The sequence below is a fragment of the Cryobacterium sp. Y29 genome (assembly GCF_002929825.1).
Lineage (GTDB): Bacteria > Actinomycetota > Actinomycetes > Actinomycetales > Microbacteriaceae > Cryobacterium.
Map to the genome: position 1 here is coordinate 341,358 of NZ_PJJN01000036.1, position 52,914 is coordinate 394,271.

48 protein-coding genes, 3 pseudogenes and 2 riboswitches (1 of these 53 cut by a window edge) are annotated in these 52,914 nt (G+C 63.7%); of the genes and pseudogenes, 28 read left to right on the forward strand and 23 right to left on the reverse strand.

Going from position 1 to position 52,914, the window contains the following annotated elements:
- The 5 genes and pseudogenes from efeU to CXY74_RS18255 all read left to right on the forward strand — a co-directional run.
- Nucleotides 1-525, forward strand: partial view of an iron uptake transporter permease EfeU gene (gene efeU / locus CXY74_RS14770; RefSeq protein WP_104201100.1) — the 3' portion only. The gene continues 345 nt to the left of window position 1, outside the view; only the last 525 of its 870 coding nucleotides appear in the window; its start codon lies beyond the left edge, outside the window; its stop codon occupies nt 523-525.
- Nucleotides 526-553: 28 nt separating this feature from the next.
- Nucleotides 554-1,021: a cupredoxin domain-containing protein gene (locus tag CXY74_RS18075; protein ID WP_104201101.1), complete on the forward strand. Its 468-nt coding sequence runs from the start codon at nt 554-556 to the stop codon at nt 1,019-1,021.
- 12 nt (nt 1,022-1,033) lie between these two features.
- Entirely contained in the window at nt 1,034-1,396 is a 363-nt protein-coding gene (locus CXY74_RS18080) for an imelysin family protein (RefSeq protein WP_370446162.1), read from the forward strand.
- Nucleotides 1,393-1,593, forward strand: a complete 201-nt coding sequence (locus CXY74_RS18250) for a hypothetical protein (RefSeq protein ID WP_255409546.1) — start codon at nt 1,393-1,395, stop codon at nt 1,591-1,593. The genes CXY74_RS18080 and CXY74_RS18250 overlap by 4 nt, the downstream gene beginning before the upstream one ends.
- A pseudogene (locus tag CXY74_RS18255) lies at nt 1,557-1,706 on the forward strand (deferrochelatase/peroxidase EfeB); the annotation flags it as partial. The gene CXY74_RS18250 and the pseudogene CXY74_RS18255, both read left to right, overlap by 37 nt.
- Before the next feature lie 123 nt (nt 1,707-1,829).
- Here the strand turns inward: CXY74_RS18255 and CXY74_RS14790 are convergent.
- The 3 genes from CXY74_RS14790 to CXY74_RS14800 all read right to left on the reverse strand — a co-directional run bounded on the left by CXY74_RS14790 (nt 1,830) and on the right by CXY74_RS14800 (nt 6,232).
- Nucleotides 1,830-2,294, reverse strand: a complete 465-nt coding sequence (locus CXY74_RS14790) for a hypothetical protein (RefSeq protein ID WP_146070158.1) — start codon at nt 2,292-2,294, stop codon at nt 1,830-1,832.
- Nucleotides 2,295-2,400: 106 nt separating this feature from the next.
- Nucleotides 2,401-4,311, reverse strand: coding sequence for a translational GTPase TypA (gene typA, locus CXY74_RS14795; protein WP_104201104.1), 1,911 nt, complete (start codon nt 4,309-4,311; stop codon nt 2,401-2,403).
- A gap of 133 nt (nt 4,312-4,444) precedes the next feature.
- Nucleotides 4,445-6,232, reverse strand: coding sequence for an ABC transporter ATP-binding protein (locus CXY74_RS14800; RefSeq protein ID WP_104201105.1), 1,788 nt, complete (start codon nt 6,230-6,232; stop codon nt 4,445-4,447).
- A 65-nt stretch (nt 6,233-6,297) separates the two neighbouring features.
- Here CXY74_RS14800 and CXY74_RS14805 point away from each other — a divergent pair, with 65 nt between their 5' ends.
- The gene (locus CXY74_RS14805; protein WP_146070159.1) at nt 6,298-6,906 is read left to right on the forward strand and encodes a PH domain-containing protein; all 609 of its coding nucleotides are present in this window, start codon (nt 6,298-6,300) and stop codon (nt 6,904-6,906) included.
- 29 nt (nt 6,907-6,935) lie between these two features.
- Here the strand turns inward: CXY74_RS14805 and CXY74_RS14810 are convergent, their stop codons facing one another.
- From CXY74_RS14810 to CXY74_RS14820, 3 genes are all read right to left on the reverse strand, one after another.
- Nucleotides 6,936-7,979, reverse strand: coding sequence for an ABC transporter permease (locus tag CXY74_RS14810; RefSeq protein ID WP_104201107.1), 1,044 nt, complete (start codon nt 7,977-7,979; stop codon nt 6,936-6,938).
- On the reverse strand, nt 7,980-9,512 hold the full coding sequence (locus tag CXY74_RS14815) for an ABC transporter permease (RefSeq protein ID WP_104201108.1): 1,533 nt from the start codon (nt 9,510-9,512) through the stop codon (nt 7,980-7,982).
- Nucleotides 9,513-9,659: 147 nt separating this feature from the next.
- The gene (locus tag CXY74_RS14820) at nt 9,660-11,447 is read right to left on the reverse strand and encodes an ABC transporter family substrate-binding protein (protein ID WP_104201109.1); all 1,788 of its coding nucleotides are present in this window, start codon (nt 11,445-11,447) and stop codon (nt 9,660-9,662) included.
- Nucleotides 11,448-11,934: 487 nt separating this feature from the next.
- Between CXY74_RS14820 and CXY74_RS14825 the strand changes: the two genes are divergently transcribed.
- A complete protein-coding gene (locus tag CXY74_RS14825) occupies nt 11,935-12,726 on the forward strand; it encodes a CPBP family intramembrane glutamic endopeptidase (protein WP_233193425.1) in 792 nt (263 codons plus the stop codon).
- Nucleotides 12,727-12,729: 3 nt separating this feature from the next.
- On the opposite strand, the gene gcvP is transcribed toward CXY74_RS14825, so the two are convergent.
- The 5 genes from gcvP to CXY74_RS14850 all read right to left on the reverse strand — a co-directional run bounded on the left by gcvP (nt 12,730) and on the right by CXY74_RS14850 (nt 18,811).
- Nucleotides 12,730-15,627 carry an aminomethyl-transferring glycine dehydrogenase gene (gcvP, locus tag CXY74_RS14830; protein WP_370446163.1) on the reverse strand — a complete coding sequence of 966 codons (2,898 nt, stop codon included), beginning with the start codon at nt 15,625-15,627 and terminating at the stop codon, nt 12,730-12,732.
- A 27-nt stretch (nt 15,628-15,654) separates the two neighbouring features.
- A complete protein-coding gene (gene gcvH, locus CXY74_RS14835) occupies nt 15,655-16,026 on the reverse strand; it encodes a glycine cleavage system protein GcvH (RefSeq protein WP_104201112.1) in 372 nt (123 codons plus the stop codon).
- Nucleotides 16,027-16,079: 53 nt separating this feature from the next.
- Nucleotides 16,080-17,228: a glycine cleavage system aminomethyltransferase GcvT gene (gene gcvT, locus CXY74_RS14840; RefSeq protein ID WP_104201113.1), complete on the reverse strand. Its 1,149-nt coding sequence runs from the start codon at nt 17,226-17,228 to the stop codon at nt 16,080-16,082.
- Nucleotides 17,229-17,297: 69 nt separating this feature from the next.
- A riboswitch (glycine riboswitch) is annotated at nt 17,298-17,412 on the reverse strand.
- A riboswitch (glycine riboswitch) is annotated at nt 17,413-17,508 on the reverse strand. It lies immediately after the preceding riboswitch.
- 34 nt (nt 17,509-17,542) lie between these two features.
- Entirely contained in the window at nt 17,543-18,148 is a 606-nt protein-coding gene (locus CXY74_RS14845; protein WP_104201114.1) for a DNA-3-methyladenine glycosylase I, read from the reverse strand.
- 60 nt (nt 18,149-18,208) lie between these two features.
- Nucleotides 18,209-18,811: an LON peptidase substrate-binding domain-containing protein gene (locus CXY74_RS14850; RefSeq protein ID WP_104201115.1), complete on the reverse strand. Its 603-nt coding sequence runs from the start codon at nt 18,809-18,811 to the stop codon at nt 18,209-18,211.
- Between the two features lie 125 nt (nt 18,812-18,936).
- On the opposite strand from CXY74_RS14850, the gene CXY74_RS14855 reads away from it, so the two are divergent.
- Nucleotides 18,937-19,317: a LysR family transcriptional regulator gene (locus CXY74_RS14855; RefSeq protein ID WP_104201116.1), complete on the forward strand. Its 381-nt coding sequence runs from the start codon at nt 18,937-18,939 to the stop codon at nt 19,315-19,317.
- 84 nt (nt 19,318-19,401) lie between these two features.
- On the opposite strand, the gene CXY74_RS14860 is transcribed toward CXY74_RS14855, so the two are convergent.
- Nucleotides 19,402-21,066 (reverse strand): ABC-F family ATP-binding cassette domain-containing protein, encoded by a 1,665-nt coding sequence (locus CXY74_RS14860; protein ID WP_104201117.1) that lies wholly within the window; start codon nt 21,064-21,066, stop codon nt 19,402-19,404.
- Nucleotides 21,067-21,175: 109 nt separating this feature from the next.
- On the opposite strand from CXY74_RS14860, the gene CXY74_RS14865 reads away from it, so the two are divergent.
- Nucleotides 21,176-22,450: an MFS transporter gene (locus tag CXY74_RS14865; RefSeq protein ID WP_370446161.1), complete on the forward strand. Its 1,275-nt coding sequence runs from the start codon at nt 21,176-21,178 to the stop codon at nt 22,448-22,450.
- On the opposite strand, the gene CXY74_RS14870 is transcribed toward CXY74_RS14865, so the two are convergent.
- Complete coding sequence (locus CXY74_RS14870; protein WP_104201118.1) at nt 22,437-24,296, reverse strand: sigma-54-dependent Fis family transcriptional regulator; 1,860 nt, start codon at nt 24,294-24,296, stop codon at nt 22,437-22,439. The two genes, CXY74_RS14865 and CXY74_RS14870, sit on opposite strands and share 14 nt — an antisense overlap.
- A gap of 167 nt (nt 24,297-24,463) precedes the next feature.
- Between CXY74_RS14870 and CXY74_RS14875 the strand changes: the two genes are divergently transcribed.
- The 5 genes from CXY74_RS14875 to CXY74_RS14895 all read left to right on the forward strand — a co-directional run bounded on the left by CXY74_RS14875 (nt 24,464) and on the right by CXY74_RS14895 (nt 32,228).
- A complete protein-coding gene (locus CXY74_RS14875; RefSeq protein WP_104201119.1) occupies nt 24,464-26,320 on the forward strand; it encodes a hydantoinase/oxoprolinase family protein in 1,857 nt (618 codons plus the stop codon).
- A 46-nt stretch (nt 26,321-26,366) separates the two neighbouring features.
- A complete protein-coding gene (locus CXY74_RS14880; RefSeq protein ID WP_104201120.1) occupies nt 26,367-26,822 on the forward strand; it encodes an acetone carboxylase subunit gamma in 456 nt (151 codons plus the stop codon).
- 2 nt (nt 26,823-26,824) lie between these two features.
- Complete coding sequence (locus CXY74_RS14885) at nt 26,825-28,951, forward strand: hydantoinase/oxoprolinase family protein (RefSeq protein ID WP_104201121.1); 2,127 nt, start codon at nt 26,825-26,827, stop codon at nt 28,949-28,951.
- Between the two features lie 50 nt (nt 28,952-29,001).
- Nucleotides 29,002-31,335 carry a hydantoinase B/oxoprolinase family protein gene (locus tag CXY74_RS14890; protein WP_104201122.1) on the forward strand — a complete coding sequence of 778 codons (2,334 nt, stop codon included), beginning with the start codon at nt 29,002-29,004 and terminating at the stop codon, nt 31,333-31,335.
- Between the two features lie 89 nt (nt 31,336-31,424).
- On the forward strand, nt 31,425-32,228 hold the full coding sequence (locus CXY74_RS14895) for a hypothetical protein (RefSeq protein WP_104201123.1): 804 nt from the start codon (nt 31,425-31,427) through the stop codon (nt 32,226-32,228).
- 55 nt (nt 32,229-32,283) lie between these two features.
- Here the strand turns inward: CXY74_RS14895 and CXY74_RS18460 are convergent.
- Nucleotides 32,284-32,451 (reverse strand): annotated as a pseudogene (locus CXY74_RS18460) (DUF2461 family protein); the annotation flags it as partial.
- A gap of 45 nt (nt 32,452-32,496) precedes the next feature.
- The gene (locus CXY74_RS14900) at nt 32,497-33,066 is read right to left on the reverse strand and encodes an HhH-GPD-type base excision DNA repair protein (RefSeq protein ID WP_104201124.1); all 570 of its coding nucleotides are present in this window, start codon (nt 33,064-33,066) and stop codon (nt 32,497-32,499) included.
- A gap of 639 nt (nt 33,067-33,705) precedes the next feature.
- Here CXY74_RS14900 and CXY74_RS14910 point away from each other — a divergent pair.
- A complete protein-coding gene (locus CXY74_RS14910; protein ID WP_146070160.1) occupies nt 33,706-34,542 on the forward strand; it encodes a hypothetical protein in 837 nt (278 codons plus the stop codon).
- Nucleotides 34,543-34,792: 250 nt separating this feature from the next.
- Here CXY74_RS14910 and CXY74_RS14915 read toward each other — a convergent pair whose 3' ends face one another.
- Nucleotides 34,793-35,467, reverse strand: coding sequence for an SDR family oxidoreductase (locus CXY74_RS14915; protein WP_104201126.1), 675 nt, complete (start codon nt 35,465-35,467; stop codon nt 34,793-34,795).
- Between the two features lie 252 nt (nt 35,468-35,719).
- On the opposite strand from CXY74_RS14915, the gene CXY74_RS14925 reads away from it, so the two are divergent.
- Nucleotides 35,720-36,667: a superoxide dismutase gene (locus tag CXY74_RS14925; RefSeq protein WP_104201180.1), complete on the forward strand. Its 948-nt coding sequence runs from the start codon at nt 35,720-35,722 to the stop codon at nt 36,665-36,667.
- A 35-nt stretch (nt 36,668-36,702) separates the two neighbouring features.
- On the opposite strand, the gene CXY74_RS18260 is transcribed toward CXY74_RS14925, so the two are convergent.
- The gene (locus CXY74_RS18260; RefSeq protein ID WP_255408770.1) at nt 36,703-36,834 is read right to left on the reverse strand and encodes a hypothetical protein; all 132 of its coding nucleotides are present in this window, start codon (nt 36,832-36,834) and stop codon (nt 36,703-36,705) included.
- Nucleotides 36,835-37,090: 256 nt separating this feature from the next.
- Between CXY74_RS18260 and CXY74_RS14935 the strand changes: the two genes are divergently transcribed.
- Entirely contained in the window at nt 37,091-37,324 is a 234-nt protein-coding gene (locus CXY74_RS14935; protein WP_104201128.1) for a hypothetical protein, read from the forward strand.
- A gap of 99 nt (nt 37,325-37,423) precedes the next feature.
- On the opposite strand, the gene CXY74_RS14940 is transcribed toward CXY74_RS14935, so the two are convergent.
- Nucleotides 37,424-37,852, reverse strand: coding sequence for a hypothetical protein (locus CXY74_RS14940; RefSeq protein ID WP_104201129.1), 429 nt, complete (start codon nt 37,850-37,852; stop codon nt 37,424-37,426).
- A gap of 375 nt (nt 37,853-38,227) precedes the next feature.
- On the opposite strand from CXY74_RS14940, the gene CXY74_RS14945 reads away from it, so the two are divergent.
- A complete protein-coding gene (locus CXY74_RS14945) occupies nt 38,228-38,839 on the forward strand; it encodes a hypothetical protein (protein ID WP_233193426.1) in 612 nt (203 codons plus the stop codon).
- A gap of 161 nt (nt 38,840-39,000) precedes the next feature.
- Here CXY74_RS14945 and CXY74_RS14950 read toward each other — a convergent pair whose 3' ends face one another.
- The 3 genes and pseudogenes from CXY74_RS14950 to ychF all read right to left on the reverse strand — a co-directional run bounded on the left by CXY74_RS14950 (nt 39,001) and on the right by ychF (nt 41,318).
- The gene (locus CXY74_RS14950) at nt 39,001-39,882 is read right to left on the reverse strand and encodes a hypothetical protein (RefSeq protein ID WP_092450349.1); all 882 of its coding nucleotides are present in this window, start codon (nt 39,880-39,882) and stop codon (nt 39,001-39,003) included.
- 76 nt (nt 39,883-39,958) lie between these two features.
- A pseudogene (locus CXY74_RS18085) lies at nt 39,959-40,150 on the reverse strand (HigA family addiction module antitoxin); the annotation flags it as partial.
- A gap of 94 nt (nt 40,151-40,244) precedes the next feature.
- On the reverse strand, nt 40,245-41,318 hold the full coding sequence (gene ychF, locus CXY74_RS14960) for a redox-regulated ATPase YchF (RefSeq protein ID WP_104128088.1): 1,074 nt from the start codon (nt 41,316-41,318) through the stop codon (nt 40,245-40,247).
- A gap of 64 nt (nt 41,319-41,382) precedes the next feature.
- Here ychF and CXY74_RS14965 point away from each other — a divergent pair, with 64 nt between their 5' ends.
- Nucleotides 41,383-41,997: an exonuclease domain-containing protein gene (locus CXY74_RS14965; protein WP_104201131.1), complete on the forward strand. Its 615-nt coding sequence runs from the start codon at nt 41,383-41,385 to the stop codon at nt 41,995-41,997.
- 74 nt (nt 41,998-42,071) lie between these two features.
- On the forward strand, nt 42,072-43,520 hold the full coding sequence (gene rmuC / locus CXY74_RS14970) for a DNA recombination protein RmuC (protein ID WP_104201132.1): 1,449 nt from the start codon (nt 42,072-42,074) through the stop codon (nt 43,518-43,520).
- A gap of 119 nt (nt 43,521-43,639) precedes the next feature.
- On the opposite strand, the gene glpX is transcribed toward rmuC, so the two are convergent.
- A complete protein-coding gene (glpX, locus tag CXY74_RS14975; RefSeq protein WP_104201181.1) occupies nt 43,640-44,572 on the reverse strand; it encodes a class II fructose-bisphosphatase in 933 nt (310 codons plus the stop codon).
- Nucleotides 44,573-44,780: 208 nt separating this feature from the next.
- Between glpX and fbaA the strand changes: the two genes are divergently transcribed.
- Together fbaA and CXY74_RS14985 are read left to right on the forward strand one after the other, a co-directional pair.
- Nucleotides 44,781-45,806 (forward strand): class II fructose-bisphosphate aldolase, encoded by a 1,026-nt coding sequence (gene fbaA / locus CXY74_RS14980; RefSeq protein ID WP_104201133.1) that lies wholly within the window; start codon nt 44,781-44,783, stop codon nt 45,804-45,806.
- A gap of 17 nt (nt 45,807-45,823) precedes the next feature.
- Nucleotides 45,824-46,444, forward strand: coding sequence for a DUF6264 family protein (locus tag CXY74_RS14985; protein ID WP_104201134.1), 621 nt, complete (start codon nt 45,824-45,826; stop codon nt 46,442-46,444).
- A 17-nt stretch (nt 46,445-46,461) separates the two neighbouring features.
- On the opposite strand, the gene CXY74_RS14990 is transcribed toward CXY74_RS14985, so the two are convergent.
- On the reverse strand, nt 46,462-47,502 hold the full coding sequence (locus CXY74_RS14990; protein WP_104201135.1) for a 4-hydroxy-3-methylbut-2-enyl diphosphate reductase: 1,041 nt from the start codon (nt 47,500-47,502) through the stop codon (nt 46,462-46,464).
- Nucleotides 47,503-47,637: 135 nt separating this feature from the next.
- Here CXY74_RS14990 and xseA point away from each other — a divergent pair, with 135 nt between their 5' ends.
- The 6 genes from xseA (at nt 47,638) to CXY74_RS15020 (ending at nt 52,697) form a co-directional block, all read left to right on the forward strand.
- Nucleotides 47,638-48,861 (forward strand): exodeoxyribonuclease VII large subunit, encoded by a 1,224-nt coding sequence (gene xseA, locus CXY74_RS14995; protein WP_104201136.1) that lies wholly within the window; start codon nt 47,638-47,640, stop codon nt 48,859-48,861.
- A 14-nt stretch (nt 48,862-48,875) separates the two neighbouring features.
- The gene (locus CXY74_RS15000; RefSeq protein ID WP_104197485.1) at nt 48,876-49,121 is read left to right on the forward strand and encodes an exodeoxyribonuclease VII small subunit; all 246 of its coding nucleotides are present in this window, start codon (nt 48,876-48,878) and stop codon (nt 49,119-49,121) included.
- On the forward strand, nt 49,118-49,771 hold the full coding sequence (locus CXY74_RS15005; RefSeq protein WP_104201137.1) for a DUF4245 domain-containing protein: 654 nt from the start codon (nt 49,118-49,120) through the stop codon (nt 49,769-49,771). Before CXY74_RS15000 ends, CXY74_RS15005 begins: the two co-directional genes overlap by 4 nt.
- Nucleotides 49,768-50,418: a carbonic anhydrase gene (locus CXY74_RS15010; protein ID WP_304481672.1), complete on the forward strand. Its 651-nt coding sequence runs from the start codon at nt 49,768-49,770 to the stop codon at nt 50,416-50,418. The genes CXY74_RS15005 and CXY74_RS15010 overlap by 4 nt, the downstream gene beginning before the upstream one ends.
- A gap of 58 nt (nt 50,419-50,476) precedes the next feature.
- Complete coding sequence (locus CXY74_RS15015; protein ID WP_104197482.1) at nt 50,477-51,901, forward strand: aspartate ammonia-lyase; 1,425 nt, start codon at nt 50,477-50,479, stop codon at nt 51,899-51,901.
- Nucleotides 51,902-52,241: 340 nt separating this feature from the next.
- Complete coding sequence (locus tag CXY74_RS15020) at nt 52,242-52,697, forward strand: SRPBCC family protein (protein ID WP_104201139.1); 456 nt, start codon at nt 52,242-52,244, stop codon at nt 52,695-52,697.
- Nucleotides 52,698-52,914: the final 217 nt, after the last annotated feature.

Consider the following 52,914-nt stretch of genomic DNA (forward strand, 5'->3'; position numbering starts at 1 on the left):
CTTGTTCTCGTCGCCTTTCTCGCGGTCGGTCGTGAAGGTATCGAAACCGCCCTGTTCCTCTGGGCCGCCGTGCAGGCCACCGGAGCAACGACCATGCCGCTGCTCGGCGCGGCGCTCGGCATCGCGACGGCGATCGGCCTCGGCGCACTGATCTACGCGGGCATGCTCAAGATCAACCTGTCTAAGTTCTTCACCTATACCGGCGCGATTCTCATCATCGTCGCTGCAGGCGTACTCTCCTACGGCGTGCACGACCTGCAGGAAGCCGGATTCCTGCCCGGCCTGCATGCCCTGGCCTTCAACGTGAGCGCCGCCGTGCCGCCGGACAGCTGGTATGGCACGCTGCTCAAGGGCACCCTGAACTTCTCCCCCGCCACCACCTGGCTGGAGATGTTCGCCTGGCTGGCCTACACCGTGCCGACACTGAGCCTCTTCATCAAAAAAAGCCGCCTCGGTCGCACGAACACCCGCACGGTTCAGACCGCACCCCAGACGCCGGGGCCGGTTCCGGTTGCCGCACACTGACTTCTCGTTTCTCTGCCAAAGGATTCTCATGCCTCGTGTCTTTCGTTATGCCCGCCTGCTCGGCGTCGGTGTCCTCGGTGTCGCTCTGCTCAGCGGCTGCGTCGCAAACAACCCGGCCGCCTCGCACACGGCCCTCGCCGTAGACAGCAGCGCGACGAATTGTGCGGTGTCAGCCAATGAGGCGCCGGCTGGCAGCATTCGCTTCTCGGTCACCAATTCCGGTGACCAGGTGACCGAGTTCTACCTGCTCGCCGACGACGGCCTGCGCATCGTCGGCGAGGCCGAGAACATCGGCCCCGGGCTCAGTCGCGACCTCGTCGTGCAGCTCGACGCCGGCAGCTACTTCACCTCTTGTAAGCCGGGGATGGGCGGCGACAGCGTCGGCAAGGCCGAATTCACCGCCACAAAAACGGATGCCGCCGCCACCGTCAGCGTCGACCGTGCCGCCCAGATCGACACCGCCAACTCCGACTACGCCTCATACGTCTCTCAGTAGACCGACCAGTTCATCACGGGCACCGCACCGTTCGGAGACCTTGACCCCAAGCTCGACCTACGCGAGCCCGATCTCGAAAAGGGCCAGGACTGGACCGCCTGGCACGCGATCGAAAAGGACCTCTTGCCAGCCGAAGCTGATACCAGTTTCGAGCCGTTCAGCGCCGAGAAGCGCGCAGCCCACACGCAGCAACTCATCATCGACACCGCCACCCTGCACACGAAGGTGCAGGGCGTGAGTTTCACCCTGTCGCAGCAGACCAATGCTGCCAGCGGCCTGCTCGACGAGGTCGCCACCGACCAGGTCTGGGTGTCGGCGTCCGACGCCCCGGCCTGGCTGGCGACTCCTCCCTGGCAGCGCGGCACATCCGCATGACCATCGAGACTTGGGAGCGCTCGATCCTCAGCCAGCAGGAGGCCGTGTTCGGGCGCACCAATGGGTCAGGGCACCGCTCTCCGGCCGCACCGAGTTCACCGAACCCGACTTCACCCCGGCCAGCCGTGCAGACCAGCCACTCATCGGCGCTGCTACACCCGTGCGACTGGCGCATCCAGCCCAGAACAACGGCATAAAATTACTGCGTCGCGGCTACAATTTCGTCGATGGCAGCGATGAGTTGGGGCGACTGGAAGCCGGGTTGTTCTTCATCAGCTTCCAGCGGTCGCCAGCCCAAAACGCTTCTGTGCAGCTGAACCTGTCCAAGCACGACGCGCTCAACGAGTACATTCGGCAGGTCGGCAGCGCCCCCCCCCTTCGCCGTTCCGGGAGGCATCTCCGACGAGAGTTACGTCGGCGCAGCCCTGTTCGCCTAACCGAACGCCGGCACCGGAGTGACGGTGTAGAGAACGCCATCGGAATTGCCAGCGACGACGACGCCGTACGTCGTGTTCGCCATTGTAACCACCTCGGCGTCGACTCCGGCCACCACTTCGGTGAAGCCGGCCGCCAACAGCTGGTCCCGCGCGTCGTTCAGGGGAGTCGTCGACGTGGCATTGACGGTCACGACCCAGCCACCGACCCCACTCTCGCCCTGGCCACCGGTCGCGAAGAGAACCTCTCCGTCGAGCACAGGAATTTCGGTCGGCCAGTCGGCGGGAAGTTGCCCGCCGAGGCTGACGTCACCGCCCGTCGCGTCCTGAACGGCGCCGTTGACGGCACCGTTGACGCTGTCGCGCACGGACTCGCCCACGGAGCAGCCCGCCAAGAGCGGCAATCCAGCTGCGGCGACTACGAGAGCGAGAACAACTCGTCGAGTTGGTCTGCTGGTTGTCATGAAAAAACCTTTCACGTGATGCGAATGTATATACCGCGAGGATGCACAAAGTGCCGCTTTGACCTGGTCAAAGCGGCACTCTTCACGCTCTCGCGGGCGAAACTGACTAGTTAGCGTCCTGCTTCTTCACGCGTGAGACCTGGCGCGAGCGAGCGGCTGCCGTGAGCTCTACCTTACGAATACGTACGGCGGCCGGGGTGACCTCGACACACTCGTCTTCACGAGCGAATTCGAGGCACTGCTCGAGCGAGAGCTGCTTGGGCGGCGTCATCGACTCGAACGTGTCGGAGCTGGACTGACGCATGTTGGTCAGCTTCTTTTCCTTGGTGATGTTCACGTCCATGTCGTCGGCGCGCGAGTTCTCGCCGATGACCATGCCCTCGTAGACCTCGGAGGTCGGCTGCACGAAGAACGACATGCGCTCCTGCAGGTTGATGATCGCGAACGGGGTGACCGCACCGGAACGGTCGGCGACGATCGACCCGTTGGTACGGGTGCTGATCGTTCCGGCCCAGGGCTCGTAGCCGTGCAGGATGGCGTTGGCGATACCGGTACCGCGCGTGTCGGTGAGGAACTGCGTGCGGAAGCCGATCAGGCCGCGCGACGGAACGATGAATTCCATGCGCACCCAGCCGGTACCGTGATTGGCCATGTTCTCCATGCGACCCTTGCGGGCGGCGAGCAGCTGCGTGATGGCGCCGAGGTATTCTTCGGGCGCGTCAATGGTGAGGTGCTCGTAGGGCTCGTGAACCTTGCCGTCGATGCGACGCACAACGACCTGCGGCTTGCCGACGGTGAGCTCGAAGCCCTCACGACGCATCTGCTCGACGAGGATGGCGAGGGCCAGTTCTCCACGACCCTGCACCTCCCAGGCGTCGGGGCGTCCGATGTCGACGACCTTGAGCGAGACGTTACCGACGAGCTCGCGATCGAGGCGGTCCTTGACCATGCGGGCAGTGAGCTTGTGGCCCTTGACCTTGCCCATGAGCGGCGAGGTGTTGGTACCGATGGTCATCGAGATGGCCGGGTCGTCAACCGTGATGGTCGGCAGGGGGCGCACGTCGTCGGGGTCGGCGAGGGTCTCACCAATGGTGATGTTCTCGATACCGGCCACGGCCACGATGTCGCCGGGGCCGGCGCTCTCGGTCGGGTAGCGGTCGAGCGCCTTGGTGATCAGCAGCTCGGTGATCTTCACATTGCTGACGGTGCCGTCCTGCTGCACCCAGGCCACGGTCTGGCCCTTCTTGATGGTGCCCTGGAAGATGCGCAGCAGCGCGAGACGGCCGAGGAACGGCGAGGCGTCGAGGTTGGTGACGTGCGCCTGGAGCGGGTGCGTGTCATCGTAGGTCGGTGCCGGGATGTGCTTGAGGATGGCGTCGAACAAGGGCTCGAGGTCGTCGTTGTCCGGCAGGGTGCCGTCTTCGGGCTTGTTCCAGCTGGCGGCACCGTTACGGCCCGATGCGTAGACGACGGGTACGTCGAGGACGGCATCGAGGTCGAGGTCGGGAAAGTCGTCGGCCATGTCGCTCGCGAGACCGATGAGGAGGTCCTGGCTCTCGGCCACGACCTCGTCGATGCGCGCGTCGGGACGGTCGGTCTTGTTGACCAGCAGGATGACGGGAAGCTTGGCTTCGAGCGCCTTACGGAGTACGAAACGGGTCTGCGGCAGTGGGCCCTCTGAAGCATCGACGAGGAGCACGACGCCGTCGACCATGGACAGTCCGCGCTCAACCTCGCCACCAAAGTCGGCGTGGCCCGGGGTGTCGATCACGTTGATCGTGATGGGACCGTCCGCGGCGTGGATGCCCTTGTACGAAACCGCCGTGTTCTTGGCGAGAATCGTGATGCCCTTTTCGCGCTCGAGCTCGTTCGAGTCCATCGCGCGCTCTTCAACGTGAGAATGGTCGGCGAAAGAGTCGGTCTGCTTGAGCATCGCGTCGACCAGCGTCGTCTTACCGTGGTCAACGTGAGCAACGATTGCAACATTTCGGAGGTTATTGCGTGTAGCAATCGCCATAAAAATAGATCCTTACGAAGAATGAGTGCCGCAGAGTCTCGCGCGCGACGAAGAATGGATACCAAGGGTCATAGTATGACCCAACGTACTATCCTACCGTATGGTTTATCTTCGCCTCGTGGGGCGCCCACGGCTAAACATCGTTGCCGGCGGCCAGCAACTCACGGCGCAACTCGCGGCGGGCACGTTGTTCGGTCGGATCGGGGATCGGAACGGCCGCGAGCAGGCGCTGGGTATAGGGGTCTTTCGGGTAGCGCAGGATCTCATCCCGCGTGCCGGTTTCCACGATGCGGCCGTGGTGCATGACCGCGATGCGATCGGCGAGCACGTCGATGACGGCAAGATCGTGGGTGATGAACAGGCAGGCGAAATTCATCTGCTGCTGCAGCGCCTGGATCAGCAGCAGTACGCGGGCCTGCACCGATACGTCCAGCGCGCTGGTGGGCTCATCGGCGATGAGCACTTTCGGTTCAAGCGAGAGCGCACGGGCAATGCCGACACGTTGCTTCTGCCCACCGGAGAGTTCGTGCGGAAAGCGGCTGCGATAGGACCGAGGCAGCTCAACGCTATCGAGCAGCCGCTCCACCTCGGCGCTTAGTGCCGCGCCCTTCAAACCCTTTCCGAGTTTGAGGGGTTCCCCGATGCTGTCGCCGATGGGCATCCGCGGGTTGAGCGAGGAGGAGGGGTCTTGAAAGACGATGCCGACGCTTTTATGCAGTCGATGGATCTCGTCACGGCTGGCCTTCGAGATATCCTGACCGGCAACGTGCAGCGTTCCCTCTGTTATCGGCAGTAGACCGATGGCCGCGCGGCCGAGGGTGGTTTTACCGGAGCCCGATTCCCCCACGAGTCCGAGAACCTCTCCTTGGCGCACGAACAGGTTGACCTTGTCGACGGCACGGAACGCCGCGACGCGACCGTGCTTGGGGTATTCGATGACGACGTCGTCAAACTTCACGACCACGTCGCGGCTATCACGCCGGGCTGTAACGGCGGCCTCATTTGCCAGACGCTCGTTGACCTCGATGCGAGCGGCGAGCACGGCGTCCACCACGATGTCGGTGCCGATGGCGAGCGCGGCCGTCATGTCGATCGCTTGGTCACCGCGCTGGCCGAGGTGCGGAACGGCTTGGAGCAGGGCGATGGTGTACGGGTGGGTGGGTTCGTTGAAGATCTGATCGACCGTGCCGCGTTCGACGATGACCCCCCGCCGCATCACGGCGATGTCATCGGCGAGGTCGGCAACGACACCCATGTCGTGCGTGATCAGCAGGATGGCGCTGTCGAGTCGGTCGCGCAGGCTACGCAGTAGGTCGAGGATCTCGGCCTGCACCGTCACGTCAAGGGCCGTCGTCGGTTCGTCGGCGATGAGGAGCTGCGGGTCGCAGGAGATGGACTGGGCGATCATGGCGCGCTGGCGTTGTCCACCGCTCAGCTGGTGCGGATAGGAGTCGAAGGCTTTGAGTGGATCGGGCAGCTCGACCAGGTCGAGCAGCTCCAGGGCGCGCGCCTTGGCCTGTGAGGGTGACATGCCGAAGTGGGCGCGCAGAGTCTCGATGATCTGGAACCCGATCGTGTAGACCGGGTTGAGTGCCGTCATCGGCTCCTGAAAAATCATGGCGATCTGGCCACCGCGCACCTTATGCATCTGGGCGGGCTTCAGCCCCATGAGCTCCCGGCCGTTGAGCTTGACGCTGCCGGAAATGCGGCTGTTCTCGGGGAGCAGGTCGAGGATGGCCATCGAGCTGGCGCTCTTACCCGAGCCGGACTCTCCGACGATGGCGAGCACCTTGCCCCGCTCGATCGAATAGTTCAGGTTGAGCGCGGCCGGCACCCAAACGTTGTCGACGCCGAAATGCACTGTGAGATCAGTGACCTGCAGCACCGGGCCGGAGAATGTGGTCGTCACCTGGTCGGTCATGAAGTCCTGCTTTCGTCAATGCTGCTGCTTCGGTGGTTGCCGCCAAAATCTGGCAGCATGGCTGCATGCCCGTCGCTGCCGTCCCGAATGTTTTCTACTCGCGGTTTAATCGCATCATCGCCGCGGTCTTCTGCGCGGTCGCCGCGCTCAGCGCGCTGAGTCTGTTTTTGCTCCCGACAGCGTCGAACCGTTGGCTGGTCATCCCGGCCCTGTTCGTGATGCTGTTCGTCTGGGAAGTGCTCTGGCGGCCCGACCTGCGAGTGAGCGATGATGCCGTCACCATTCGCAATCCGCTGCGCACCATCGTCGTTCCGTGGGCGGCGCTCGTGCACGTGGACACTAAGTTCGCCCTCACCCTCTACACGCCAGGTCGTAAGTTCGCGGTGTACTGCGCCCCAGCGCCCGGCCGCAGCCTGACCAGCGCCGGACGCCGCAAGAGCACCGACCCGGTGCCCTTCCTGATCGGGCAACCCCGACCCGGCGACCTGCCGGATAGTGATTCCGGCGAGGCGGCGCACCTGGTGCGCTCTCGCTGGAACGCCCTGCAGCGCAGCGGTCGGCTCGACGGAGGCCTCGCGGCGCAGACGCCCGTGTCGGTGGTGTGGGCGTGGGGCCGTGCCAGCGTACTTGTGGCCGGTGCTGCGGCATCCGTGGTGGCTCTTCTTCTGGCCTGAGCGCAGTACCGGCGTGCACATGACCGGCGTCATGAGTGGCCCTCCAGTTCCGGTTCGGGCCGGGTTTCGCGCATTTTACTGAGCTTGAACCGGCGGTGGCGCGGGTCGAAGGCATCGCGGAGGCCGTCGCCGACAAAGTTAACGAGTAACGCCAGTGACACGATGAAGGCGCCGGGCCACCAGAACAGCCACGGTCGGGTTTGGAACGCCGACTGGTTGGAGCTGATCAGCAGGCCGAGCGACACGTCGGGCGAGCGGATACCGTAGCCGAGAAAACTCAGCGCTGTCTCGAGCAAAATGGCGGACGCCATGATGAGCGTGGCCGATACGATGACCACTCCCATGGCGTTAGGCAGGATGTGCTTGAAGATGATGCGCGCGTCCGAGGCCCCGGCGACTCGGGCGGCCTCGACAAACTCGCGTTCGCGTAGCGACAGGAACTCGCTGCGCACCAGCCGGGCGATGCCCATCCAAGAGAAGAACCCCAACATGACGGCCAACACCGGGGCGCCCAGGCTGCCGAACCAGTGGCCGACGACGGAGCCGATGACGAGGGCAGGAATCACGATGAAGACGTCCGTGACGCGCATCAATACGGCATCGACCATGCCGCGGTAGTAGCCGGCTACCGCCCCGACCACCACTCCGACCACGGTGGCGATCAGGCCGAGAACCACCATGACGAGCGCGGAGTTCTGAATTCCCCGCATGGTCATGGCGAAATAGTCCTTGCCGATTCGGTCCTGGCCAAACGGATGTTCGCCCAACGAGATTCCGTTGCCGCCGAGGAATTGGGGCAGGAGCGACAGGGTCGGGTCACCCTGATTCACCTGCGGATTAAGCGATTTGAAGTCGTATTTCCACCAGCCGGGAATGGCGCCGACACCGATGGCGGAGAAGGAAAAAATGATGATGAACGCAATGACGATGATCGAAGCAACGGCGACCTTATTGCCGATGAACCGTCGCCAAATCAAACGCCCCTGGCTCTCGGGGATAGCGCTGGCGGCGGCGAGTTCGTCGGCCGGAATTTCGGTGGGCGGGGTCTGCCCCGAACCAATCGGTGTGGACATTTAGCGAATCCTCACTCTCGGGTCGAGCCCGGCATAGGCCATATCGGCCAGAAAGTTGAAGGTGATGGCCATCGCGGCCACGATCAGGAAGTACCCCATGACCGGATTGACGTCACCGCGAAAGAGACCCGCATTGAACAGACTGCCCATGCCGGGGATAGCGAAGACAAATTCGGTGATGATCGCGCCACCGAGCAAGGCGCCGACGTCGAAAGCGACGAGGGTTGTCAAGGGAATAAGCATGTTGCGAAAGGCGTGGCGCATGATCACGGTGCGTTCGGGTAGTCCCTTTGCGCGAGCCGTCCTGATGAAGTCCAGACTGAGAACTTCGAGCATGCCCGCGCGGGAGTATCGGGTGTACCCGGCGAAGGAGATGAGCAGCAGCGCGATTGTCGGCAGGGTCAGGTGCACGAAGGCATCGAGGCCCGAAAGCCACACGTCGCCGGACAGCCCCGGTGTCTTCGATCCCACCGTCGCGATCGGTCGCCCGTTCGTAGCGGACAGCAGGTCGCCCCAGGACTGCATGAAGCGGTCCAGCAGAACGACAGCGCCGGAAAACAGGGCAGTGACAAGACCGACCCGCATGTTCTGGCCCCGGTCGTAGCCCCCCGCCAGAAAGCCGCTGACCAGCCCGACCGCGATGGTGGCGAGGGCGAGAATGAACAGCGTTCCCGCGCTCGACACGTCGAACAGCGGCTGCAGGGTGAAGTACGCCGCAATGGCGATCACCGCGTTGATACCCGCCGTGACGAGTGCCCGACGGTTGCGCAGGCCGGCCAGCAGGGTGGCCGAGCCGAGGGCGATCGCAGCGACCAGCAGAATGATCGGGATCGCGCCGAGGCCCGGGCGCATGAACCAGCCCGTCGCACTCATCAGCAGCAAAACACCCGATGTCGCAAGCCCCGACACGAGGAAGACGACCAGTCTGCGCCGCCCGTCACCACCGAGGAGCGACTGCCAGATGGCCCCGACAATGAGGCCGATGACCAGCAATGCTATGCCACCGATCACGGGGTCTCGCAGAAAGTCGTTGAAACCGATGGCGACGAATTCTTTGAGCAGTACGGCGACAAGGAAGGCCGGCAGCGAGTACAGAAAGAAACTGACGAAGGTGACCGTGTTGTCCAGGCCGCTGTACTGGCGGAGGGCGGTAATGATGCCGATCGTCACGCCGAGCAGAATGGCCAGCACAAGCGCGAAGGTGACGAGCTGCACCGTCGCGGCAAGGGCATTGGGCAGGATGTCGACCACCCGAGCATTCGAGATAGTCGAGCCCAGGTCGCAAGCGTTGGCGAACGGAATCGCGCATTTCGCCACACCTCCGATCCAGAGTACCCAGCGCAAGGGCGGCGGAACGTCAAGGTCGAGCAGCGAGACGCGGGCGTTGATCAGTTGCTGCTTATTGGGCGAATTGCTGCTTCGGAGGTCTTGAAGCGGGTCGGCCGAATAGCCCACCATGACATACATCAGAAATGATGCAGCGACCAGAATGAGCACGGAAACGAGAACACGTCTCAGGATGAAGGTCACCATGTGTGGGCTACCTCGCTGTAGGGGGTTGGTTCGCACTTCTGAATTAGGCGAAAGAACAAAAGAACGGATGCCGCCAGACTCACGAGTTGGGCTCCCGGGCATGCCCAGGAGCCCAACTGCGCGATCGAGCTGTATATCTCGGTCGTGCTACTTACTGACGGACCACTCCCAGAAGTTCCAGAACGGACCGGTTTGGTTGCCCATATACTCCACACCATTCACGCGCTTGGCGACACCGAACACACCGGGCAGTTGGAACATCGGCAGGCCGTAGGCATCCGTAAACATCTGCTTGTCCATACGCTTCTCGATCTTGACGAGTTCATCGGGATCCAGAGTGGTCTGGGTCGCGATGGCATCAGCATTGGTTCCCGTGTAACGACTGTAGTTTCCACCGCCGTCGGTTGAGAAGATCTGCGAAATGCCGGCAGAGCCGACACCCGGGCTGATCCAACCAAAGATCGACGCGTCATAGTCGCCACCGGCCAAAAGGGACGCCCAGTCGGGTGAGCCCTTGTCCACAATGTTGAAACCGGCTTTGGTAGCCGATTCCTGAATGGCCTGGAACTCATCGACGCGGTTTGGGTTCTTGGTGTTGTAGAGGATGCTGATCGTTGGTGTTGCTCCGGCGAGGAGCTTCTTGGCGCCTTCGATGTCGACCTCTGCGTAGTCGCTGGATCCGTTGTTCGCAACCGAGTCCGCGTACGGTTCGTTGGCCGGAACCCAGATTTGCGAGTTCAGAACCTTGGCGTCCGGGTTGACCGGGGTCACGATGGAGTCAAGGATCTGCTGCCGCGGAATGGTCTTCAGGAACGCTTGGCGAACACTGAGGTCGGCGAAGACCGGGGCTCCGAAGTTGAGGTCAAGGTGGTCGTACGACACCTGGTCGCCGGTGAGCACGTCAGCGCCGGTGTTCTCCAGTGCGGTCAGTGTGTCAGCGGATGCCTGCGGGTTGATGATGTCCACTTCACCGTTCTGCAGCGCGGTGACCTGCGCGTTCGCGTCGGGGATGACGCGCAGCACAATCTTGTCGATTTTGGGAATCATGCCACCGACGTAGTACTTGTTGCGCTCCATCGTGAACGACTGGCCGGGGGTCCAGCCGGTCGGCACCATCGGACCACTGGAAACCAGTAGGTCGGGGTCGGTTGGGAAGGCGGTCACGTCGTAGCCGGTGTTTACGAAGTCCGCAGCAGCTTTGAGCGTGGGGTCGGGAGCGGCCGGGTTGGCCGGGTCGCCTTTTGGCAGCCCCTCGAGCAAGGCGGTCAGATCAGCGGCAGAGCCAAGCCCGGCCTTCTTGGCAACGATGTGTGCGGGCTGGCCGATCGGGTTGACCAGCTCCCAATCCACATAGGGGGTGCCGTAGACCAACGTCATCGACAGGTTGTCATCGCTGACCGTGGGAAAAGCTGTCGTGTCGAGGCCGGCAGTGCTCGCCGCAATCTCGAAGTAGGTCGTACCGGTGGTTACCTCACCCGTGGCCTCATCGGTAGTGGAACTGTTGTAATAGCCGGCCTGGGTTGCCCAGGAAAGCACCATGTCATCGGCTGTGACGGGCTCGCCATCGGACCACTTGTTCTCGGGATTCAGCGTGTAGGTGACGGTCTGCGGGTCGTCACTGGTTTTCTCAAAGGTGCCGAACTTTTTTTCACGCACGATCTTGAAGTCTTTATCAATGTAGGAGAAGGCCGAACCGTAGCTACCCATGAGGTAACCGACCTGGCCGTTGGTGTCGAGATTGGACTGCGGCGTCTGGTTATTGAACGACGTGAAGTCGTTGACCACCGCGACCGTGACCGTGCCGCCGCTGGCCGCGGCATCTGTATTCGGGGCGGTGCTGCCGGCTGTGGTGCATGCGGTCAAGGTAAGGGCAGCGACGCCGAGAACGGCGACCCCGCTGAGGCTCTTCCTGAACAGTTTTCCTCTGATGGACAAGATTCCTCCTGGGCGAAGTGATCGTCGACACCGGCGAGGGGCCGCGAGTCGATCGTGGTTTGATTCGACCATAGAGAGAAATCTCCAGCTTGCCAATCAAATTGCCGAACTGTTATGAAATAGGTCCATTCTTTTTCGTTCAAGTCGGGCATTCTGCACAAAAATTGCGTCTGGTCCGCCCGTGCCTGGAATTGGACCCGTTTTTACTGACCGAACCGCGGAAATCGCCGCAGGCCCGCCGCGCTGTTCGCGGTCCAAAGTGGCAGTGAACGCCAGACAGGCCTGACCGGAATTGCCGGTCAGGCCTGTCTGGGACAGATCAAGCGATTAGCGACCGAACTCGAAATCGCCCCCGGGGATGGCGGCGAAAAGCGCCTGCGTGTAGAGCTCCTGCAGGTTGTCGAACGCGAGGTGGCCCCGACGGGGAGGCACAGCTCCTGTGATCGTGAAGCCGGTACCTGGGATGTCGGGGTGGCAGGATAGGGCCATGCCGCAAGCATCCCTATTGCCCAGTTCCCGGCTCGACCGTTCTCGGAACTATTGGGAGATCGGCATTGTTCTCGCGTTGTCGCTCGGGGCGTCGGCGGTGTACTCGATCGTGTCGATCGTGGCCCGGCTGAGCGACACGACCCCCCTCTCCGACCAATCGGCGACGTTGAACGGCTCGCAGTCGCCGCGCGAGTGGCTCGACTTCACATACCAGTTTCTGGGCATCGCGTTCGGGCTCGGAGCGGTGGCCCTGGTGATGTTTCTGCTCTGGCGGCCCGGGCAGAACCCGTTCACCCGGCTCGGCTTCGACCTGACCCGACCGAGCAAGGACGTGCTCGGTGGGTTCGGACTGCTGCTGGTCATCGGTGTTCCGGGCCTCGCACTGTACCTGGCCGGGCGCGCGTTGGGGTTCACCGTGGCCGTGGTGCCCTCGCCGCTCGACACTTTCTGGTGGACCATACCTATTCTGGTCTTCGCCGCGCTGAAGGCCGCGCTGGTCGAGGAAATCATCGTGGTCGGCTACCTGTTCACGCGACTGCGTGAACTCGGCTGGTCACCCTGGATCATCATTTTAAGCTCGGCCACACTACGCGGCAGCTACCACCTGTACCAGGGGATCGGGCCGTTCTTCGGCAACGTCGCCATGGGCGTCGTGTTCGGGTGGTGCTACACCCGATGGGGGCGCACCATGCCGCTCGTGGTGACCCACTGGCTGCTCGACATTCTCTCGTTCGTCGGCTACCCCCTCGCGCTGGCCTGGTGGCCGGGGCTGCTCGCCCCGGCCGGCTGACTTCTACTCGAACGCCTCGGGCGGCGGGCAGGCGCAGACCAGGTTGCGGTCACCGTAGGCGTTGTCGATGCGCCGCACCGGCGGCCAGTACTTGCCCCGCACCAGGCTCGCGAGTGGATACACCGCGGTGGCCCGGTCGTACGGGTGCTCCCACTCCCCCTCGATCACCGATTGCGCGGTGTGCGGCGCGTTATGCAACGGGTTGTCGTCGGCGGGCCAGCGGCCGGCGGCTACGGCATCCGCTTCGGCCTTGATCGCGATCATGGCGTCGATGAAACGGTCGATTTCGCCGAGGTCTTCGCTCTCGGTGGGTTCAACCATGAGCGTTCCGGCTACCGGAAAGCTCATGGTTGGCGAGTGGAAGCCGTAGTCGACGAGGCGTTTAGCCACGTCGTCGACGGTCACACCGGTGGCCGCGGTGAGCGGTCGCAGGTCGAGGATGCACTCGTGCGCGACCAGGCCGCTGTCGCCCGAGTAGAGCAACGGGTAGCTGTCTTCGAGGCGTTTCGCGACGTAGTTGGCGGCGAGCACGGCTGCGCCGGTGGCCTGCTTGAGGCCGTCGATGCCCATCATGCGCACATACGCCCACGAGATGGGCAGGATGCTCGGGCTGCCATAGGGCGCCGCCGAGACCGGCCCGCCGGCATGCACGGCGGTGGTGCTGGCTCCCCCGCTGCCCAGCAGGTAGTGCTCGTCGCTCTGGGCAAGTGGATGCCCCGGGAGGAACGACGCGAGGTGCGCCTTGGCCGCGACCGGGCCGACGCCCGGTCCGCCGCCCCCGTGCGGGATGCAGAAGGTCTTGTGCAGGTTCAGGTGTGAGACGTCGCCGCCGAAATCGCCGTAGCGGGCGAACCCGAGCAGCGCGTTGAGGTTGGCACCGTCGACGTAGACCTGGCCGCCGGCCGCGTGCACGGCCGAACAGATGGTGGCGACCTCGTGCTCGTAGACGCCGTGCGTAGAGGGATAGGTGATCATGAGGGCGGCAAGGCTGTCGGCATGCTCGGCGATCTTGGCGTGCAGGTCGGCGAGGTCGACGTTACCGAGCTCGTCGCAGGCCACGACAACAACGCGCATGCCCGCGAGCACAGCGGATGCCGCGTTGGTGCCGTGCGCGCTCGACGGGATCAGGCAGACCGTGCGGTCGATCTGCCCGTTGAACTGGTGGTACCCGCGGATGGCGAGCAGGCCGGCGAGTTCGCCCTGGCTGCCGGCGTTCGGCTGCAACGACACGGAGTCGTACCCGGTGACATCGGCGAGCCACGTTTCGAGCTGCCGCACGAGGTGCAGGTAACCCTCGACATCCGCTCTGGGGGCGAAAGGGTGGATCCCGGCGAATTCGGGCCAGCTGACGGCCTCCATTTCGCTCGCCGCGTTGAGCTTCATGGTGCAGGAGCCGAGCGGGATCATGCCCCGGTCAAGCGCATAGTCGTAGTCGGCGAGGCGCTTGAGGTAGCGCATCATGCTGGTCTCGGAAGAGTGCGTGTTGAACACCGGGTGGGTGAGGAATTCGCTCTCGCGACCCAACTCGCTCGGCAGCCCGCGCTGCACGGCGTCGAAATCGACGTGGCCGAACGCATCGCGGCCACCGAACGCGCCGACGACATAAGACAGATCAGCAAGCGTTGTGGTCTCATCGACCGACACACTGATGGTGGTCTCGTCGACCTGATACAGGTTGTAGCCGCTCGCCGCCGCCTTCGCAACGACCTCGGCCGCGCTCGGGACGAAGACCCTGACGGTATCAAAGTACGTGTCGCTTTGCACGTCGACGTCGATGGCACGCAAGGCGGCGACGAGGGCGCCAGCTCGCTCGTGCACCTGCTCGGCGATCGCGGTGAGACCCTGTGGCCCGTGGTACACCGCGTACATTCCGGCCATGACGGCGAGCAGCACCTGGGCGGTGCAGATGTTCGAGGTGGCCTTGTCGCGGCGGATGTGCTGTTCGCGCACCTGCAGGGCGAGGCGGTAGGCGGGGTGTCCGGTGGCATCGACGCTGACGCCGACCAAGCGGCCGGGCAGCTGGCGTTCGAGCCCCTTGCGCACGGCCATGTAGCCGGCATGCGGTCCGCCGAACCCCATCGGAACGCCGAAGCGCTGGCTGGTGCCGACGGCGACATCGGCGCCGAGGTCGCCGGGCGACTTGAGCAGCGTGAGCGCCAGCAGGTCGGCGGCCACCACGGCGAGCGCTTTGCTTTCGTGCGCAAGATCGATGACCGCTTGCGGGTTCCAGATGCGCCCGGATGCCGACGGGTACTGCACGAAGACTCCGAAATAATCGCCGAGGTCCTCCGCCGTGGTCTGCTCGCTGAGCGGGACCTGGGCGAGTTCGATACCGAGGGCGGCGGCACGGTTGGCGAGCAGCGCGTGGGTCTGGGGAAAAGCATCCGTGTCGACGATGAAGCGGCGTGAGGTGGATTTGGAGGCGCGCAGGGCGAGCAGCATGCCCTCGACGACCGCCGTCGATTCGTCAAGCATCGACGCGTTGGCGGTGGCCAGACCGGTGAGGTCAGCAATCATGGTCTGAAAGTTGATCAGGGCTTCGAGCCGGCCCTGCGAGATCTCGGGCTGGTACGGCGTGTAGGCGGTGTACCAGCTGGGGTTCTCGAACACGTTGCGCTTGATCACGGCGGGCGTGAACGTGTCGTAATAGCCGAGACCGATCATGGAGCGTTTGACCGTATTGCGATCGGCCAGGGCGCGCAGTTCGGCGACGGCCTCGTTCTCGGTCGCGGCGGGTGGGAGGGCGCTACCGGCGTCCTGCCGAAACAGATCTGCGTGAATCGACGCGGGCATGGCTGCGGAGACGAGGTCGTCCACCGAGTCATAGCCGAGCGTGGCGAGCATGTGGGACTGGGCGTCTGCATCCGTTCCGATGTGGCGCTGGGTGAAGGCCGAGGGCATCTGCTGCCGAACCTGCGTTTCCATGAGCTACTCGCCGATGAGGGCCGAGTATTCGGCCGGGCTGAGCAGGGTGGGCAGCGTGTCGAACTCAACCTTGATCAGCCAACCTGCGCCGAACGGATCGCTATTGACCAGTTCGGGGCTCTCGACCACGGCATCGTTGGTGGCGGTGACGGTGCCGTTGACCGGTGCGAACAGTTCCCCGACCGACTTGGTCGACTCGATTTCGCCGATGACCGTGCCGCCGGCGACCGTGCTGCCCACCTCGGGCAGTTCAACGAACACCACGTCGCCGAGCTTCTCGGCGGCATAGGCGGTGATGCCGACGGTCGCGATGCTGCCGTCGACCAGAATCCACTCATGCTCAGCGGTGTAGTGCAGTTGGGATGTGTCTGTCATGGTGTTGCCTTTCGCAGGGTGAACGGATTCAGGGCTATTTCAACAGGGTGGGGCTATTTGACGCGCTTATAGAACGGAAGCGAGGTAACAGTGGCGGGAAGGCGGGTGCCACGCACGTCGACGTACACCTCGGTACCGAGGCGGGCGAGGTCGGGGGTGACGTAGGCCATGGCGATCGGGTAGCCGAGGGTCGGTGAGAGAGCGCCACTCGTGATGACGCCGTCGGAAGTCTCGGCGTCGAGGCTGCGGAAAATCTCGTAGTCGGCGCGCCCGGCACGCTTGCCGGCGGCAATGAGACCCACCAAAACGGATGCCCCCACCTCCGGCCCTCTTTCAATCGCGCCGCGGCCGACGAAGTCGTTCTCCTTGCCCAGGCTGACCACCCGGCCAAGGCCCGCCTGCGCCGGGAAGGTGTTCAGGGTGAGCTCGTGACCGTAGAGCGGCATGCCGGCTTCGAGCCGGAGGGTGTCGCGACTGGCCAGACCGGCCGGAACGAGCTTTTTATCGGCGCCGGCGCTCATGAGTGCATCCCACAGCTCTCGGGCTCGCGCGGCCTCGAGGTAGAGCTCGAAGCCGTCTTCACCGGTGTAGCCGGTGCGGGCCACCAGAAGTGGTTGACCGAGGAAGGATGCATCCGTGATGCGGTAATACTTCATGAAGTGCAGGTCGGTGCCGAGGTCGGTGACGCCCTCGGTGGCGTCAAGAATGGCGAGGGCGTTGGGGCCCTGAACGGCGATGAGGGCATAATCGTCGCTCTGGTCGACGACGCTCACGGCGAAGCCGTCGGCACGGGCGCGCAGCGCATCGAAAGCGGCGAACCGATTGCCGGCGTTGGCGACGATGAGAAACCTGGTGTCGCCGAGGCGGTAGACGACGAGGTCGTCGATGATGCCGCCGTTCTCAGCGAGGAGCAGGCTGTACTTGGCCTGCCACAGCTCGATGACCGAGAGTTTGCCGGCGAGCGCATAGTCGAGGTAGGCGGCGGCATCCGGGCCCTCGACCAGAATCTCGGCCATATGAGACAGGTCGAACAGGCCGGCTTCGGTGCGCACGGCGTGGTGCTCGGCGAGATCACTCGAGTAGCGCACCGGCATCTGCCAGCCGGCGAAATCGGTGAAGCTCGCACCGGCGTCGACGTGTGCCTGGTGCAGCGGCGAGAACCGCTCGGTGCTGGCGAGGGTGCTGGAATCGGCCGAGGTCATGAGTTCTCCGGGTGACAGGGCCGAACAGGCGCGGCCGCATGTGTGCGAGGCTCGGTTGAGCCTCGTGGGAACTCCCCCTCTGTCGCTCGTGCCTGAGAGCTTCACCAGCGCGGACGCACTGACTTTCACCGTGGGCGAGATTGTGAAACGCGCAGAGCGCGTTCAATCTACTTTTCAGAGTGGCCAGTTCGATGCGGTACGAGTACCTGAGAGATTGTCGGGGAGGATTGCTCCTTCGGTGTTCGCACGCGTTCGCGCCGAACTCTCCCGCATCGTCCATATGACCCGATGTTTAGTTGTGACTTGGTGCCAGCCTAGCCCCACACCCCGCTGCTGCCACGCCGATGACTGTCGACGAGGTGGGTATCGATGATGCCGATCGCTTCCATGAGAGCGAACATCGTGGTCGGTCCAACGAAGACGAAGCCGACCTTCTTGAGTGCTTTCGAGAGTGCGGCGGATGCGTCGGAGCGGGTGGGCACGTCGGACTGCGTCAACGGCGCTGGCGTGGCATCGGGTTGGAACGACCAGACAAAATCCACCAGGCCACCGCTTTCGCGAAGGGCGACCGTGGCCCGCGCGTTCGTAATAGTGGCGTGAATCTTGAGGCGGTTACGTACGATTTTCTCGTCGTTCAGCAGCCGAGTAACGTCATTTTCGTCGAAGGCGGCGACCCGCTCGGGGTCGAAGTCGGCGAATGCTGCTCGAAACCCGGGGCGCTTGCGCAGAATGATCGCCCAGGACAACCCGGATTGAAACGCCTCGAGGCTGATGCGTTCGTACAGCCCGTGCTCGTCGCGCACGGGCACGCCCCACTCCGTGTCGTAGTAATCGCGCAACATCGGGTCGACCGAGGCCCAGGCGGGGCGGGCGAGCCCGTCGGGGCCGACGATCGCCCCGGGGGCTGGTAATTGTTCCATACGAACCATTAGACACCGGCCCCACAGACGGCCGTCGCCAAGCAGCGCGTGTGGGGCCATTCACCAGGACAAAGACTCGGCAGCAGCCTCGGTCAGCTCGATGATGTTGTCCAGCAGTGCCGACATCGTGTCGGAGCGCAGGAGCGCGATCTGGTCGAGCGGTCCAACCGGGGCGATCGCGGCGAGCTGCCAGGCAGCGGCGGTCGGATCGTGCGAGAGCGCCACATCGGGCGACCACTCCTGGTCGGAGAACTCGCTCGCGAGCGACAGGGTGCGGCGCACGATCTGTTCGGCCTGTTCCCGGCGCGGCTGCAGCGCATCGTCCCAGGTCAAGTCGGGCACCGCGCGAATGGTGGCGAGCGGATGCGGGTCCTCCGGCATCCACTCGGTCACCTCGATTCTGCGCTCGCCCTGAACGACCAGCTCCAGGTAGCCCTCTGGTGCTTCGAGCTGGGTGACCCGGGCGACGGTGCCGATGCTGAAACGACGTTCGCCGCCGCCGACTTCCTGCCCGCGTTCGATCAGCACGATGCCGAACTCGGCCGGCTCGGAATCGAGCACCCGGGCCAGCATGACGAGGTAGCGTTCCTCGAACACACGCAGTTGCAGCGGCATGTAGGGAAACAGCACGGATCCCAGGGGAAACATCGGCAGGGTCGTCATGCACCCAGCGAACCACGTCATCGGCATTGCGCCAAGCCCTTAGCGGGACGGATTGGAATGGGCTGCATTCGACGCGTAGCCTAGAGGGTCTACCGCGCACCAGCGCAAACGACGAAAGGCTGTTCGTGGACATCACCCTGCTTGGGCACTTCGTGGCCGCCGCCGAGGCTCCCGATTTCGCCCGTGCCGCCCAGGCGCTCGGCGTCTCGCGCGACACCCTCAGCGCCTCAGTGAAGCAGGTTGAGGCCGAACTCGGCTACGCACTGTTCGATCGTTCCGCCGAGAGCACGATGCTCACCGAAATCGGGATCGCTTTTCTCGCCGACGCGCGCCTCGAGCTCGCACACGCCGCCGGCCGCGGCTCCCAGCCCGGCGCAGCCGGTGGTTCGGGCGGCGGATCGGGCGGCGGATCGGGCGGCGGCAAGGCCAAGGCCAACAAGGGCCGGGGCCGCGCACCCGCGGTGAAGGGCCAACCCAAGCTCGGCAAGAAACGCCAGTCTCGGTAGCCCTTGCGTCCCTGGCACACGACTGCGAAGGGTGCCCCCACGCCAAGCGCGCGGTGGCCTGTAAAACGCGAGAATCGGCCGAAATCAGAGCTCGGTGACTTGCCCAGCCTCGACCTGCCAGTGCCGGTCGGTGTGCACGTTGTCGAGCATGCGCCGGTCGTGCGTGACGAGCAGCAGTGTTCCTTCATAGCTGTCAAGCGCCTGCTCGAGCTGTTCGATCGCGGCGAGGTCGAGGTGGTTGGTCGGCTCGTCGAGAACGAGCAGGTTGACGCCGCGCGCCTGCAGCAGTGCGAGGCCGGCGCGCGTGCGCTCTCCCGGCGATAACTCGTCAACAGGCCGGTTCACGTGGTCGGCTTTGAGCCCGAACTTGGCCAGCAACGTGCGCACTTCGGCGGGCGAGAGTTCGGGAACGAGCGACTCGAAGCTCACCGCGAGAGGCCGGGCACCGGCTAGATGGGCCCGAGCCTGGTCGATTTCACCAATCGAGACGCTGGCTCCGAGGTGGGCGCTGCCGGCATCCGCTTTCTGACGGCCGAGCAGGGCACGCAGCAGCGTGGACTTGCCGGCACCATTCGGGCCGGTGATGCCGATGCGTTCACCGCCGTTGACCTGCAACGTTACGGGGCCGAGCACGAAATCTCCCTGGTGGAACTCGGCATTGTTCAGGGTAGCCACGACGGCGCTCGAGCGCGGGGCTGAACCAATGGTGAACTCGAGCTGCCACTCCTTGCGGGGCTCCTCCACCTCGTCGAGGCGCGCAATGCGGCTCTCCATCTGGCGTACTTTTTGGGCCTGCTTCTCGCTCGACTCGACCGAGGCTTTGCGGCGGATCTTGTCGTTGTCCGGCGCCTTCTTGATGGCGTTGCGCACCCCCTGGCTCGACCATTCCCGCTGAGTCCTGGCCCGGCCGACGAGGTCGGCCTTCTTGGCGGCGAACTCGTCGTAGTTCTCGCGGCTGTGCCTACGCGCTGTTTCGCGTTCCTCAAGGTACGAATCGTAGCCGCCGCCGAACACCCGGTTCGCGCCCTGGGCGAGATCAAGTTCGAGCACGCGGGTGACGCAGCGGGCCAAAAATTCGCGGTCATGGCTGACCAGCACGACTGCGCCGCGGAGGCCCTTGACGAAAGCCTCGAGGCGTTCCAGCCCGTCGAGATCGAGGTCGTTGGTCGGCTCATCGAGCAGCACGATGTCGAAGCGGGACAGCAGCAGGGCGGCAAGCCCGACGCGCGCGGCCTGGCCGCCGGAGAGCGCTGTCATCATGCTGTCGGCGGTGAGTGTGGTGCCGAGCGCGAGGCCGAGGTCGGCGAGAACGATGGGCAGCCGTTCGTCGAGGTCGGCGGCCCCGCTGGCCAGCCAGCGTTCGAGGGCGGTCGAATAGGTGTCGGCCGGGTCGGTTCCGTCGGTACGCGGCTGGGTATCCCCGAGAGCGGATGCCGCGGCATCCATTTCACGTGTCGCCGCAGCACAGCCCGTGCGCCGGGCGATGTAAGCGGTAATGGTCTCGCCGATAACTCGTTCGTGTTCCTGCGGGAGCGCGCCGACGAAGGCATCCGCCGGGTTGAGGGTGATAGTGCCGGCCTGCGGCTCGCCACGCCCGGACAGCAGGTTCAAGAGGGTGGATTTGCCGGCCCCATTGGCACCGACCACGCCGATGACGTCGCCGGGGGCGACCGTGAGATCGAGCGATTCAAAAAGGATGCGGTGCGCGTAGCCGCCGGCCAGGCCCCTGGCCACGAGTGTTCCGGTCATTACTCCATAATCTCATTGACCGCACGGTCCCCGTACCTGCTACTCGGTAGAGTGAGCCTCGGCCGTGCAGCAGTGCCCTGCTGAGGCTATAACCAGGGGAATCGAAACGATGAACGACAACAATTACGGCTCCGACCCGATGACTTTGCCGCAGGCGCCGGTGCTGCACACAGCGCTACAGAAGCGCGTGGTGCGGGTGCTCATCGCCGGGCAGATCCTCGGAGGGATCGGCATGGGCGCGACCCTGTCCCTCGGCGCGCTGCTCGCTGCTCAGTTGTCGGGGTCGAGTGCCTGGTCGGGCATGGCCGCGACTATGAGCACCCTGGGCGCCGCGATCGTGGCCATACCCCTCGCTCGGCTGGCGCAGGCCCGCGGGCGCCGGGTGTCGCTCGCGACCGGCTCGCTCGCCGCCGGCACGGGTGCGATACTCGCCGTCACCTCGGTGTCGGTCGACAGCTTTGCCCTGCTGCTTCTCTCGCTCATGCTGCTCGGTGCCGGCTCAGCCACCAATCTTCAGGCGCGCTTCGCGGCCACTGACCTCGCCACACCGCGCTTTCGGGCCCGCGACCTGTCAATCGTGGTCTGGTCGACCACGATCGGCGCCGTACTCGGCCCGAACCTGTTCGGGCCGGGCGAAGTGCTCGGCGCAGCGCTCGGCCTGCCGGCGATGACGGGCGCTTTCGCGTTTTCCCTCGCTGCCACGGTCGCCGCCGCCTTCGTCTACGCGCTCGGGCTGCTCCCCGACCCTCTACTGACCGCGCTGGCCACGCGCACGGCGAGCGCGGGCATCCGCCGGGCTAATGGCGGTCTGTCAATTCTGCGCGGCAACGTGGCGGCCCGGTACGCCGTCATGGTCATCGCGCTCAGCCACGCCACCATGGTGGCCTTGATGTCGATGGCTCCCGTGCACCTGCGTGACCACGGCGCCACCCTCACCGTCGTTGGGCTGACTATCAGCCTGCACGTGGCCGGAATGTACGCCCTCTCCCCTGTCTTCGGCGCACTCGCCGACCGAGTGGGTCGTGTCCCGGTCATTCTCGGAGGACAGGCCCTGCTGCTCGTCGCCCTCACCGTCGCCTCGCTCAGCGACGGATCACAAAGCACGATGACGCTCAGCCTGATCTTTCTGGGACTGGGCTGGTCGGCATCCGTTGTGGCCGGTTCGGCGCTCGTGTCCGAAGCCGTGCAGATCGAGGAGCGCGCGTCGTTGCAGGGGTTCTCTGACCTCGCCATGAACGCGGCTGGCGCGCTCGGCGGCGCGCTCGCCGGTGCGATTTTGGCGCTGGCCGGCTACTCCGGGCTCGGCATCGCTGCCATGCCCCTGGTTGCGATTGTGGTGTTCTGGTCCATCGGTCGGCTGCGCATAGCGACTACGAGTCGGTGACCGTGATGCCGAAGCTTTTCAATTTGCGGTAAAGCGACGACCGAGCGATTCCCAGGGACTCCGCCGCGCGCATCCGGTTGCCTTCGGCTTTGTGCAGCGCGCCGACAATGAGGTCGCGCTCCCCTGCTTCCAGCGCCGTCAGCAGCCGGGGCGCAACGCCGTGGCAGTAGGCGGGCAGGTCTTCCGCCTGGATGGCACCAACCGGGCGCGTGAGCAGGGCGATATCGAGCGCTTCTTCGAGCTGCCGAATGTTGCCCGGCCAGGGGTAGCGGGAAATCACCCGCATAGCGCCGGCGCTGACGGTGGCGGGGCGCAATCCGGCTCGTCGGGCGAGGACCTGGGTGACGATGTCGGGCAGGTCGTCGATGCGATGCCGCAGGGGCGCCACGGTGACGGAGGTTTCAAAATGGTGCAGCAGGCTCGTATACGCGCGATTGACGGCGAGATCGGCCTGGAGATCGGGTTGCGACACGGTCACGGCGATGCCGGCAGAGTCGGCGCGAGTCTCCCGGGCGACGAGAAATGCCTCTACTTCTTCGGTGACCGCCGTACTCAACCGATCGAAATTGCGAAAAATGTACAGCGTGGGCGGAACCCCGACGCTGACCAGGTCGTTCTCCAACAGGGATTGCAGACCGTTCTCGTTGAGCGCTTCAGCGCCGAACACGACACTGCGACCCAGCGGAACGATCTGGCGATAGAGTTCGGCGAGGAGCGAAACCTTACCGCCGCCGGCCTCCCCCCACACGAGCAGGGCCGCCCCAGCAGTCAGCGCGGTGACCAGGCTGCTCGAGGCGCGTTTGCCGAGCAGGGATGACACATCGTGGACGATGGCCGCTGCCGCTGCAGAGCTCCGCTCGGGTTCACGCACCCGCCGCCCGCGCCCTTGTGACAGGGTCAGACCTGACTCCCGGACCGGGAGGCGTGCCCGTTCGGACTTGATCTCGACGACCACGACGATACCAACGATGTCGGAGCCGACGACGACGCGCTTGCCCCGAATCTGCACGATCTTGCCCGATGACAGTTCGATCTCATCGACCGGCTGCCCCGGTGAGATCATCAGGTAGCGGGCGTGTTGGTGGATGGTCCACTGTTCATCGGGAGAGAACTGGCTCTGCGCAACAGTGTTGCCCATCACGACGGTACCGCCGATCGCCATGACCGCGCCGCGGGTGCGAGAATCCACCCGCACATACGCGTCAAACAGAGCCTGTTGCCGCTGGCTGCGGTCGATGAGCAGGTTGCGCTCTATTTCATGGGCGGCCGACTGCACCAGGGAATGCATGAGGGGGCTGGCATCCTCGCTCAGGCAGCTAATGTCGAGCACCCCCTCTACCCGGCCGGTGAGCGGGTCACGAATGGGGCTCCCTGCGCACGCGAAGGGCTGCAGGTGCTCCAAAAAATGTTCGGGTCCCACGATATACAGCGACTGGCCCGACTCGAGTACAGTGCCGATGCCGTTGGTTCCCACGTTTGTTTCGGCATAGTTGAAGCCCGGCGCGAGCGACACCTCGTCAAGCAGGGTTCCGATCGTCGTGTCGGTTTCGGAGCGACTGAGAATGCGCGCCTTGTAGTCGGTCAGAACGATCGACAGCGGCATCTGGGCCATCTCGTCGCTCAGTCGGGCAATGACCGGTTCGGAGCACCGCATCAGCCGACCGGTGAGATCCAGATCGCTGTGAAAAACCGCCTGCGACGACACGGCATCGACGCCGGCTAAAAAGGATCGCTGCCAGGAAGCCGCCACTAATCCGGGAACCGATTGGGTTTCGGCGTGGCCGAAGCGAAGAAAATCGGCGCGAGCGGCGGCAATCCTGCTTCGCCGTTCGGCAACTCTGTGCATATCTACTCCCTTGTGGACTCTGCAAGCATGCCCCCTGCGACCGGGGAACGCCAGCCGCACGGTGTCCCAATGTGGGACACGCCACCGCGGGAACGCGGGGTCATTCTTACGGGAGCGGTTTCCTCGGGAACCTCGGTCACTCACAACTGCAACGCAAAGGAGCGCTCATGGAACGTTTGATCAACATTGACAATGGTGGAACCCTCACCGACATTGTCGTCGCCAGCGGCACGGATTTCACGTTCACCAAGACCCTCACCACCCCGGTCGACCTGTCCCAGTGTCTCTTCGACGCCATGACGAAGGCGTCAGCGCAGATCTATGGTGACGCCAACCTTGCCGGTCTGCTGCACTCGACCCAGCACATCCGCTATTCATCGACGCAGGGCACCAACGCGCTCGTGCAACGCAAGGGCCCGCTGATCGGCCTGATCACCGACGATCCCGCTCTGCCAGACTCGCTCGGCAACTCGGAAGAGACGGCCGGGCTCTTCAACGATCTGATCGGCGCCCGCGTCGGCATCATCGCCGCCGCCGGGACCCCGGAGGACCTAGCCCAGCAGCTCGTCGCCGAAATCAACCGGCTGACCACCGCCGGGGCCGAACGTCTCGTCGTCGCCGGCCAGAGCGCCGAACGCGAGCACCTATTCAAACGAACAATGCTAAAGAACTTTCCGCGGCACCTGCTCGGATCGGTCCCGATCCTGTTCTCCCGCGAGTTCGCCACAGACACCTCCCGGCAGCGCCAGGTCTGGTCGGGCATTCTGAACTCTTTCCTGCATCCAACGGTCGAGCGTTTTCTCTACAGCGCCGAACACCGGCTGCGCGCCTACAAGGTCAAGAACCCGCTGTTGATCTACCGCAACGACGGCGCCTCCTCCCGCGTCGCCAAGTCGGTCGCACTCAAGACCTACTCCTCCGGACCGCGCGGCGGGCTCGAGGGTACGCGTGCCCTCGCCGAAGCCTACGGTCTCGACAACGTGCTCATGATCGATGTCGGCGGCACGACAACGGATGTCGGAGCCGTCGCCAACTCCACGATCGCCGTCGACCGGCGCGGATCGATCCAGGGCGTCGACATCTCCTACGAGATGAGCAACGTGCGTTCCACCGGAGTCGGCGGCAGCTCGATCATCGCCGTCCACGACGGCGGGATCACCGTCGGGCCGGAAAGCGTGGGCGCAGCGCCCGGACCAGCCTGCTTCGGTTTCGGCGGCACCTCGGCCACGATCACCGACGTCAACCTGCTGCTCGGTGTGCTCGACCCTGCCACCTACCTGAACGGCGAGATGGCACTGGATGCTGAGCGGTCGCGCGCGGTCATCATCAAGACCGTCGCCGACCCGCTCGGGATCAGCCTCGAGGAGGCTCTGATTCTCATGGAAGCGAGCTATTCCAGCCACCTGGCGCGCTCCTTCGCCGACCTTGTGAGTGCAACCGGTGACACCACGGTCGCCGCGTTCGGCGGCGGCGGACCGATGAACGCCTGCAGCGCCGCGCGCATAGCCCGCGTGCGCCAGGTACTCGTACCGCGACTCGCAGCAGTGTTCTCCGCCTACGGCATCAGCTTCTCCGACATCGCGCAGTCCTACGAAGCCAACGTCACCAGCTTCTCACCGGCCGAGATCGGTGCAGTACGCACCGCACTGCAAGCGGATGCCGGCAAGGACATGTTTCAGGAAGGACACGACCTGAGCGAGTGCCAACTCGACTGGTCGACCCGGGTCGAAGATGGCGAAGAGATCCTCGCCCTCAAAGCCACCTTCCGACTGCCGCACCCGGAAATTGCCAGCGGAGCGCCCGCTACAGCGAGCGTCGGCGTCGCCGCCGGAACCCGACAGGTGCGCTCTACTCCCACCCAGATTGACACCGTGGCCGTCTACCACCTCGACGAGCAGAAGCCCGGTGCGACGGCAGCCGGACCGGCCATCGTCGAGGGCCCGTTCTTCACCGCGCGGGTGCCGCTCGGCTGGACTCTCACGGTTTCGACCGCCGGCGACCTGCAACTTGCCGACACGCTCTGACCCGATACCTCAACCCACTTTGTTTCCCAAGGAAGGTACAAACAAAATGCGCGTTCCCATGACCGAATACCTGCTCATCGACCTCGACACGGAACGATGGATCTGCCGCGTCTGCGCCCACGACTTCGGCGATGCTCGTGGCAATTATAAAGAGGGCACCCTGGTCTACGACCGAGACCCCCAAGAGATTCATCCTCCCGTGATCGCCCCGGAGAAATACGAATTCACATTCTCTCCCGATCCCGCCTTCTGCCGCATCCTGGAGTTTTACTGCCCCACCTGCGGAACCCAGATCGAAGCCGAATATCTGCCGCCGGGCCATCCACCGACCGTTGACATGCTGTGGGACATCGACTCGCTGCGCGAAAAGTGGAATGCCCACGGGGGCAACCCCGAAGAGGTCGTCAACTATGGTCCTGGCGAAAACGCCGAGGCCGACCTCAGCGCCCGGTTCGACTCCGTGGCACCCCACGCTCACTCGCGCCAAAACGAAGGACACTGACCGTGAAACGAATCTCGGTAGACATCGGCGGCACGTTCAGCGATTGTTTCTTCGTCTGGGATGACGTCTACATCGAATCCAAAGCGCTCACCACGCACCACAACCTAGCGCTCGGTTTCAACGAAGCCCTGGACCGGGCCTGCGAGCGGGCTGGTATCAGCCGCGAGACGGCCCTCAAAGAGGTCGACTCGGTGCGCTACGCCACGACGCTGGGCACCAACGCCCTAATCGAGGGCAAGGGCCCACGGGTCGCGGCAATCGTCACCCACGGCTTCGAAGACACCATCCCACTCTCCCGCGGCCGCGGCTACGGCGAAGGACTCGACGGGGCCAAGCAGGGCGACATGCCGGACGCCCAACGTCCCGAACCGCTCGTGCCACGCCAGCTCATCCGCTCGGTGAAGGAACGCATTGATTCGGTCGGCGAGGTGCTCGTGCCGATCATGTACGACGACGTGCGCACCCAGGTGCGCGAACTCGTCGACAACGGCGCCGAGGCCATCGTCATTGCCCTGACCAACGCCACCGAGAACTCGGTGCACGAGGATCGCATTCTGGAAATCATCCTCGATGAGTACCCCGCGCACGAGCTCGGGTCTATTCCGGTGCTACTCAGCAGCCAGGTATCGGGGCGCAAGGGTGAATATGTGCGGGCCATGGCCACCATCGTCGACGCTTTTTTGCACCAGACCATGTTCCATGCGCTCAACCAGCTTTCCAACAACCTGCGCGACTCCGGCTATGAGAAGCCGATGCTGGTCATCCATAACTCGGGCGGTATGGCGCAGCCCAATTCCACGGATGCCCTGCAGACGATTCACTCCGGACCGATCGCCGGTGTCGGGGCGGCCCAGCACCTCGCGGAGTCGACCGGCCTCGGCGACGTAGTGTCAATGGATATGGGTGGCACCTCGTTCGACATCGGCCTGGTGCCAGAGGGCGGCGTACGGCACTACGACTTCCAGCCCACCATTGGTCGCTGGATGGTCTCCGCGCCGATGATCCACCTCAACACGCTCGGCGCCGGCGGCGGATCTATCGCCGCCTACAACCGCATTCACCATGCCCTCCAGATCGGGCCGGAATCAGCCGGAAGCGACCCGGGCCCGGCCTGCTACGACCGCGGTGGCCTGCGCCCAACGGTCACCGACGCCGACCTGGTACTCGGCTATCTCGACCCGGACAACTACGCCAACGGGCACATCACTCTCAACAAGAAGCGCTCGATCTATGTCATCGATGAGACGCTCAGCGACGAGCTCGACCTGGACGCGGTCGAGGTCGCCAAGGTGATCAAGAAGACTGTCGACGAACAGATGGCGATCGGCATCGAAAAGGAGCTGCGCTCGCGCGGCGGGCTGATCGAGGACTACACGATGCTCGCCTACGGCGGTAACGGCCCGCTGCATGCCTGCGGCATCGCGGCGAGCGCCGGCATCAGCCGTATCTTGTTTCCGCCGTTCGCCTCGGTGTTCTCCGCGCTCGGGGCCGGCAACATGCGTCCGCTGCACATTCACGAACGCAGCGCCTACGTCGTGCTCTACGAACCGATCAAGCGCAGCCTCTACACCCAATACGAGGCGCTCAACGGGTACATCGAGGAGCTCGAAGCGAAGGGCGCCGAAGACCTCGTACGCCAGGGCTACGACCGCGCCGACGTGCGCTACCGCCTCGAAATGGACATGCGCTACGGCAACCAGCTCGTCACCACGGCCGTCGCCTTCACCATCAACCGGGTCAATGGAGTCGCCGACGTGCTGCACCTGATCAAGACGTTCTCCGATCTCTTTGGCGAACGCTACGGCGAGGGCACCCAGGCGCCGGAGGCGGGCGTGCGTGCGCAGACTATTCGCGTAGCGTCCTATATCGAGGGCGAAGTCATTGCATTCGAGTCGATTCACACCGGCGGGGAGAAGATCAAGCCGGAACCGGTCTCGCATCGGTCGGTGCATTTCACGAGTATCGCCGGCGCGGTCGACACCCCCGTTTTTGACGCCGAGGCGCTCAAACACGAATACGTGATCCACGGACCGGCGATCGTCACGACCGAGAACACCACCTACCTGGTCGAGCCCGGCTGGCGGCTGGAACCGACCAGACAGGGTGCGGTATGGCTACTGAGCGACTGACCGTTTTTCTCACCTTCGCAACACTTCACACAAGCAAAGGAGCTTGAACCATGACACTGACAACCGACAAGTTCGTGCCCACCAGCGGAAACGCCGACGCGTCCCAGCTACTCACCGACCAGGAACAGCAGTGGGTCGACAAATTCATGGACGAGACCACTCTTTTTCTCGGACCAGATCCGGCCATCATGCGTACTCACGAGATCATGCCGCGCACCGCCTATGAGGAGGAGTGCATCGCGCAGGGTATCGACCCGCTCGAGGTCGACCGGATTCGCAAACGCCTGGCCGGTGCACTTGATGAGGCCTTCGAGATGTGCGAAAGCATGGGCGCGGCTCCCGGAGCGAAGTGGGCCGACCTCTCCTGCGCGGTCTACACCGCAGAGGGCGATGTCACGTATCTCTCCAACCGCGGCGTGATCGCCTTCTCTGCGGTGCTGCACCACCCCATCCGCTACATCATGAAGAACTGGAAGGATGAGCCCACCGTCGGCATCAACCCGGGTGACGGTTTCTTCCACAACGACTCCCGCTACGGCATGGTGCACAACACCGACCAGTCGATGCTTGTGCCGGTCATGCGCGACGGAATCATCATCGCCTGGGTGGGTGCGACCATCCACGAAGGCGAGAACGGAGCGTGCGAACCTGGTGGCATGCCGTCGGGTTCGGAGTCACCATTCGATGACGGTCTGCGGGCCTCGCCGATCAAGATCGTGGAGAAGGGCCATCTACGTCGCGACCTGCTCACGTTCTTGCAGCACTCCACGCGCGACCCGAAGCTCATGCTCGCCGACATCAAGGTAAAGATGGGCGCTACCCGGCGCATCATGGACACCGTCGACCGGCTCATCGACGAGGTGGGACAGGAGACCTTCGTCGCGTCGCTTCGCGTCACCGTCGAGGACGTCGAGACTGAGGTGCGCCGGCGCATCGCCGAGCTGCCCGACGGCACCGTCACCTTCAATCAGTTCGTGGACTCCACGCTCAAGGAGAACATTCTGATCAAGTTCGCCTGCAAGATCACCGTCACGGGCGAACGGATGATTATCGACCTCACCGGCACCGGCCCCGAGATTCTCAATCGGGCCCTCAACTCACCGCTCGCGTCAACGAAATCCTTCATGTCCCAGGCAGTTCTCTCGTACTGGTGGCCCGACCTGCCTCGCAGCACCGGAGCGTTGTCGCCGATTGAAATTATCACGGAGGAACACACCTGGGCGGATGCCGGGTACGACGCGCCCGTCGGCCAGTCGCTGCAGGCATCCTTCCGCGGCTTCTCCGCCCTACAGTCGGCCTTCGCCAAGATGCAGTTCTCATCGCCGCAGAAATACTCGAACGTCGTCGCGCCCTGGTTCAACCAGATCAACGATTTTCTCTGGGGCGGCACCACGCAGAACGGTGAACAAGTGGGCAACCTGTGCGCTGATCTCAACGGCATGGGCGGCGGCGCGAAGGCGTTCCGCGACGGTGAAAATGCCGTAGCGCCGTTATTCTGCGCCATGGCCGACCTCGGCGAACAGGAAGTCATGGAAGAGGAGGTTCCGTTTCTGCAGTTGGTCAGCAAGCGGCTGGTGCGCGACAACCAGGGCTTCGGGAAGTTTCGCGGCGGTATGGGCTACGAGATGATGGTGGCCTCACGCGGCACACCGAGCTGGGGTTTCATGACCGTCACCTCTGGATCGAAGTTCTCCTCGGTTCCGGGCATGTTCGGAGGGTACGGATGCCCGACGTACCCCCTGGCCATGGTCAAAAACATCAACATCTACGACATCATCAAGAAAGACCCCTCGCAGTTCAACCTGTCGATGGAACGTGTCATGAACGAGCAGCCCTTTGCGGGCGGCGATTACCAGTCCGGTCACATGGGACTGCAGTTCGACGTGGCGAAGGAGGGCGAGCTGTACATGATCGCCCAAGGCGCCGGCGGCGGCTACGGCGACGTGCTGGAGCGCGACCCCGAACTCGTCGTGACTGACCTGGAACTGGACCGGATCTCGGCCCACGTCGCCACGAACATCTACGGCGTGGTCTGGGAAGCAGACACCTTCGTGGTGCACGAAGAAAAAACGAACCTGCTGCGGGCACAGATGCGCCAGGATCGGATCAGCCGCGGAAAGCCGTACAAGGAGTTCGTTGCGGAGTTCGTTCAAGAAGAGCCGCCCAAGGACCTGCTCTATTACGGTTCGTGGGGACAGGACAACAACGAGGAACTGCTGGCGACGCACTGGGGCAAAATCGAGCCCGAGCGAGTCAAGGGCAAGATCAAAGATCTGCCACTCATCATGGTTCCTGACCGCCGAGTACTGAAAATCAGCAAGCTCGAGGCGCGGGTACGTGAACTCGAGCAGAAATACGGCGAAGAGACCGTGCACAAATCCTGACCTGTCCTTTCTGACCCGTGGCTGCGGGGTCGTCTCCTGGCGGCCTCGCAGCCACGGGTCACCCTTTTAATCGATCACAGGGAGACACCATGACACTTTCGCTACATGAGCTTCTGGCCGAGCCACCCTCGGGCCGCAGTCGGGCTGTGGTGTTGGACAGTCACGATTATGCCCAATCCGTTTTTTTGCAGGGTAAGCCCGTGCCGTGGCAGGAACCCATGGCGTACGCGAATTTCTTCGGCCAGGTTCAGGGCGTTCTCAAGTCCGATCTGGCGCTGGTCAGTCTCGACCGGTTCTATGCACACCGGGTCGCATCTGATCCCGCTCTGCAAGCCGCCATGGGCGCCAAGTCCCGCACCGGTTACGCCCTCCGCACCCTGCTGGGTGATGCCGAAACGACAGCATCCGTGATCGAACTGGTCACCGTGCTGAGCCAGACTCAGCGGGTGCCGGTCGTGCTGCAGATTCCGTCGCCTATGCAGTGGCTGGCGCGAACGCATCCGTTTTCGGGGTCGGCCGACGTGTCAGGGCTCGACGCCGACACTGCCGAAAACGCCTCCATGTACGTCGCCGACTGGCTGCGCGGATTCGCCGCGCTGCCGTTGATCGCGGTGTTGCTCGACGACCGCGAACCCTCTCTCGGCAGCGAACCGATACCGCTGTCGACGTACTCTCCGATCACCAACGTGACCGACCACTACCAGTGGGCGCTCGGCCAGCGGCACGACGATCGGGTCGAGCTGCACAAAAGTGCGCTCCACGGAGCGGTGATCGGCACGGATTTCTGGTCGAACGACACCGACACCCTGCCGGTCGGTGATTTTCTGGTGGGCGAGGTGCCGCGCCAGGCAGTTCCGGAGCGGGTACTGAGCCGCATTTCGACACTGGTCTAAAACGGATGCCGGCGGTCGCGAAAATCGCGACCGGCACGAATCCGTCACTGGTGACTCAGGCCGAGCGCCGCCGGCCAGTGGCCGCTTTCTGCTCGAGCGGGGCAGCGAAGGCCACGTTGAGTGCTGCGATGACGGCAAGCATCCGCTCTGTCAACTCGACCTCGTAGATCGGTTTGTGTTCCTGAAACCATTTGCGTTCGTTGCGATGCTCGAGTTCATCGAGACTGTCGAATGTCTATCCACTGGGATGAGGGCTCACCACGCGAGGCTACGCTTTCGCTGCGGCTTTCGCGGCCCGCTTGGTCGCGCGCACCCGGGTCACTGACTCGGGATCGACGATGTCTGCCACCGACCGGTACGCGCCGTCTTCGCCGTAGGGAGCGGATGCGTCACGCCAGCCGTCCGCGTCGATCCCGAGTCGTTTGCCGAGGAGTGCGAGGAAAATCTTTGCTTTCTGCTCGCCAAACCCGGGCAGCGCCTTGAGCCGGCGCAGGACCTCGGGGCCGGTCGGGTCATCAGCGGTCCAGATCGACGTCGTGTCGCCGTTCCAGTCGCTCACGATGACCGCGGCGACTTCCTGTACGCGTTTGGCCATCGAGCCCGGAAAACGGTGCACGGCCGGCGACTGGCGAAACACCAGGACGAAGGCGCCGGCGTCGTAGCCGGCGATCGCGGCCGGGTCGAGCGCGCCGATGCGGTCACGAATTTTGGCCGGCCCGGTGAAGGCGGTTTCCATGGCGATCTGCTGGTCGAGCAGCATGCCCACGAGCAGGGCGAACGAATTCTCGCTGAGGAGGGTATCGGCGGCGGCATCGCCGGTGAGGTGCAGGGTGGTCATTCGCCCATTGTGCCACCGTGCTCCCCCATTGATCCGGTTCGCCTAGCGAGCACGCTCACCACTGCCGTCGAAACGATCATCCTGCAACACCACCGCGGGGCGAGGCTTCGCGGCCTGGACGCCTCCAGCGACGGTCCAGATCTCTCCCTGGTTCACTCGTCCCACGGTTCCGATACCGATTCAACAAACGACTGGTCGTCGTTGATTGATCGGTGCGGCCGACCGCAACAGATTGTCGAAGAGCTTCGATCTGATCTCTCCGTGGCAGGCGCCAAAGAGACCCGTAACAGGCGCTACAAGCCAGTAGTTTCCCGACAGGCTCAGACGTTGGAGCAGAACTTCACAACGATTAGTGTTTACTAACTATTTACTGGTACCAACGATCGACTCCAAGCACCCTCAGCCAGGCTTTACCCGTCCGAAATATAGCAAATAGGAGCATAGGATCAATGGGCGCGCTTTGACTGATGGATACCAGCACTCAGTTCCGTCCAGCGCCTCTCACCGCAGACTCGACGTTGCGCTCTATCACGGGTGAACGAAGAGTCGTGACTTGATGAATTATGGGGTGAATGCACCCGGGAACCAGAGCCTCTGCAGGGGACGTTTCGGACGCCCCGTGTCACCTCTTCTGGGGGCGTGAATGCACGGAGGCTATGTTCGGATCCCTTAAACCGACCGGGGCCGTGCGAGGAGGAAGTAGGATTCGACCATCCGCAACTCCACAATCTGAAGGACTTTGTAATGCGTCGTCCGCTGGCTCTGACCGTCATTGCGGCGGCCGCCCTGCTCACCCTTACCGCATGCGGCACCGGACAGGGCGAAGGCGATGACGCCGCATCGTCACCGAAACCGGTTGCAACCGGCGCAGCAACACACACACCGGAACCCACTCCATCGGCGACACCTGCTGCGCTGCCGGCAACCATCATCATCGGCGCCGAAGCCACCGATATCGTCACAATCGACGGCACGGTTCTCTCATCGCTGAGCTATCAGAGCGATGGGGACGCAGCTGTGGCCGTACTCAGGGGCCTTCTCGGCGAGCCGACGTCAGAATCGGTGGAAGAGTCCACACACTACCCAAAGGCCGACCTCACGGAATGGAACGGCTTCACGATTGGGGTGAACCGTCCTGACGCAGACTTTAATCCGCGGCCGGGCCCGTACAATCCCGCCTTTATGGTCAGAGCATCCGGAACCATGGCCACCAACGGTGTCGCAATTAAGGATGTCAACGGCAACCAGACCGGTCAGGACTTCGATTCAACAGTTGACGGCAAGCCTGCCGATCAAGTGCATTATGACGAAACCTTCGGGATCGACTCTGTCACCCTCGACATGCCGTCGTCATTTTCAGGCGTCATTCCTGATTACGGACTGTCGATGACCTACGGTGTAATCGGTTTCACCGGCCGGGACACCGGCATCATCGAAAACATCATCGCCCCCAGCGACTTGTTCTCGCTGACATAGCCGCGCCCCCGAACGTCGGGACGAACTGGATCACCTCACCAGCTTCGTCCTCGACCCACACCGTCGACATGACGATGTGTCCCACTTCCTCCATCAGGTCGGCTGGATAGCTCTCGACCGTTGTCATGCCCAACCCGGAGCGGGCTAGACGTTAAAACGGAACTCCACCATGTTTCGTCACCGATCAACGTCAGATAAATGACTGTGCTCTCGTCCTACAGTCCAGTTGAGAGCGAGGGTAGCCTCCGCCCTACTCCCGACCGTCCTCAAGCGGGATGAGCATGGTGCGGAACGGACCGGCCACGGTGTGGAGGTCCCAGATGCGATCGGCGACCCCGTCGATGCCGTTGGCAAGCTGAAGCTGTGGGATGCCGCCGGGAATCACCAGTTGGTTGACCCGGATACCTTCATCCTCGAGGGCTTCGTGAAGCATCTCGCCGTAGGCGCTTGCAGCCGGGAAGGCGACCGATGTGCCGGCGTAGCCGGCGCGAGCCTTGACCGAGGTTCCACCGTTGATCATGATAATGCTGCCGCTACCTGCCTGCCGCATCGCCGGAAGCACTGCTCGCACCGCGTGGATGAGCCCGAGGGCCGAGAACTGCAGTGCCTCTAACGCTAGCTCGGGCGTCATCTCAAGCACCGGCTTCAGGTAATCGCGTGACGGAAGCGGGCTATATTGCAGCGCGGTGATGGGCCCGAGCTCTGCCGCGGCGTTCGCAAGGGCAGCTTCGAGCGACGCCGGCGTGCGGACATCCGCAGCGTAAGCACTCGCGGTGAAGCCGGCAGCGGTGAGCTCGGCAGCCATAGCGTCTAGTTTCGACTGGTTCCTGGCGATCAGAGCAATTGAATAGCCTTCGCTCCCGAACCTTCGCGCAACTGCTGCTCCGAGTCCCGGTCCGGCTCCGATGATGGCGATGACAGGCACGATGGTCTCCTTCGGTTGATGCTGCTGTGATGATTAACGCGAAAGGTTCCAGTCTAAACGTTGAATCTGTAGTCAAGTCGTCGAGCACTTCTGCCGCACCCAACTGCCTCAGCTTTCTGAGCGCCACCCGTTCAATCCGTGGATCCAGCGACGCCACACGCTCACGACGCCACAACCGCGACCGGCCGGTGAATTTCGCCCGAGGCCGATCAGGCCTATTGGCAGCGCCCCAGCCGGACTATTGTGATCGCCATGATCAGTCGCATCGTCACACGCACACTGTCCGCCGCCGCATTGGGTGCTCTCTTCCTTGTTTCAGGGATACCCGCAGTCCACGCCGCACCGCAGCCACAGCCCGGTCATTTCGAGGATGTCATCGCGCTTCCCAACGGATTCCAGCCCGAGGGAATCGCGATCGGCCCGCGCGGCACTGCCTACGTCGGCTCACTCGCCGACGGCGACGTCTACGTCTTCGACGTGCGCACCGGCGAGGAAATCACGACCCTCGAAGGCCCGGGCACTCCGTCGGTCGGCCTGAAAATCGACAACCGCGGTCGGCTTTTCATCGCGGGCGGGCCCACCGGCGAGGCGCGGGTCGTGGATGCCGTCACGGGCGACCTCCTGCAGAGCTACGCCCTCACCGATGCGCCAACGTTCGTGAACGACGTCGTTCTGACTCGCGACGCCGCATGGTTCACCGACAGCCAACAAGCGCAGCTCTATAAGCTCCCCCTCGGACCGGGCGGCGCGCTCCCTGGAGCGGATGCGATCGAAGTCGTCCCCCTGTCGGGCAGCTGGATGCAGCAGCCGGGCTTCAACGCGAACGGCATCGCGGAGACCCCCAACCATCAAGCGCTCTTGGTCATCCAGTCGTCCACGGGCATTCTGTTCCGCGTCGACCCCGAGACCGGCGTCGCCGCGGTCGTTGATCTGGGTGGGGTCCTGCTCCCCAACGGTGACGGGCTGCTCGTCGCCGGGCGCACCCTGTACGTCGTGCAGAATCAGTTGAACACCGTAGCCGTGATCCGCCTCAATGCAGCCGGGACCAGCGGCGAACTCATCGACCGGTACACGGACCTTGACTTCCAGGTGCCCACGACGATCGCGAGGTTTGGCAACGGGCTCTACCTCCCGAACGCCCGCTTCGGCACTCCCCCGGCGCCCGACACTCCCTACTCGGTGGTGCGCATCGATCGGTAACCACCGCCTGCAGACGCACATCCCCAGCGTTTAGCTCACGAACCCAGAGGTGGCAGTCCCGCCACCTTGGCGCGGTCACGTCCGATGAACGCCGCTACCCCGACGGGAACTCCGCTCTGCGTCAGAATCGACTCGATCCCGGCCCGACCACGCGGACCCGTCTTCACTCTGACACCTACCACGTCGTTTGGAAGGGATGCGGCACCACCGATCACGATCGGCACCCCGACCGTATCTTTCTTGTCGCGACAGGCATGCCCTCTACACGTTGAAGCGGAACTCCACCACGTTGCGCCACCAGGCAACGTTACGACAGTAGTCGGTTCACCAGCGCGCAGTACGACCTCAGCGGCACGGTATTCGTCAGCCACGGCCCGTGAATTGCGTCGATTCATCTTGGGGCCCTCGGGAGGCGGAACGAGAATGAGCGACATCACGCCAGCGCGCGATCTCGTCCCGGATCGATATGCCAGTTTTCCCATGCTTCGATTGTTCCTCCCGCTGATCGACGCCAACGATCAGACGCGCCGATGGTCGTCATATCTCGACGACGGAATCGAGCTGACCGGCTCCACGGATTGGTTCGAACTCTGGAATCGGCATAGGGAGTCCCCTGCGGCATTCGAGCCCGATAGGGGCATGCACACTCAGAACTAGACACTGAATTTAAATTCCACGCAGTCACGTCGAGAGGATAGATCTGGGATGGGCGGCCCTCTCGCGCATGTGGGTGAGGGCGCTATCCAGTGGTCGAGATTACTCGGCCACCTCGCCGCTTGCCCAGAACACCTCTTCGGTCAGGCACGCCCTTAGCGTCGCCGAGAGCTCACTCGCTGTGAAAACCGGGTGGAAGCCGCCCCCGAGTCCTACCTCGTCGCCAGCGCTGATGACATAGCCGTCGGGAAGAATCACCTCATCGCTGCCGCCAATAGTCGTGCCCTGTGGGAACACGATGAGGTAGGTCTCTTCTGCTTCGACCACCATGCAATCGCCACGCCCCCACGCGACTGTTCCCTCCGCGAGCGCCTGCTCTTGAACGTCACTCGTCTGCCCGGAGACGGCAATCAACCGGCCGTTCGGGGATTCCTGAACCGAGGTCGCCGACGTCGCCGAGCACGCGACGAGACCGACACTCACTGAAAGAACAACCCCAATGCCGAGAGTCCTGCGCCACCAATTGCTCATGTTTGGAGCATGGCATCCATCACGGCAGTGATGCCAGACCGCCGAAGCTATCGATGCCGAGTCGCAACTCGGACAGCCGCATTCGCGGCGGCCTGCGGCCCGCCGCAAACCGTCACCACCTGACCATCCGCCACACGGCACCGAAGCTCACGGAACACCATCGGCAGCAAAGGCCGACAACTTCGCCGTGCCCACCACCAAAACACCGCCCAGCAGTCAGCGACCCCGTTCACTCAAGGCGGACCGGTAGATCGAGGCTTAGTAAGATTTGGGTTCATGGGGCGAAACTTAGCTATCGATACGACGTTTGACGTGCGGACCGACGCTCGCGGAAAAGATCCTGACACGCACAGTCGAACACTTCGCTATTATCACATGCAGCTCTGGAGCAAACCCTTGCCCAGCGGCGTTCTGTTCGACTTGGACGACCACACGCCGGACGCGTATCTGCACCACAAGTCTGCCTTGGGCGAGTTCTACCTTGCGAGTGATTCCGTCATACCCACGTTCGCCAGCTGGTTCAGGATGGCGCACATTATCGACGAGATACCGGAAGTGGAACGGAAGTCGTTCCACGACATCGGGTACACAATCGGCGGGATGATGCTTTTCCCCGGCAATAAGGTGGACGGTAAACAGACCATCAACGGTGCCCGCGGGTTCAATCAGAAGATCGCCGATCGGCTCGATCTCACCCTCGAAGGTGTACGACGGCACTACCTCGGCATGGGCAGCCCCCTCGGTGAGACGCTTGCCCGGTATCCCGATTTCTTCGCTCTGTTCGAAAGCTTCGAAGGCTACGTGAAATTTTTCCTCCTGCAAGATCTTGTGAATGAAGACTCCACTGCAGTCAGGTTCTTGATGCCGTTCGATGACTTCCGCCCGCCCGCATTTCCGAGGACGATGGCTGCCTATCAGGATTATCGGAGACTAACGATCGAGTTCGTCTCATCGCGAAATCGCCGAATCGCGGACTTTTGTAATTAGCGCTCGCATCATGACGTACGTCGAGGCTTCCGCGACCACTTTGGCCAAATGAAGCAACGATTCGCCAGAGAAAGCGCGGTGACCGGCACGGGCGCCCATCACCGCTTCAAGCCCTGGATCCACTTGAACTAGACGTTGAAACGGAACTCCACCACGTTACGTTACAGAACAACCCCTGAACCGGGTGAGCGAGCGAGTGCGGTCGTCCCCGCCGCCGGCAGACCCAGGTCTGCACCGAGCTGAACGAACCAGCGGCGCTGGTAGGCGGGCAGATCACTTCTCAAGGCTGACTCGACGCCTTGAACGACGAAGCTCCGACTCCACACTCCAGCCTCCACGAGCCCGGGCACGACCACTGTTCGAAGTGGATCGTTGACATCACTCCGGTCGCTCTGCCTCAAAGAAGCACCTTTGATGCCACGCGTCGTGAAGAGACGAGCGAAGAGCACCCTGGTGACTTTCGGTCTCGCAAGCAGCCAGTACAAAAGCGGCTTCCCCGGCCTGTCAGCCCAACCGCTGATCAGCATCAAGACAGCTCCATCATGATGTGGTGCCTCGACGAGACCTTCTTCAATCCACTCATACATCACGGCCCGACCCCGGTTACGGTCCCAGTTCTTGGGATTCGCTGCGAAATCCGAAGACCATTGATCGACGAACGCGATGAGGTCGTTGGGGAACAAGGCCGGGTACACCCACTGCGCAAACGAACGGTCCTCTGGTATCGGCCAGACTTTCGCGGCCTGAGCGGGCACTTTGGAGGCCAGCAGGACGGTGGTCGCCGCATCCCAGTGCCCTAGTTCCAATGGCCCTGTCCAGGCGTCAACGAATTGCGCGTACCCCCCGGGATAGTCTGCTCGCAGATCGCGAAGCCACGAAGTCACCGTCGATGCTGAACTCGCGCACAGGATGGCCTTGGCCTGACCAACCAGGGGCTTGCACGCCGCGCGGCGCTCGTACGGCTCAACGGAAGCGAGTCGGGCCGCAAGGTCACCCGAACGGCCCGTTGCGAGGAGGTTCCTGAGCGAGTCGACCGTGAGCATAACCGAATGCTAGTCCGCTCTCCGCCCACCAGGTTCGCCGTGCCTCGAAAGAAGGGTCTTTGTCCCGCGGGCGGCGCGGAGTGATTGCCGCAATCTGCTCAGCCATGCGATCCTCGGCAACATCGCGGTCATGCCGGTCCTGCAACGTCAACCAGAATTGCGCCGAGGTGCCGAAGTACCTGGCCAGGCGGAGAGCCGTGTTCGCGGTGATTCGACGCTGGCCGTGCACGACCTCGTTGATGCGGCGAGGCGGCACACCGACGGACACCGCGCTCGAGACGGCCCTCGCGGGCCTCCTCGGCCATCAGAAAAGGCTCTGGCGGACCTCCTCGACCTGCAAGAAGCGGCCTTGGCCGGCCTGATTAGACGTTAAACCTAAATTCGACCACGTCGCCGTCCTGCATGACGTATTCCTTGCCCTCGATGCGTGCCTTGCCCTTGGACCGAGCCTCGGCAATCGAACCGGCGGCCATGAGGTCTTCGAAGGAGAAGATCTCCGCCTTGATAAAGCCCTTCTGGAAGTCGGTGTGGATGACTCCGGCGGCCTGCGGCGCGGTCCAGCCCTTGTGGATGGTCCAGGCGCGGCACTCTTTGGGGCCGGCCGTGAGGTAGGTCTGCAGGCCGAGTGTGTCGAAGCCGATGCGGGCGAGCTGGTCGAGGCCGCTCTCGGCCTGACCGGTCGAGGCAAGCATCTCGGCGGCGTCTTCAGCGTCGAGTTCGCTGAGCTCACTCTCGAGCTTGGCGTCGAGGAAGACGGCGTTCGCGGGAGCGACGAGCGCGGCGAGGGTATCGAGCCTGGCCTGGTCCTGCAGCACGGCCTCATCGACGTTGAAGACATAGATGAACGGCTTCGCGGTCAGCAGGCCAAGCTCGCGAATCGGCTCGATATCGAGCGTCGCCGAGGACAGCGGCTGGCCACCGTCGAGGATGGCCTGCGCCTTGAGCGCGGTTTCCAGAACGAGCGGCGCCAGCTTGCGGCCCTTGACCTCTTTCTCGAAGCGCAGCACGGCTTTCTCGAGGGTCTGCAGGTCGGCGAGGATCAGCTCGGTGTTGATGGTTTCCATATCGCCGGCCGGGTTGACTTTGCCGTCGACGTGCACCACGTCGGGGTCGGCGAATCCGCGGATAACCTGGGCGATGGCATCCGCTTCGCGAATGTTGGCGAGGAATTTGTTGCCGAGGCCCTCCCCCTCGCTCGCACCACGAACGATGCCGGCGATGTCGACGAACGAAACCGGTGCCGGCAGCAGCGCCTTGCTGCCATAAATGGTTGCCAGGTCGGCCAGGCGCGAATCGGGCAGGTTCACGATTCCAACGTTGGGCTCAATCGTTGCGAACGGGTAGTTCGCTGCGAGCACGTTGTTCTTGGTCAGGGCGTTGAAGAGGGTGGACTTGCCCACATTGGGGAGTCCGACGATTGCAATAGTAAGAGCCACGAGAGCTTATTCTACCGGCAGCTCGGGACGCGGGCTCTGTCGGTGGCCCGTGAGAGCATAAGGTGTGCTGAATTTTACCGCGATCGATTTCGAAACCGCCAACTCTTCTGGCGCCTCGGCGTGCTCCGTCGGGATGGTTAAAGTTCGTCACGGCGTGGTCGTCGATTCGGCCTACTGGCTCATTGCCCCGCCTCCCGGTCACGATGAATTCTCCGAGTGGAACACGCGTATTCACGGCATCACCGCAGCGGATGTCGTGGGTGCAGCGACCTGGGCCGAGCAGCTTCCGCAGCTGGTCGCCTTCGTCGACGGCGACGACCTCGTGGCCCACAACGCCGGGTTCGACCTCGGCGTGATCAAGACGGCGTCGCTCGTGACAGGCCAGCCGGTGCCCGACTTGCGCTATGTCTGCAGCCTGCAGGTGGCCCGCCGCACCTATCATCTGGAGTCGTATCGGCTACCGGTGGCGGCCATGGCGGCCGGTTTTGAGGACTTCTCGCATCACAATGCGCTCGCTGACGCCGAGGCATGTGCGGCCATCATGATTCACGCGGCTGGGCGCCACGAAGTTGACACGCTTGAGCAGCTTGCCCATGTGACCCGGGTCAAGGTCGGCGTAATTGGGCCGGTAGCCACCCGGGAGCACGCGTCCACGCACGGTCCGATGGCGCTCAGCTAGTCAGAGCAAGCCAGCAATTCGCCTGATCCGAGTGTCATTTCGGCGGTGTCGGTGGGCACTGGCAGACTTAAAGCATGGAACCAATGCTGAGTTTGATTGTCGGTCTCGTCATCGGCGCCGCGTTGGGCGCCCTACTCACGCTGGTGCTCGCACAACGTCGCGGCGCGGGCGCTACCGGCCACGACTCGCTCGTTGTCGATCCCGCCGTGCTCGAGGCACGCCATCAGGTGGCCCTCGCCGAGGCTCGGGCGAGTGAGGCCACCGTTCGCGCCGCACTGCAGAGTGAGCTGTCGGCCGCCCTCGCCACCGTCGACGGACTCTCTGCGCAGATTGAGCACGACCGGGCCACGGCGCGCGAAACCGGCGAACGGCAGCGTTCTGACCAACACCTGCAGTCCGAGAGGGAGAAACGCGAACACCTCGTACTCGAAGCCCTCAGCCCCGTGCGCGAAACCCTGCGCACCATGCAGGAAAAGGTCACCGAGCTCGAAACCCAGCGCAGTGAACAGTACGGATCACTCTCGGAGCAACTCAAGCAAGCCCAGATTTCTGACCAACAGCTACGGGTGACCACCGAATCGCTCGCGAGCGCCCTGCGTTCCAACAGCACCCGCGGTGTGTGGGGAGAGACCCAACTGCGGCGCGTGGTCGAAGCCGCCGGCCTCGCCCAGTATGTGGATTTCAACACGCAGACCAACATCTCGACAGATGCCGGGCTCGGCCGGCCCGACATGGTCGTGCGCCTGCCCGGCAACAAGTCGATCGCGATCGACGCGAAGGTTCCCCTCGAGCACTATATCGAGGCGAGCACCATTCCCTACACGGCCACCGGCGAGGAAGGCGCCCGCCGCAAGTTACTGATCGACAAGCACGTGAAAGCTGTGCGCGTGCACATCGACGCGCTCGCCAAGAAGACCTACTGGGAAGGTTTCGATGCCAGCCCAGAGTTCGTGATCGCGTTTATACCGAGCGAGTCCCTGCTGTCAGCGGCGCTCGAGGCCGACCCGTCAATTCTGGATTACTCGTTCAGTAAACGAGTGGCCCTGGCGTCGCCGGTGAATCTGTGGGCGGTGCTGAAGACGGTGGCTTTCACCTGGCAGCAACAGGCGGTGACCGACGAGGCGCAGAAACTCTTCGACCTCGGCAATGCCCTGTACCAGCGGCTCGGTGCGTTGTCAGGCCATGCCGAGTCGCTGCGCAAAGCGCTGGAGCGCACGGTGGACAGCTACAACAAGTTCGCCAACTCGCTGGAGTCCCGGGTGCTCGTGACCGCCCGGCAGTTTCCCGGGATCGACCAGACCAAGATCGGGCTGCTCACCGAACCCACCGTCATCCACGATTCCCCGCGCAAACTGACCGCGCCCGAGTTCGAGGCGTCAGCATCCGAACGCGACACGCTGGACCTTCCACCGGGATTGGACGGCGCTGACTTGAACGGCGCTGACTTGAACGAGGCTAAACACAGCGTGATCAACCGACGTCTCGCTGGTGTCGACGAATCTGATTCCGAGGTACCCGCGTAGCTCGGTTTCCGCACTACCATGCGCCGTGCAGGCGACTCACGAAACTGCACGCCTCGCATCTGAATGAACAGATTCAAGGCGTGCAGTTTCGGTGAGGCCCGAGATGCCGGTTGAAGCGCTTACAGCCACTTTTCAGCGAGGTGCTCGGCGATGACGCGACGAGCCGTGCCTGAACGCGAGCGCAGCACGATGCTTTCAGTGCGGATCATCGGGCCTTTACGACGCACGCCGTCGACCAGTCCGCCGTCGGTCACACCGGTCGCCACGAAGAACGTATTGTCACCGCTGACCATGTCTTCGATCTCCAGCAACTTGTCGATGTCGAGCCCGGCCGCGACGCCACGGGCACGCTCAGCGTCGTCCTTCGGGGCGAGACGTCCCTGCATATAGCCGCCGAGCGCCTTCAGTGCGCAGGCCGTGGTGATGCCTTCCGGGCTTCCGCCGATACCGACGCACATGTCGATGCGGGTCTCGTAGCGGGCGGCATTGATTCCGCCCGCGACATCGCCGTCGAGCATGAGGCGTGTGCCAGCACCGGCACTGCGAATGGCTTCGATCAAGCCAGCGTGGCGCGGACGGTCGAGCACGGCGATCGTTATTTCACCGACCGGCTTTTTCATAGCCTGCGCCAGATCGCGAATGTTATCGGCGATCGGCTGGTCCAGGCTGACGACGCCGCGACCGGCCGCACCGGTGACGATCTTGTCCATGTAAAAGATCGATGAGGCGTCGAGCATGGTGCCACGGTCCGACACTGCGATGACGGAGACCGCGTTCTGGCGGCCGGCGGCTGTGAGGCTCGTGCCGTCAATCGGGTCCACCGCGATATCGCAGGCGGGGCCACGGCCGTTGCCGACGTGCTCCCCGTTGAAGAGCATGGGGGCTTCGTCTTTTTCACCCTCACCGATAACAATGAGGCCGTCGAAGTTGACGGTGCCCAGGAAGACGCGCATAGCGTCGACGGCAGCCTTGTCGGCGGCGTTCTTGTCGCCGCGGCCGATGAAGGGTACGGCACGGATGGCTGCGGCCTCGGTGGCGCGCACGAGCTCCATAGCGAGGTTACGGTCGGGGTGTTGAAACAGAGTGGCGGTCTCGGTGCTGTTCAAAAGGTCCTCCCGGACGTAAGTTCGACTTCGATTACGACGGATGCGCGGCGGGTCGCGCGGATTGTCCGCCCGAGTCACCCTATCGCGAGGGACCACGCCGAACCGGGCATCGCTAGACTCGGGTCACACCCCCGCACAGTTTCGAGGAGAAGCAATGCCTATCGCAACCCCCGACCAGTACGCCGCAATGCTCGACACAGCGAAGACCCGCGGGTTCGCCTACCCGGCGTTCAACGTGTCCTCATCTCAGAGCATCAACGCCGTTCTCCAGGGCCTGACCGAGGCCGGATCCGACGGCATCATTCAGGTCACCACTGGTGGAGCCGACTACTTCGCCGGGCACACCGTGAAGAACCGGGCCTCTGGCGCACTTGCGTTCGCCCGCTTTGCGCACTCGGTCGCTGACAACTACCCGATCACCGTCGCGCTGCACACCGATCATTGTGCAGAGAGCGCTCTCGGCGACTTCGTCATCCCGCTCATCGAAGCTTCGGAGTCTGCGGTTGCCGATGGCGGCAACCCCATCTTCCAGTCGCACATGTGGGACGGTTCAGCCATCGCGCTCGACAAGAACCTTGACATCGCCATGGACATTTTGAAGCGCACCCGCGCGATCAACGCCATCCTCGAAGTTGAGATCGGCGCCGTCGGCGGCGAAGAAGACGGCGTTCAGGCCGACGTGAACGAGAACCTGTACACGACCCTCGACGACGCAATCAAAATGGTCGAGGCTCTCGGCCTCGGCGAGCAAGGCCGCTACATGGCCGCCCTCACCTTCGGCAACGTGCATGGCGTCTACAAGCCTGGCAACGTGAAGCTGCGCCCGGAACTGCTCAAGGAGATCCAGACCGGTCTCTCCGCCAAGTTCGGGCTTGCCGCTCTGCCGCTCGACCTCGTCTTTCACGGCGGCTCCGGCTCGACCGATGCGGAAATCGCCGAAGCCGTCGCCAACGGTGTTGTGAAGATGAACATCGACACCGACACCCAGTACGCCTTCACCCGCTCGATCGCCGACTACATGCTCAAGAACTACGACAGCGTGATCAAGGTCGACGGCGAAGTCGGCAACAAGAAAGTTTACGACCCGCGCGCGTGGGGCAAGGTGGCCGAGTCGGCCATGGCCGCTCGCGTTGTCGATGCCACCCGTCAGCTCGGCTCAGCCGGGCACTCAAACAGTTAGAGCACGCAGTTAGAGCAATGTCAGAGAACCCGGACTCCGTTCCACCCCCCGCGAAAGACCCACGCCCACGGCCCCAGTACGGTGAACTCGCCCCTGAGGGCTGGACCTGGCAGCCTCCGCAAGGAGAAGCCGGGGTTGAACCCGCTCCCGCCCCCATTGTCGGGGCCGGGGCGGGCGGGCCGCCACGCGCGAACCAGCCGGTCATTCCGGCGGCTCCGTCACACCCGGAACAGCAGTACCAGCGGGGCCAACCATCCTGGCCAGCCAAGCGCACCGCGCCACGCTGGGACCGGCCGTTGACAATCGGGCTGCTGGCGTTCGGACTGCTGGCCACCCTGTACGGCGCGTTTTCACTCGGTGCGCTCCCCGACGCCATGCAGTTGATCTACACCCAGCAGGGGCTGGGAACCTACACGCCCACCGCCAACATTGGCCCGTTGACCTCGGTCGGGGCCATCGCCGTGGTGTTCGTTTGGCTGGCTGCCACGGCGGTATCGATTGGCCTGCTGCTGAGACACCGCCGAGCGTTCTACGTACCGATCATCGGGGGCGCCGTCTCGACCGTTGTGCTGTTCTCCTTCATTCTCGCCGCTATGCTCGGCGACCAGACGCTCATCAACTTCCTGAGCCAGCAGTAGTTCGCGCGCCTCGGTCGCTACTCGGCCGGGGCGGCGCGACCGCCGAAGGCACGGGTATCCGTTTCGCCGGAGAGGTCTTGGCGCAGTTCCTTGGGCAGCGAGAAGATGAGGTCTTCCTGGGCGGTCTTGACCTGCTCGACGTCGCTGTAACCGGCATCGGCGAGCGCTTCAAGCAGTTCGTCGACGAGTTCTTCGGGAACGGATGCCCCACTCGTCACCCCCACGGTCACCGCATTGTCGAGCCACTCCTGTTTGACCTCGCTGGCGAAGTCGACGCGGTACGCGGCCTTGGCACCATATTCCAGGGCCACTTCGACCAGGCGCACCGAGTTGGACGAGTTGGCGGAACCGACCACGATCACCAGGTCGGAGTCGCGGGCGACCTTCTTGATGGCGACCTGACGGTTCTGGGTGGCGTAGCAGATGTCGTCGCTCGGCGGATCCTGCAGGTTGGGAAAACGCGCCCGCAACCGGCGCACGGTTTCCATGGTCTCGTCGACACTCAGCGTGGTCTGCGACAGCCAGACCACGCGGTCCGGGTCGCGCACAACGACCGTGTCGGCTTCGTCGGGGCTGCCGACGAGGGTGGTGTGCTCGGGGGCCTCGCCGGCGGTGCCTTCGACCTCTTCGTGGCCTTCGTGGCCGATCAGCAGAATCTGAAAATCGTCGCGGGCGAAGCGCACGGCTTCGCGGTGCACCTTGGTCACGAGCGGGCACGTGGCGTCGATGGCCTGCAGGCCGCGTGCGGCAGCCGCGTTGACGACGGCCGGGGAGACGCCGTGGGCGCTGAAGACGATGTGCGCGCCGTGCGGCACCTCATCGACCTCGTCGACGAAGATCGCACCCAGATTTTCGAGCTCGGAAACCACGTGGACGTTGTGCACGATCTGCTTGCGCACGTAAACCGGGGCCCCGTAGTGCTCGAGCGCCTTCTCGACCGCGATGACCGCACGGTCGACCCCGGCGCAGTACCCGCGCGGGGCAGCGAGCAGCACGCGCTTCTGTCCGACCACCGGGGTATCCTTGAGTCTGTTGCGAGCACTGGGAATGCGCGGCATACCCAGGCCGATAACGGGAGGCTTGCTTGTAGTGTGCGCGCTGGTGTTCACCGCCTCAGTCTACGCACGCACGACCGAAGAAATCTGGGAGGATCCGACTGTGCCCACAGCCACCACAACACCCAGGACCACCGCATGACGGACGCCCCCGCCACCGTGGAAGCACCGTGGCCGGTCGCCCTGCTCTCGGGCAAGATTCGCGGTTACATCGAACGTCTCGGCATGGTCTGGGTCGAGGGTGAGATCACCCAGTGGGGCGCAAGCGGCGGCAACGTCTACGGCAAGCTCAAGGACCTCTCCGAAGACGCCACCGTGAGTTTCACCATCTGGTCGTCGGTGCGTGCCAAACTCACCGCCGACTTCAAGGCGGGTGACCGCGTCGTCGCGCTGGTCAAGCCCAACTTCTGGGTCAAGGGCGGCACGCTCACCATGCAGGCCTTCGAAATGCGCCACGTCGGGCTCGGTGACCTGCTCGAGCGGCTGGAACGGCTGCGCAAACAGCTCGCCAGCGAGGGCCTGTTCGATGCCTCCCGCAAAAAGCGCCTGCCGTTTCTGCCGCACTGCATCGGCCTCGTGACCGGAAAAGATTCTGACGCCGAGAAAGACGTCATTCGCAACGCCCAGCTGCGCTGGCCGGCCGTCAACTTTCGGGTTGCTCACGCCGCCGTGCAGGGTGATCGCGCCGTTGGCGAGGTGACCAGTGCCATCGCGCGTCTCGATGCTGATCCCGAGGTCGACGTGATCATCGTCGCACGCGGCGGCGGCGACTTTCAGAACCTACTCACCTTCAGCGACGAGAGCCTGGTGCGCGCCGCGGCCGCTTGTGTGACGCCGCTGGTCAGCGCGATCGGGCACGAGGCCGACCGTCCGCTGCTCGACGAGGTGGCCGACCTGCGAGCGTCCACCCCGACGGATGCCGCCAAGCGCGTCGTTCCCGACGTCAGCGACGAGCTGAACCGGGTGCAGCAGGCCCGGGCGCGTCTCAGCAGCCAGCTCACCGGCATCCTCTCGTCGGAAATCGATCGAATCTCACAGTTGCGTAGTCGGCCGGTGCTCGTCGACCCGCGCTGGATCATCGACTCCCGCAGCGAAGACCTCACCCGCTACGTTGCGCGCGGCGCCGAATTGACCGGGCGCATTCTCGAGCGTGCCGAGGCCGCCGTGGTGGAACTGCGCTCCCAGCTGCGCGCCCTGTCACCTCAAGGCACCCTGGACCGTGGTTACGCGATCGCCCAGCTGCCTGGCGGTCTCGTGCTGCGCCGCGCCGATGATTCCCCGGTCGGAACCGAGCTGTTGCTCACCCTGGCCCACGGAACCGTCGCCGCCATTGCGGGCGTCCCCAGCGCTGCGTCGAAATAATTAGACTGGATGCTATGACTTCGCCTGCCCCCGCCATCAGTGATCTCAGCTACGAACAGGCCCGCGACGAGCTTATTCGCGTGGTGAACGAACTCGAGCAGGGCTCGAGCACCCTGGAGCAGTCGCTGGCGCTGTGGGAACGCGGAGAAGCCCTCGCCCGCCGCTGCGAAGAATGGCTGATCGGTGCCAAAGCCAGACTCGACGCGGCCCGCCTCGCGGCCACGGCGCCCACGACCGAAGACGCCGCGCCCACCAGATGAGCCGCGCTCCCAAACCGCCGCGCATCGTCGCCGAGCTCGGTCGGCCGGAGACTCCGCAGGAGACCGCCGACCGGCTCGCCGAGAACTCACGCAAGTACCGCTCGCGCAAGACCGTGAACAATCTTGTGCTCTCGCTGCTCGTGACCGTGGGCGCCGTGCTCGTACTCGTGCTTCTGGTACCGCGCAACGACAACCCGATCATTCGCGACGTCGACTACGCGAGCATCGCCGCCCAGGTACAACCGGTCGTTGATCACCCCCTCGCCAGCCCCGAGCTGCCGGACGGCTGGAGTGCCAACGACGCTGAGTGGCAGGCCGGCACCAACGGCCAGGTACCGTCCTGGTACATCGGATTGCTCACACCTGACAACCAGTTCATCGGTTTCAACCAGGCCTTCGACGCGAACTCCACTTGGCTGGCCCAGAAACTGCCCGACTCCCCCGTCGTTGACACCGCCAGCATTGCGGGCGTCACCTGGGACGTCTACCGCAACAGTGCCCCCGCCGCCGATCGGGGCAATTTCGAGTATGCGCTTGTGACGACCGCGGGCACGAGCACCTATCTGCTGATCGGTACGGCACCCACCGGCGACTTCGAAACCCTCGCCACCGCGTTAGCTGCCAATGTGGCAAAGAATGGAGCCCCATGACCCCCGCATCTATGGCTACCCCATCTCCGGCTGAGGCCTGGAACGAAATGCGCGAAGGCAACGTGCGCTTCGTCGCTGGCTCCCCGCGGCACCGCCAGGACGTCGACCGGCGGGCCGAACTGGTTGGCCAGCAGACCCCGCATGCCGCCCTGTTCGGCTGCAGCGACTCCCGCCTCGCCGCCGAAATCATCTTCGACCAGGGCCTCGGTGACCTTTTCGTTGTGCGCAACGCCGGCCAGATCATCTCAGAGTCAGTACTCGGCTCCCTGGAATATGCCGTGGCTGTGCTGCACGTTCCGCTGATCCTCGTGCTCGGCCACGACGAGTGCGGTGCGGTGCGCGCCGCCATCGACTCTCAAGCAGAGGATGCCCCGGCCCTTCCCGCACACATCACGCACGTTATCGAAAAGATCGTTCCGGCAGTGCGTCGCGTGAGCGGGCAGCCGATATCCGCTTTCATAGACCCCACTCAAATCGATGCCGGCAACGTGGGCCGGGAACATCTCAAAGACACCGTCACCGAGCTGCTCGAGCAGTCCGAGGTGATCAGCGCGGCCATCGCAGAAGGTACATTGGCTATCGTCGGTGCGAACTACGTTCTTCGCGAGGGACACGCCGACCCCAACATCGTGGTTGGCGTCATTTAGACCAGACCACCCGCGTACCCGTTACGCACAGCACAATCTCATACAGCACCGAAAGGGAATGCACACAGTGGTGGACACCTCCGCACAAACCGGCTACCGGATCGAACATGACACGATGGGTGAGGTCCGCGTTCCAACGGATGCTCTCTACGGTGCCCAAACCCAGCGCGCCGTCGAGAACTTTCCAATCTCCGGCTCCACACTCGAGTCCGCGCAGATCGCCGCTCTCGCCCGGATCAAGAAGTCAGCGGCTCTCGCCAATGCCCAGCTCGGCGTGCTCGATGCGGACATCGCCGACGCGATCGCCTCGGCCGCTGACGAGGTCATCACCGGGCAGTTCGACACCGAATTTCCCATCGATGTCTACCAGACCGGCAGCGGCACCTCCTCGAACATGAACATGAACGAGGTCCTCGCTACCCTCGCGACCCGCGCCCTCGGCCGCTCGGTGCACCCGAACGACCACGTCAACGCAAGCCAGTCCTCGAACGATGTGTTCCCCACCTCGGTGCACATCGCTGTGACGAGCGCCCTGATCGACGAACTCATCCCCTCGCTCGACCACCTCGCCGTCTCCTTCGAGGCTAAAGCCGAACTGTGGAAAGAGGCCGTCAAGGCCGGCCGTACCCACCTGATGGATGCCACCCCGGTCACCCTCGGCCAGGAGTTCGGCGGCTACGCCCGCCAGATGCGCCTCGGCATCGAGCGCATCCGCACGGCACTCCCCCGCGTCGCCGAAGTTCCCCTTGGCGGCACAGCGGTCGGCACCGGCATCAATACTCCGTACGGCTTTCCGCAGCTCGTCATCGAATTGCTCGTGCAGGAAACCGAGCTGCCGATCACCGAAGCGCGTGATCACTTCGAAGCCCAAGCCAACCGCGACGGGCTGGTCGACGCTTCCGGCGCCCTGCGCACCATCGCCGTCTCGCTGACCAAGATCTGCAACGACCTGCGCTGGATGGGATCCGGCCCCAACACCGGGTTCGGCGAGATCAGCATCCCCGACCTGCAGCCCGGCTCATCGATCATGCCCGGCAAGGTCAACCCGGTCATTCCGGAGGCCGTGCTCATGGTTTGCTCACGCGTCATCGGCAACGACGCCACCATCGCCTGGTCGGGTGCCTCGGGCTCGTTCGAGCTCAACGTCGGTATCCCGGTCATGGGCACCGCCCTGCTCGAATCGATCCGTCTGCTGACCAACGCAACCCGCGTACTCGCCGACAAGACCGTCGACGGCCTCGTCGCCAACCTTGAGCATGCTCGCGCCCTGGCCGAGAAATCGCCGTCGATCGTCACCCCGCTCAACCGCGTCATCGGCTACGAAGCCGCCGCGAAGGTCGCCAAGAAAGCCGTCGCTGAGGGCCTCACCGTGCGTGAGTCTGTTATCGCGCTCGGCCACGTCGAACGCGGCGACCTGACGCTCGCCGAGCTCGACACCGCGCTCGACGTGCTGAGCATGACGCGTCCGCCGCAAAAGAAGTAATACAGCAGCACCCGCAACTCGATGCCGACACCTCGCAAATGAGAGGTGTCGGCTTCGGGCGTGCGCCCAAGACCCGGTTTTTTAGCGGGGTGCAGAGCAATGGTGCTCAGCGGCTGCAGCGTCCTTCGAGGTGAGCTGCCTGAGGCGGTTTCGCGGATGTCGCTCGTCGCCGCATCGCCCCTCTTTGTCTTGATCGTCAACGACCGCTGGTGCGAGCTACTGAGCTTTCGCGTACCGGCACTTCCATGCTCTCACCGGGTTGACCTCGCGCCAGCCTTGAGTACTGTGAACGGAACTTGCAGAAATACTTCTTCAATTCCATTCTCTTCAGGAGGTTATTGTGACGAACGCCATCGAGACCGTCGACGTCAATGTTCCCGTTAGCGTCGCTTATAACCAGTGGACGAAATTCGAGGAATTTCCGAAGTTCCTGACTTTCGTGCAATCCATCACGCAGGTGACCGACACGCTCACCGAGTGGAAGGTGAAAATCGGCGGTGTGGAGCGCACATTTGAGGCTCGGATAACCGAGCAGCACCCCGACGAGCGCGTTGCCTGGAAAAGCACCGGCGGCGAGGTCGACCATGCGGGGGTTGTCACGTTCCACAAGTTGGCCGTGAACGAGACTCGCGTGACGGTTCAGCTCGACTGGGAGGCCAGCGGGCTGCTTGAGAAGGCCGGAGCCATTCTTGGTGTGGACAATCACGCCATCAAGAAGGACCTCGCCAACTTTAAGAAATTTATCGAGGCGAAGGGACCCGACCAAGGCGGGTGGCGCGGAAACGTCGAGGCCTGACGCGGCCGGAAGGCCAACCTCGGGATTGTCCGTGCGGCGTTAGCCGGGAAACGGGCGTAGTCGGAGTAAGTTATGCCACGCGACCTGGTTAGTCATTTTTTCGGTTCGTTCCCCGTAATTTCAACGAATGCTCGTGGACAGTAGAGGACATCTTGATACCTGACTCCCTAACCCAGACCCAGTACGACACCATCTACAACGTGTTCTCCCTCGTGAT

What these genes read in the sequence shown, in the direction of transcription:
- CXY74_RS14870 (WP_104201118.1), bottom strand. Translation starts at nt 24,296, where the DNA reads ATGCACAGAGTTGCCGAACGGCGAAGCAGGATTGCCGCCGCTCGCGCC.
- CXY74_RS14925 (WP_104201180.1), top strand. Translation starts at nt 35,720, where the DNA reads ATGATCAGTCGCATCGTCACACGCACACTGTCCGCCGCCGCATTGGGT.
- gcvT (WP_104201113.1), bottom strand. Translation starts at nt 17,228, where the DNA reads ATGACCTCGGCCGATTCCAGCACCCTCGCCAGCACCGAGCGGTTCTCG.
- xseA (WP_104201136.1), top strand. Translation starts at nt 47,638, where the DNA reads ATGACGGACGCCCCCGCCACCGTGGAAGCACCGTGGCCGGTCGCCCTG.
- CXY74_RS14805 (WP_146070159.1), top strand. Translation starts at nt 6,298, where the DNA reads ATGCCCGTCGCTGCCGTCCCGAATGTTTTCTACTCGCGGTTTAATCGC.
- CXY74_RS14950 (WP_092450349.1), bottom strand. Translation starts at nt 39,882, where the DNA reads ATGCTCACGGTCGACTCGCTCAGGAACCTCCTCGCAACGGGCCGTTCG.
- CXY74_RS15015 (WP_104197482.1), top strand. Translation starts at nt 50,477, where the DNA reads ATGCACACAGTGGTGGACACCTCCGCACAAACCGGCTACCGGATCGAA.
- glpX (WP_104201181.1), bottom strand. Translation starts at nt 44,572, where the DNA reads ATGGAGCTCGTGCGCGCCACCGAGGCCGCAGCCATCCGTGCCGTACCC.
- CXY74_RS14890 (WP_104201122.1), top strand. Translation starts at nt 29,002, where the DNA reads ATGACACTGACAACCGACAAGTTCGTGCCCACCAGCGGAAACGCCGAC.
- CXY74_RS14850 (WP_104201115.1), bottom strand. Translation starts at nt 18,811, where the DNA reads ATGACGACCCTGCCGATGTTTCCCCTGGGATCCGTGCTGTTTCCCTAC.
- CXY74_RS14895 (WP_104201123.1), top strand. Translation starts at nt 31,425, where the DNA reads ATGACACTTTCGCTACATGAGCTTCTGGCCGAGCCACCCTCGGGCCGC.
- fbaA (WP_104201133.1), top strand. Translation starts at nt 44,781, where the DNA reads ATGCCTATCGCAACCCCCGACCAGTACGCCGCAATGCTCGACACAGCG.
- CXY74_RS14945 (WP_233193426.1), top strand. Translation starts at nt 38,228, where the DNA reads ATGCAGCTCTGGAGCAAACCCTTGCCCAGCGGCGTTCTGTTCGACTTG.
- CXY74_RS14860 (WP_104201117.1), bottom strand. Translation starts at nt 21,066, where the DNA reads ATGACCGGAACACTCGTGGCCAGGGGCCTGGCCGGCGGCTACGCGCAC.
- CXY74_RS14865 (WP_370446161.1), top strand. Translation starts at nt 21,176, where the DNA reads ATGAACGACAACAATTACGGCTCCGACCCGATGACTTTGCCGCAGGCG.
- CXY74_RS14790 (WP_146070158.1), bottom strand. Translation starts at nt 2,294, where the DNA reads ATGACAACCAGCAGACCAACTCGACGAGTTGTTCTCGCTCTCGTAGTC.
- CXY74_RS14880 (WP_104201120.1), top strand. Translation starts at nt 26,367, where the DNA reads ATGCGCGTTCCCATGACCGAATACCTGCTCATCGACCTCGACACGGAA.
- gcvP (WP_370446163.1), bottom strand. Translation starts at nt 15,627, where the DNA reads ATGCCCTCGGCCTTCACCCAGCGCCACATCGGAACGGATGCAGACGCC.
- CXY74_RS14810 (WP_104201107.1), bottom strand. Translation starts at nt 7,979, where the DNA reads ATGTCCACACCGATTGGTTCGGGGCAGACCCCGCCCACCGAAATTCCG.
- CXY74_RS15005 (WP_104201137.1), top strand. Translation starts at nt 49,118, where the DNA reads ATGAGCCGCGCTCCCAAACCGCCGCGCATCGTCGCCGAGCTCGGTCGG.
- CXY74_RS14800 (WP_104201105.1), bottom strand. Translation starts at nt 6,232, where the DNA reads ATGACCGACCAGGTGACGACCACATTCTCCGGCCCGGTGCTGCAGGTC.
- CXY74_RS14940 (WP_104201129.1), bottom strand. Translation starts at nt 37,852, where the DNA reads ATGAGCAATTGGTGGCGCAGGACTCTCGGCATTGGGGTTGTTCTTTCA.
- rmuC (WP_104201132.1), top strand. Translation starts at nt 42,072, where the DNA reads ATGGAACCAATGCTGAGTTTGATTGTCGGTCTCGTCATCGGCGCCGCG.
- CXY74_RS14815 (WP_104201108.1), bottom strand. Translation starts at nt 9,512, where the DNA reads ATGGTGACCTTCATCCTGAGACGTGTTCTCGTTTCCGTGCTCATTCTG.
- gcvH (WP_104201112.1), bottom strand. Translation starts at nt 16,026, where the DNA reads ATGACAGACACATCCCAACTGCACTACACCGCTGAGCATGAGTGGATT.
- CXY74_RS14985 (WP_104201134.1), top strand. Translation starts at nt 45,824, where the DNA reads ATGTCAGAGAACCCGGACTCCGTTCCACCCCCCGCGAAAGACCCACGC.
- CXY74_RS15010 (WP_304481672.1), top strand. Translation starts at nt 49,768, where the DNA reads ATGACCCCCGCATCTATGGCTACCCCATCTCCGGCTGAGGCCTGGAAC.
- CXY74_RS18250 (WP_255409546.1), top strand. Translation starts at nt 1,393, where the DNA reads ATGACCATCGAGACTTGGGAGCGCTCGATCCTCAGCCAGCAGGAGGCC.
- CXY74_RS14825 (WP_233193425.1), top strand. Translation starts at nt 11,935, where the DNA reads ATGCCGCAAGCATCCCTATTGCCCAGTTCCCGGCTCGACCGTTCTCGG.
- CXY74_RS14990 (WP_104201135.1), bottom strand. Translation starts at nt 47,502, where the DNA reads ATGCCGCGCATTCCCAGTGCTCGCAACAGACTCAAGGATACCCCGGTG.
- CXY74_RS14875 (WP_104201119.1), top strand. Translation starts at nt 24,464, where the DNA reads ATGGAACGTTTGATCAACATTGACAATGGTGGAACCCTCACCGACATT.
- CXY74_RS15000 (WP_104197485.1), top strand. Translation starts at nt 48,876, where the DNA reads ATGACTTCGCCTGCCCCCGCCATCAGTGATCTCAGCTACGAACAGGCC.
- typA (WP_104201104.1), bottom strand. Translation starts at nt 4,311, where the DNA reads ATGGCGATTGCTACACGCAATAACCTCCGAAATGTTGCAATCGTTGCT.
- CXY74_RS14845 (WP_104201114.1), bottom strand. Translation starts at nt 18,148, where the DNA reads ATGGAACAATTACCAGCCCCCGGGGCGATCGTCGGCCCCGACGGGCTC.
- CXY74_RS14900 (WP_104201124.1), bottom strand. Translation starts at nt 33,066, where the DNA reads ATGACCACCCTGCACCTCACCGGCGATGCCGCCGCCGATACCCTCCTC.
- CXY74_RS18075 (WP_104201101.1), top strand. Translation starts at nt 554, where the DNA reads ATGCCTCGTGTCTTTCGTTATGCCCGCCTGCTCGGCGTCGGTGTCCTC.
- CXY74_RS14935 (WP_104201128.1), top strand. Translation starts at nt 37,091, where the DNA reads ATGAGCGACATCACGCCAGCGCGCGATCTCGTCCCGGATCGATATGCC.